The following is a 57671-nucleotide window of genomic DNA, read 5'->3' on the forward strand; positions in this document are numbered from 1 at the left end:
TAGCGAAATTCCTTGTCGGGTAAGTTCCGACCCGCACGAAAGGTGTAACGATTTGGGCACTGTCTCAACCAGAGACTCGGTGAAATTATAGTACCTGTGAAGATGCAGGTTACCCGCGACAGGACGGAAAGACCCCGTGGAGCTTTACTGTAGCCTGATATTGAATTTTGGTACAGTTTGTACAGGATAGGCGGGAGCCATTGAAACCGGAGCGCTAGCTTCGGTGGAGGCGCTGGTGGGATACCGCCCTGACTGTATTGAAATTCTAACCTACGGGTCTTATCGACCCGGGAGACAGTGTCAGGTGGGCAGTTTGACTGGGGCGGTCGCCTCCTAAAGTGTAACGGAGGCGCCCAAAGGTTCCCTCAGAATGGTTGGAAATCATTCGTAGAGTGCAAAGGCATAAGGGAGCTTGACTGCGAGACCTACAAGTCGAGCAGGGACGAAAGTCGGGCTTAGTGATCCGGTGGTTCCGCATGGAAGGGCCATCGCTCAACGGATAAAAGCTACCCCGGGGATAACAGGCTTATCTCCCCCAAGAGTCCACATCGACGGGGAGGTTTGGCACCTCGATGTCGGCTCATCGCATCCTGGGGCTGTAGTCGGTCCCAAGGGTTGGGCTGTTCGCCCATTAAAGCGGTACGCGAGCTGGGTTCAGAACGTCGTGAGACAGTTCGGTCCCTATCCGTCGTGGGCGTAGGAAATTTGAGAGGAGCTGTCCTTAGTACGAGAGGACCGGGATGGACGCACCGCTGGTGTACCAGTTGTTCTGCCAAGGGCATAGCTGGGTAGCTATGTGCGGAAGGGATAAGTGCTGAAAGCATCTAAGCATGAAGCCCCCCTCAAGATGAGATTTCCCATAGCGTAAGCTAGTAAGATCCCTGAAAGATGATCAGGTTGATAGGTTCGAGGTGGAAGCATGGTGACATGTGGAGCTGACGAATACTAATAGATCGAGGACTTAACCATATAATATGTAGCAATGTTATCTAGTTTTGAAGGAATATGCCTTCATAGTTTGGTGATGATGGCAGAGAGGTCACACCCGTTCCCATACCGAACACGGAAGTTAAGCTCTCTAGCGCCGATGGTAGTTGGGACCTTGTCCCTGTGAGAGTAGGACGTCGCCAAGCAAGAACCTAAGTCATTTTGACTTAGGTTTTTTTGTGTTTATTTCTATTTACCGAATGTTATAATCCATAAATTTAATAAAGCTAAAGACGAAAAAAGAATGAAATAGAGACTGTTTAAAATAATAGCAATAACTTTTAGTGTTCCTGATTTTCCTAATGCCACTAAAGTAATACTTAAAATAGGACACATTATTTCTATCATAAGTATATATTTTAAATAATGAGATGCTATAAATAAGTATTTAATAATTACAGAAATTACTGCAATAGAGAAAAATAAATAGGATGATAGCATAGTTCTTTCTTTAACAGTTATCCTCCTTAGAAATTAAATCGTTATAATAATACAAGAGTATATATATTTTGATTTAAAACATACTGAAGTGCCATTTAAACGATTATACGTAAAATAGATGTCTAGAAATATATATTCTAATTCCCTTTTCTTCTTGCATATAGTTGCAATTCTTCTTTTGAATATAACTAAAACACGAACGTTATTGACTACTAATAAAAAAACATTCGATTATTTATTGACATTGTTTATGAAATATTGTTAATATAGCCATAGAAACAATAATATAAGACCTCATATAATCGCGGGGATATGGCCTGCAAGTCTCTACCTAACGACCGTTATTCGTTAGACTATGAGGGAAAGTCACTCGGTATTTTTCTATTCACAAGGGATACGTATGCCTGAGTAGAGCGCTTTCTCTCATAGTAAAAGAGAAACTGTTCTATTTCAGGCTTTTTTTATTTGAATCGGGGGGATTCTAATATGAAATCACTAGTTGGAGTCATAATGGGAAGCACGTCAGACTGGGAAACAATGAAATATGCTTGTGACATTTTAGATGAATTAAATATACCGTATGAGAAAAAAGTTGTATCCGCTCATCGGACTCCGGATTATATGTTTGAATATGCAGAGACGGCTCGTGAACGTGGATTGAAAGTTATTATTGCTGGAGCTGGTGGAGCAGCACATTTACCAGGAATGGTTGCAGCGAAGACAAATCTTCCTGTAATTGGAGTTCCAGTTCAATCAAAAGCATTAAACGGCTTAGATTCATTATTATCCATCGTCCAAATGCCAGGAGGTGTTCCAGTTGCAACTGTTGCAATTGGTAAAGCTGGTTCAACGAATGCTGGATTACTTGCCGCACAAATACTTGGATCATTCCATGATGATATACATGATGCATTAGAATTGAGACGAGAAGCGATTGAAAAAGATGTGCGTGAAGGTAGTGAGCTAGTATGACGAGAATCATTTTACCTGGAAAAACAATCGGTATTATTGGAGGCGGCCAGCTAGGAAGAATGATGGCATTGGCAGCTAAGGAAATGGGATATAAAATTGCTGTTTTAGATCCTACAAAGCATTCACCATGTGCACAAGTTGCTGATATTGAAATTGTTGCACCATATGATGATTTAAAAGCAATTCAGCATTTAGCAGAGATAAGTGATGTTGTCACATATGAATTTGAGAATATTGATTATAGATGTTTACAATGGCTTGAAAAACATGCGTACTTACCACAAGGTAGTCAGTTGTTAAATACAACGCAAAATCGTTTTACAGAAAAGAATGCGATTGAGAAGGCTGGGTTACCAGTAGCAACGTATAGATTAGTTCAAAATCAAGATCAGCTTACAGAAGCAATTGCTGAGTTATCATTCTCTTCCGTCTTAAAAACGACGACAGGTGGATATGATGGGAAAGGACAAGTTGTTTTAAGAAGTGAAGCTGATGTTGAGACAGCAAGAAATCTTGTGGATAAAGCAGAATGTATTTTAGAGAAATGGGTGCCTTTTGAAAAAGAAGTATCAGTTATTGTGATTCGTAGTGTAAGTGGTGAAACAAAAGTGTTTCCAGTAGCAGAAAATATTCATGTAAATAACATTTTACATGAATCTATCGTTCCAGCTCGCATTACAGAAGAGCTTTCTCAAAAAGCAATTGCTTATGCAAAGGTACTTGCGGATGAATTAGAACTTGTGGGAACACTAGCTGTAGAGATGTTTGCTACAGATAATGGTGAGATTTATATTAATGAATTAGCGCCAAGACCTCACAATTCAGGACACTATACACAGGATGCATGTGAGACGAGTCAATTTGGTCAACATATTCGAGCAATCTGTAATTTACCTCTAGGAGAAACAAATTTGTTAAAACCAGTTGTCATGGTAAACATTTTAGGCGAACATATAGAAGGGGTCCTAAGACAAGTGAATAGATTAACCGGGTGCTATTTACACTTGTATGGAAAAGAAGAAGCAAAAGCACAGCGAAAAATGGGGCATGTTAATATTTTAAATGATAATATTGAAGTCGCTCTAGAAAAAGCGAAGAGTTTGCATATTTGGGACCATCAAGAACAACTGTTGGAGGGAAAAAGATGATTAGTCGTTATACACGCCCAGAAATGGGTGCAATTTGGACGGAAGAGAACAAATTTAAAGCATGGTTAGAAGTTGAGATTTTAGCTTGTGAAGCATGGGCTGAGCTTGGCGATATTCCAAAAGAAGATGTTAAGAAAATTCGTGAGCATGCATCATTTGATATTGATCGTATTTATGAAATTGAAAAAGAAACACGTCATGACGTAGTTGCATTCACTCGTGCTGTATCAGAAACGCCAGCATTAGGTGAGGAACGTAAATGGGTTCATTACGGTTTAACATCTACAGACGTAGTAGATACAGCATTATCTTACATCTTAAAACAAGCGAATGAAATTATATTAAAAGACTTAGAGAACTTTGTAAGCATTTTAGCTAACAAAGCGAAAGAGCATAAATACACAATCATGATGGGAAGAACACATGGTGTTCATGCAGAACCAACAACATTTGGTTTAAAACTTGGTCTTTGGTATGAAGAAATGAAACGTAACGTAGAGCGTTTCAAACAAGCTGCTGATACAGTTCGTGTTGGTAAACTATCTGGTGCGGTTGGTACATATGCAAATATCGATCCATTCGTAGAAAAATATGTTTGTGAAAACTTAGGATTAGAAGCAGCACCAATTTCAACACAAACATTGCAACGTGATCGTCACGCACACTACATGTCAACACTTGCACTAATTGCAACATCTATCGAAAAGATGGCAGTTGAGATTCGTGGTTTACAAAAGAGTGAAACACGTGAAGTTGAAGAAGCTTTCGCAAAAGGTCAAAAAGGTTCTTCTGCAATGCCACATAAACGTAATCCAATTGGTTCTGAAAATATGACTGGTTTAGCTCGTGTTATCCGCGGTTATATGATGACAGCTTACGAAAATGTTCCATTATGGCATGAGCGTGACATTTCTCACTCTTCGGCAGAACGTGTAATTTTACCAGATGCTACAATCGCATTAAATTACATGTTAAATCGCTTTGGTAATATCGTTAAAAACTTAACTGTATACCCAGAGAATATGAAACGCAATATGACAAGAACATACGGCTTAATTTATTCTCAGCGCGTAATGCTTACACTAATCGACAAAGGTATGGTACGTGAAGAAGCTTATGATATCGTACAGCCTAAAGCGATGGAAGCTTGGGAAACACAAGTACAATTTAAAGAGCTTGTAGAAGCTGATGAGCGTATTACAAGCAAGTTAACACAAGAAGAAATTAATGAATGCTTCAACTATGAGCATCATATGCAACACGTTGATACAATCTTTGAACGCCTTGGATTAAACGAAGCGTAAAATTTCATATGGCACAGAATAGAGTCATTCTGTGCCATTTTTTATAAAAACATTATTCACATTTTTCAAACTACAGGGGGCTTGCGAAATGCAAAAGCTAGAATTGCTGTATGAAGGTAAGGCAAAAAGAATTTATCGTACAGAATCAGCAGATATGGTTTGGGTAGAGTACAAAGATAGTGCGACTGCTTTCAATGGGGAGAAAAAAGAGACGATTATAGGAAAAGGTCGTTTGAACAATGAAATTACAACTTTATTGTTCAGAAAGTTACAAGAAGTGGGAATTAAAACACATTTTGTTGAGAAGTTATCTGAAACAGAACAACTTGTTAAAAAAGTGAGTATTATTCCTTTAGAAGTTGTCACAAGAAATGTAATTGCAGGAAGTCTTTCAAAACGATTAGGAATGGAAGAGGGAACTGTACTTGCAGAACCAATCGTAGAATTTTACTTCAAAGATGATGATTTAGGAGATCCGCTTGTAACGGAAGATCATATTCGTGTATTAAACGTTGCATCACCAGAGCAAGTAAGTGTATTACGAGATATGGCTCTACAAATCAATCAAGTGTTGATTGATCATTTCGCAAGCTGTCGTGTAAGATTAGTAGATTTCAAATTAGAGTTTGGTGTAACGGAAGAAGGAGAAATCATTTTAGCGGATGAAATTTCACCGGATACTTGCCGTTTATGGGATGAAACGAGCAATGAAAAGTTTGATAAAGACGTATTCCGTCGCGATCTTGGAAATTTAACAGATGCTTATGAAGAGATTTTAAAACGTTTAGGGGGAATTTCACATGTATAAAGTTAAGGTATATGTAACATTAAGAGAAAGCGTATTAGATCCACAAGGAACAGCAGTAAAAGGAGCACTTCATAGTCTTTCATTCACAGAAGTACAAGATGTTCGAATCGGAAAGTACATGGAACTAACAATTGATAAATCTGTATCTGATTTAGATAGCAAGGTAAAGGAAATGTGTGAAAAACTATTAGCGAACGTTGTAATGGAAGACTTCCGTTATGAAGTTGAGGAGGTTGTCGCACAGTGAAATTTGCCGTAATAGTATTTCCGGGTTCGAACTGTGATGTCGATATGTTCCATGCAATTAAAGATGAGCTTGGCGAAGAAGTAGATTACGTTTGGCACGATACAGAGAATTTAGATGAATATGATGCAATTCTACTACCAGGCGGATTTTCTTATGGTGACTACTTACGCTGCGGTGCTATCTCTCGCTTTGCTAATGCAATGAAAGCAGTGCAAAAAGCTGCTGAGCAAGGAAAGCCGATTTTAGGTGTATGTAATGGATTCCAGATTCTTGTTGAATCAGGATTACTACCAGGAGCGTTAATGAGAAACGAAAACTTAAAATTTATGTGTCGCACTGTTCAGTTGCGAGTTGAAAATAATGAAACGATGTTTACATCACAATATGGAAAAGATGAAGTAATTAATATTCCAATCGCGCATGGTGAGGGGAATTACTATTGTGACGAAGCGACTCTTAAACAATTAGAAGAGAACAATCAAATCGCATTCCGTTACGTAGAAAACCCTAACGGTAGCGTTTCAGATATTGCTGGTATTGTAAATGAAAAAGGAAATGTACTTGGTATGATGCCACACCCAGAGCGTGCTGTAGATGAATTACTTGGTGGTGCTGAAGGGTTAAAAGTCTTTCAATCTATCTTAAAACAGTGGAGGGAAACATATGTCGTTAATGCTTGAACCAAATCCAACACAAATTAAAGAAGAGCGTATATATGCGGAAATGGGGCTAACAGACGAAGAGTTTGCCATGGTTGAAAAGATTTTAGGTCGTCTGCCAAATTATACAGAAACAGGGTTATTCTCTGTAATGTGGTCTGAACATTGTAGTTATAAAAATTCGAAACCAGTTCTTCGTAAGTTTCCAACGACAGGTGAGCGCGTTCTGCAAGGACCTGGAGAAGGTGCTGGAATTGTAGATATCGGTGATAATCAAGCAGTTGTATTTAAAATGGAAAGTCATAACCATCCTTCAGCTATTGAACCATATCAAGGAGCTGCAACAGGTGTTGGTGGTATTATTCGTGACGTATTCTCTATGGGAGCACGTCCGGTAGCTCTATTAAACTCACTTCGTTTCGGTGAATTACAGTCACCACGTGTGAAATATTTATTCGAAGAAGTAGTAGCAGGAATTGCAGGATACGGTAACTGCATCGGTATTCCGACTGTTGGCGGCGAAGTACAATTTGATCCATGTTATGAAGGAAATCCACTTGTAAATGCAATGTGCGTAGGTTTGATTAACCACGAAGACATTAAAAAAGGGCAAGCGCACGGTGCTGGTAACACAGTAATGTACGTAGGAGCATCAACTGGTCGTGACGGTATTCACGGTGCAACATTCGCGTCGGAAGAACTATCTGAAAGCTCAGAAGCGAAACGTCCAGCGGTTCAAGTAGGGGATCCATTTATGGAAAAACTTCTTATTGAAGCGTGTTTAGAATTAATTCAATCCGATGCACTTGTTGGAATTCAAGATATGGGTGCGGCTGGTTTAACATCATCTTCTGCAGAAATGGCAAGTAAAGCAGGAATGGGTATTGAAATGTACTTAGATGATGTACCACAGCGTGAAACAGGAATGACACCATATGAAATGATGCTATCTGAATCACAAGAGCGTATGTTAATTGTCGTGAAAAAAGGTAGAGAACAAGAAATAGTAGATTTATTTGAGAAGTATGGTCTTGCAGCGGTTACGATGGGGAAAGTAACAGAAGATAAAATGCTTCGTTTATTCCATAAAGGTGAAAAGGTAGCTGAAGTTCCAGCAGATGCTTTAGCAGAAGAAGCACCAATTTATCATAAGCCATCAAAAGAAGCAGCATACTTTGCTGAATTCCAAGCAATGAAAATGGAAACGCCAAAAGTAGAAAATTATAAAGAAACGTTATTCGCTTTATTACAGCAACCAACAATTGCAAGTAAAGAGTGGGTATACGATCAATACGATTACCAAGTTCGCACAAGCACAGTTGTTACGCCAGGTTCAGATGCTGCAGTTGTACGTGTACGCGGTACAGAAAAAGGATTAGCAATGACGACAGATTGTAACTCTCGCTACATTTATCTAGACCCAGAGATGGGCGGTAAAATTGCAGTAGCAGAGGCAGCGCGTAATATCGTATGTTCTGGCGGAGAGCCACTTGCAATTACAGATTGCTTAAACTTCGGTAACCCAGAAAAACCAGAAATCTTCTGGCAGATTGAGAAATCAGTAGACGGTATGAGTGAAGCTTGTCGCACATTACAAACACCAGTTATCGGCGGAAACGTATCGATGTATAACGAGCGTAGTGGTGAAGCTGTATATCCAACACCAACTGTTGGGATGGTCGGACTTGTGCATGACTTAAAACATGTAACAACACAAGAGTTTAAGCAAGCTGGTGATTTAGTGTATGTAATTGGTGAGACGAAAGCTGAGTTTGGCGGAAGTGAATTACAGAAAATGATTCACGGCAAAATTTTCGGTCAATCACCAAGTATCGATTTAGATGTAGAATTAAAACGCCAAAAACAAGTATTAGAAGCAATTCAAGCTGGTCTTGTTCAATCTGCACATGATGTTGCTGAAGGTGGTTTAGCAGTTGCGATTTCAGAAAGTGCAATTGGTGCTAAAGGCTTAGGTGCTACTGTGAAATTAGATGGAGAAGCAACAGCAGCATTATTCGCTGAATCACAGTCTCGCTTCGTGATAACTGTAAAACGTGAAAATAAAGAGGCGTTTGAGAAAGCAGTAGAAGCAATCCAAGTTGGAGAAGTAACAAGTACAAATGAAGTAACAATTCATAATGAAGAAAATGAAGTATTACTTACAGCAAATGTAGATGAAATGAGAAAGGCTTGGAAAGGGGCAATCCCATGCTTGCTGAAATAAAGGGGTTAAACGAAGAATGTGGCGTTTTCGGAATTTGGGGGCATGAAAATGCAGCACAAGTTTCATACTACGGATTGCACAGTTTACAGCACCGTGGGCAAGAAGGCGCAGGCATTGTCGTAAATAATGGGGAAAAAATCGTCGGTCACAAGGGGTTAGGTTTAATATCAGAAGTGTTTTCAAGAGGTGAGCTAGAAGGATTAAATGGAAAATCAGCAATCGGACATGTACGATATGCAACAGCTGGTGGAAGTGAAGTTGCTAACGTTCAACCATTGTTGTTCCGTTTTTCCGATCATAGTATGGCGTTAGCTCATAACGGAAATTTAATTAACGCAAAAATGCTTCGTCGTGAATTAGAAGCAGAGGGCAGTATTTTTCAAACTAGTTCAGATACAGAAGTACTTTTACATCTTATTAAACGTAGCACGAAAGATTCTTTAATTGAAAGTGTAAAAGAGGCTTTAAATAAAGTGAAAGGTGCGTTTGCGTATCTTTTACTAACTGGAAATGAAATGATCGTTGCATTAGATCCGAATGGGTTCCGTCCGCTTTCAATTGGAAAGATGGGGGATGCTTACGTTGTAGCGTCAGAAACATGTGCTTTTGATGTAGTAGGTGCAACATACATTCGTGATGTAGAACCGGGTGAATTACTTATCATTAATGATGAAGGAATTCACGTAGATCGTTTCACAAACGATGTAGAACATGCAATTTGTAGTATGGAATATATTTACTTTGCACGACCAGATTCTAATATTGCAGGCGTTAATGTTCATGCAGCACGTAAGAATATGGGGAAACGTTTAGCGGCAGAAGCTCCTATTGAAGCAGATGTTGTTACTGGTGTACCAGACTCTAGTATTTCAGCTGCGATTGGCTATGCGGAGGCGACAGGTATTCCATATGAGTTAGGATTAATTAAAAATCGTTACGTTGGACGTACGTTTATTCAACCTTCTCAAGAACTGCGCGAGCAAGGGGTTAAGATGAAGCTTTCCGCAGTAAGAGGTGTAGTTGAAGGGAAACGAGTTGTTATGATTGATGACTCTATCGTAAGAGGAACGACAAGTAAACGAATTGTTCGTATGCTTCGTGAGGCTGGAGCGACAGAAGTTCACGTAAGAATTGCTTCACCACCTCTGAAATATCCATGTTTCTATGGCATTGATATTCAAACGAGAAAAGAATTAATTGCAGCAAATCATACAGTAGAAGAAATCCGTGAAATGATCGGAGCAGATTCTTTAACATTTTTAAGTGAAGATGGATTAGTAGATGCAATTGGACGTCCATATGAAGGGAAATATGGCGGCCTATGCATGGCTTACTTTAATGGGGACTATCCAACAGCTCTTTATGATTATGAGCAAGAGCTTTTAGAAAGCATGAAATAAGAAAAGTGAGAAAAGCTTCTACTTCTTTTGATGTAGGAGCTAGATCCTTTCTTAAAATAGCCCGCCCTGGATGGGGAGAAATTAAAAGACGAGGTGTAAATAACGATGGCGAATGCATATAAGCAAGCAGGAGTAGATATTGAAGCTGGATATGAAGCGGTATCTCGCATGAAAAAACACGTACAAACAACTATGAGAAAAGAAGTACTAGGCGGTTTAGGCGGTTTTGGAGGTATGTTTGATCTATCAAAATTTGCATTAGAAGAACCTGTATTAGTATCTGGAACAGATGGCGTGGGAACGAAATTGATGCTCGCTTTTATGGCAGATAAACATGACACAATTGGTATTGATGCAGTAGCAATGTGTGTAAATGATATTGTTGTCCAAGGAGCAGAGCCGCTTTTCTTCCTTGATTATATTGCTTGTGGTAAAGCTGAACCTAGTAAAATTGAAAACATCGTCAAAGGTATATCAGAGGGCTGTCGCCAAGCTGGTTGTGCATTAATCGGTGGAGAAACAGCTGAAATGCCAGGAATGTATTCTACGGAAGAATATGATTTAGCTGGTTTTACAGTTGGGATTGTTGATAAAAAGAAAATTGTAACAGGTGAAAAGATTGAAGCTGGTCACGTGCTAATTGGCTTAGCATCTAGCGGTATTCATAGCAATGGTTACTCTTTAGTACGAAAAGTGTTATTAGAAGATGGGGAACTATCTTTAGAGCGTATTTATGGCCGCTTAGAACTACCTCTTGGTGAAGAATTATTAAAACCAACGAAAATTTATGTCAAACCTATTTTAGAACTATTGAAGAAACATGAAGTATACGGTATGGCGCATATTACAGGTGGTGGATTTATTGAAAATATTCCACGCATGTTGCCAGAAGGAATCGGTGCTGAGATTGAACTAGGATCTTGGGAAATTCAGCCGATCTTTAGTTTGCTTCAAGAAGTTGGAAAACTGGAAGAGAAAGAAATGTTCAATATTTTTAACATGGGTATTGGTATGGTAGTAGCAGTGAAGGAAGAAGATGCAAAAGATGTTGTTCGTCTTCTTGAAGAGCAAGGAGAAATGGCTCGTATTATTGGACGTACTATACAAGGAGCTGGCGTTACTTTTAATGGGGGCACAGCACTATGAGTAGATTAGCAGTTTTTGCTTCTGGAAGTGGATCTAACTTTCAATCTCTCGTTAATGCGGTAGAAGAAAAAAGATTGGATGCAGAAATTAGTTTATTAGTATGTGATAAACCAGAAGCACGAGCTGTTGGACGGGCAAATTATCATCATATTCCGTGTTTTGCTTTTTCAGCGAAAGCATATGAGTCAAAAGAAGCGTTTGAAAAAGAGATATTAAAGAAGCTAGAAGAATATGAAATTGATTATGTTATTTTAGCTGGATATATGCGTTTAATCGGGCCGACGTTACTAGAAGCATACGGCGGGAAGATTATTAATATTCATCCATCATTACTACCGAGCTTTCCGGGTAAAGATGCTGTCGGTCAAGCGTTAGAAGCAGGTGTGAAAGTAACTGGAGTAACAATTCATTATGTAGATGCAGGTATGGATACAGGGCCAATTATTGCACAAGAAGCAGTGGTTGTTTCTGAAGGGGATACGAGAGAAAGCTTACAAAAGAAAATTCAACAAGTTGAACATAAATTATACGTAAATACAGTGAATCAAATTGTTCAGTCTGTGAAAGAATCAACTGTTAACTAACATACAACCAGGGGTGAAGGATAAATGAAAAAGCGTGCATTAGTAAGTGTTTCAGATAAAACAGGAGTAGTAGAATTTGTTAAAGGGTTACTAGAACAAGGGATTGAAGTTATTTCAACAGGTGGTACGAAAAAGTTACTAGAAGAAAATGGCTTACAAGTAATCGGCATTTCTGAAGTAACTGGTTTCCCTGAAATTATGGATGGCCGTGTGAAAACATTACATCCAAATATTCATGGTGGTCTATTAGCAGTTCGTGATAATGAAACACATGTAACACAAATGAATGAGTTAGGTATAGAGCCAATTGACTTTGTTGTTGTTAACTTATACCCATTTAAAGAAACAATCGCTAAGCCTGATGTAACATTTGCTGATGCAATTGAAAATATTGATATCGGTGGCCCAACAATGATTCGCTCTGCTGCGAAAAATCATAAATTCGTATCGGTAATTGTAGATCCAGTAGATTATGATATTGTGTTAGCAGAACTGAAAGAGAACGGTGAAGTAGCAGAGGAAACAAAACGTAAACTAGCAGCGAAAGTATTCCGTCATACAGCAGCGTATGATGCGTTAATTTCTAACTACTTAACAGAGCAAATGGGTGAAGAAAGTCCAGAAACATTAACTGTGACATTTGAGAAAAAGCAAGACTTACGCTATGGCGAGAACCCACATCAAAAAGCAACTTTCTATAAAGCGCCATTCGCAGCAACGTCTTCTGTTGCATACGCAGAACAATTACACGGTAAGGAATTATCGTATAACAATATTAATGATGCAGACGCAGCGCTTAGCATCGTAAAAGAATTTACAGAACCAGCAGTAGTAGCAGTAAAGCATATGAATCCATGTGGTGTTGGAGTAGGAACTAATATTCACGAAGCATATACTCGTGCTTATGAAGCAGATCCAGTATCAATCTTCGGCGGTATTATTGCAGCAAATCGTGAAATTGATAAAGCTACAGCAGAAAAGTTACATGAAATTTTCTTAGAAATTGTTATCGCACCTTCGTTCTCGCAAGAAGCTTTAGAAGTGTTGCAAAGTAAGAAGAACTTACGTTTATTAACTATAAATATTGAAAAAGCGACAAGTGCAAGCAAAAAACTAACTTCTGTACAAGGTGGACTTCTTGTTCAAGAGGAAGATACGTTATCATTAGATGAAAGTACAATTTCAATTCCAACGAAACGTGAACCTTCAGAGCAAGAATGGAAAGATTTAAAACTAGCTTGGAAAGTTGTAAAACATGTGAAATCAAACGCAATTGTTTTAGCGAAAGATGATATGACAATTGGTGTTGGTGCGGGACAGATGAACCGTGTAGGTTCTGCAAAAATCGCAATTACACAAGCTGGTGAAAAAGCACAAGGTAGCGCGCTTGCATCTGATGCTTTCTTCCCAATGCCAGATACATTAGAAGAAGCAGCAAAAGCAGGAATTACAGCAATCATTCAACCGGGCGGATCAATCCGTGATGAAGATTCTATTAAAGTGGCAGATACTTATGGGATTGCTATGGTGTTCACTGGCGTACGTCATTTCAAACACTAATAGAGGATGTTTAAAAAGTCCGGTCGAGATAACCTTCGCATGTCGTCGTTGCATCGCCAGTGCGGTACTCATGTAGGAAAGCTACACTCCGTGTCCTCCTGGCAAATGCGCCTCGACCTGCTCGGTTCTCTTAATCATCCTTTTTAAACCTTTATTGATATGGATGTTAAAAAAGTCTGGTCGAGATAACCTTTTATTGATATGAAAAAGCAAACTAGGAGCATAGCTTCTAGTTTGTACTTATTTAATTATTGGGGGATGAAATATGAATGTTTTAGTAATTGGCCGCGGTGGGCGTGAGCATGCTTTAGCTTGGAAGTTTGCACAATCTGAAAAAGTAGAAAAGGTATATGTAGCACCAGGTAATGAAGGTATGAGAGATGTTGCAACACCAGTTGATATTGATGAAAATGATTTTGATGCATTAGTTTTATTTGCAAAAGAGAATAATGTTGAGTTAACTTTCGTTGGACCAGAAATTCCGCTTATGAATGGAATTGTTGATCGTTTTAAAGAAGAGGGACTTCGCGTATTTGGTCCGAATAAAGCGGCTGCTGTTATTGAAGGTAGTAAAGCTTTTACAAAAGAGCTTATGAAAAAGTATGATATTCCAACTGCGGCGTACGAAACTTTTACAGATTATGAAGAAGCAGTACAGTACATTCAAAAAGTTGGTGCACCAATCGTTATTAAAGCTGACGGCCTAGCTGCTGGTAAAGGTGTAACGGTAGCGATGACGCTTGAAGAGGCATTACAAGCTGTGAAAGAAATGCTGCAAGATGTGAAATTCGGCGCGGCAAGTAAGAAGGTCGTTATTGAAGAGTTTTTAGATGGACAAGAATTTTCATTAATGGCATTCGTGAATGGAACAACTGTACATCCAATGATAATCGCCCAAGATCATAAAAGAGCTTTTGATGGTGATAAAGGTCCAAATACGGGCGGAATGGGTGCATATTCTCCAGTACCACAAATTCCAGAAACAGCAGTTCAAGAAGCGATTCAAACCGTATTGCATCCAACTGCTAAGGCGATGATTGAAGAAAACCGTTCATTTACAGGTATTTTATACGCAGGTCTTATTTTAACAAATGATGGTCCGAAGGTAATTGAATTTAATGCACGCTTCGGTGATCCTGAAACAGAAGTTGTATTACCTCGATTAGAAAACGATTTAGTTGATGTATGTAACGCTGTATTAGATGAAAGTGAACTAACGTTACAATGGTCAGAAGAAGCGGTAATCGGTGTTGTACTTGCTTCTAAAGGATATCCAGAAGCATATAAAAAAGGTGATATTATTAGCGGACTAGATGCACTGCAAGATGTAATTGTTTTCCATGCAGGTACAGCAATGAAACATGGGGACTTTGTAACGAACGGTGGCCGTGTATTATTTGTTGCTTGTAAGGCAAATAGTTTACAAGAAGCAAAAGATAAAGTATATAAAGAAATCGGTAAAATTGAGAGTGATGGTCTATTTTATCGAAGTGATATTGGATATCGTGCAATTGGGCATGAGATGACGAAAAGTTAATATGTAAAAATCCCGCTGAGGAATCAGCGGGATTTTTTATGCATCTTTATCTTTTTTTAATTTCCCTTTTTGCTTTGCCATTTCTCGAAGTAAATACTCGATGTGTGCATTGACGCTACGAAATTCATCATTTGCCCATTTTTCGATGACTGCGTGTAATTCAGGATCAATACGTAATGGAAAGCTTTTCTTTTTAGCCATAATTACTTATAGCCCTTAGTATAGGCTTCCTGTATTAATAACTGGCTGCGCACCTTTATCTGAAACGATGGCAACTAATAAGTTGTTTACCATATTTGCTTTACGCTCGTCATCGAGTTCTAGTACGCCTTCTTCATCTAACATATGGATGGAATCTTTCGCCATCTTCACAGCACCTTCAACAATTTCTTTTCTAGCAGCTAATACTGCTTTTGCTTGCTGGCGTTGTAGCATTGCATGGGCAATTTCTGTTGCGTAAGCTAAGTGCGTTAAACGAGTTTCTAATACTTCTACACCAGCAATTTCAAGACGCGCCTCTAACTCACGTTTTAATTCTTCAGAGATTTCTTCAGTATTTCCGCGTAATGTAACGCAGGTTTCATCTTGGAAATTGTCATAAGGATATTTTGTTGCAACATGGCGGATTGCCGTTTCGCTTTGAATTTCTACAAATCGATCATAATGTTCAACACCAAACATTGCTTTTGCAGAATCAACAACTTTATATACGATAACAGCTGCAATTTCAATTGGATTTCCATCAACGTCATTTACTTTTAATTTTTTACTGTTAAAGTTTTCAACACGTAAAGATACAGTTTGACGGAATGCGAACGGAATCGTTAAAAATAAACCGTTTTGACGAATTGTTCCTAAATAATTACCGAAGAACGTAATAACCTTCGCTTGATTCGGTTGAACAATACCGATACCTGTAGCGAGAACTGCGGCTAATATAATAGTTAGTGCCGCTCCTATGAAAATTTCTTGTGCAAGGAAAAATACACCGATAGCAGCTAAAATCAAAATTCCAATAATACCGAGAAAACCATTTACATAAAATACTTGTTTTTCTTTCATATGATCGCCTCCTGATATAAAAATGATATCACTTTTATATCATTTTAAGCAAGAGGTATGCATCTAATTTTCTGAATTTTATTGGTTGATATCTTTTATATACATTTTAAGGTTCAAAAAGAGAATATACGTTCTGTTTTATGGTAAAATAAAGAAGACTTAACCGCCCACTGCAGCAGCTAAGTCCCTTTGAGAGCATCTTACATCGTGACAAATGATTCAAAGCGGTTTTGCCAGGATTATATCTTCAATCGCTGACTCAATCTCTTTGTCAGAAGCGTCATAACTTCCTTTTGACTCTGGCTTGTCATGAGTGGAAGTTTGATTCACTTCTTCTTTAGCATGTCCTTTTTCAGCAAAATTCATGCTAGGCATTTTAAATGCCCCCATGTTCATGTATTTTCCGAATTTCCACATTTCAACAACAGGGCAGAAACGAACAATTCCTTCTGCAACTTTCATTGCACCAATCCATAGAAAAATGTTAGACCAAGTGCACCACGGCTTGCGTACAAGTTTAGTTGCACTACATCCGAAGAGGACGAGCCCAAGTGTAATTCGAATTAGAGCGTTTATTGTCCCGATATTTTGCTTCATTAGAAAAACACTCCTTTTTATGAAAGTTGAAATAGATAATACTATTTCTTTTATTAGTATCCCGTTTGATTTTTGGGATATGTAATCCAACATTTGACGTGGAAAAAGATGTTGGAATGTGCGTGTGTGTAAGTAACTTTTTTTGTTATAATGAAAGAATGCATAAAAGGAACTTCAAAATTAAATCCTCTAGTTTAAAAAATATGGAAGAGGTAATTCCAAACTTAATTCTCCGTTTTAAACAAATATTTAAGATGAAGTTAAAACAATAATGATGAAAATAAACTGTTATTTTGAACAGAAATATATATAACTAGAGAAAAGGAAGGGTGTTTTCATGTACGATATTTCCGGATGGAAACATGTATTTAAGCTTGATCCAAATAAGGAGTTAAGCGATGAACATTTAGAAATGATTTGTGAGTCTGGAACTGATGCGGTTATTGTAGGCGGAAGTGATGGAGTTACAATTGATAACGTATTACACATGCTAGTTAGCATTCGTAGATATGCAGTTCCTTGTGTATTAGAGGTTTCTGATGTAGAAGCAATTACACCAGGATTTGATTTTTATTACATCCCAAGTGTTTTAAATAGCCGAAAAGTAGAATGGGTAACAGGTGTTCATCATGAGGCATTGAAAGAATTTGGGGATATTATGGACTGGGACGAAATTTTTATGGAAGGGTATTGTGTTTTAAATCCAGAAGCGAAAGTAGCCCAGCTTACAGAAGCGAAATGTGATTTAACAGAAGATGACGTTATTGCATATGCTCGTTTAGCAGACAAGCTATTACGTTTACCGATATTTTATTTAGAATATAGCGGTACGTATGGAGATGTTGAACTTGTTAAAAATGTAAAAGCAGAATTGAAACAAGCTAAGTTATATTATGGCGGTGGTATTTCTAATGCAGAACAGGCGAAAGAAATGGCACAATATGCTGATACAGTAGTTGTTGGAAATATTATTTATGATGATATAAAATCGGCGTTAAAAACAGTTAAAGCAGTAAAAGGAGAGTAGGTGCAGGCGTATATGAGTATGACAGATAAGTTATTAAACGGTTTAAATCCACAGCAACAAAAAGCAGTACAAACAACGAATGGACCACTTCTATTAATGGCAGGTGCAGGTAGTGGTAAGACACGTGTGTTAACACATCGTATTGCGTATTTACTTGGTGAAAAAGGTGTAGCACCATGGAATGTACTAGCTATTACCTTCACAAATAAAGCAGCTCGTGAAATGCGTGAGCGTATTGATACACTTGTGGGACCAGAAGCAGAAGATATTTGGATTTCGACGTTCCACTCTATGTGTGTACGTATTTTACGACGCGATATCGATCGTATTGGTATTAATCGTAACTTTACAATCTTAGATTCAGGTGATCAGCTAACTGTAGTCAAAAAAATTATGAAAGAGCGCAATATTGATCCGAAGAAATTTGAGCCGCGCTCTATTTTAGCGGGTATTAGTAATGCGAAAAATGAACTGTTATCTGCGGATAAATATGCAAAAAAAATTACAATGGCTGATCCATATGAAAAATTAACGAGCGATGTATACACAGAGTATCAAAAACGTCTTTTGAAAAATAATTCATTAGACTTTGATGATTTAATTATGACGACGATTCAGCTATTTGAACGTGTTCCAGAAGTATTAGAGTTTTATCAGCGTAAGTTCCAATATATTCATGTTGATGAGTATCAAGATACGAACAAAGCGCAATATCTTCTTGTTAAACATTTGGCAGCGCGTTTTAAAAATCTTTGTGTTGTGGGTGACTCTGACCAGTCTATTTATCGCTGGCGTGGTGCAGATATTTCTAACATTTTGTCATTCGAAAAAGACTATGAGAATGCACAAGTAATTCTGTTAGAACAAAACTATCGTTCGTCACAAAATATTTTAAATGCAGCGAATGCTGTTATTGAAAAAAATACGAATCGTAAGCCGAAGAAATTATGGACAGACAATCAAGTTGGAAGTAAAATCTCGTATTATCGTGCTGCAACTGAAAAGGACGAAGCGTATTTTGTTGCAAAAAAAATTCGTGACGATATTCAAATGGGGAAACGAAAATATACTGATTTTGCAGTGCTATATCGTACGAATGCTCAGTCTCGTATGGTCGAGGAGATTTTCCTTAAATCTAACATTCCGTATAAAATTGTCGGGGGTACGAAGTTCTACGATCGTAAAGAGATTAAAGATATTTTGGCGTACTTACGTTTAATCGGTAATCCAGATGATGAAATTAGTTTTGCACGTATTATAAATGTGCCAAAGCGTGGCATTGGTGCGACTTCTATCGATAAAATTATTAATTACGGTGTGCAAAATGGAATTTCATTAACTGCTGTATTTGATGAGATTGAGCATGTTGGAGTAAGTGCAAAAATTACAAAGGCAGTAAAAGAATTCGCGAATTTATTAAATAACTGGGTAAATATGCAAGAGTATTTATCTGTTACAGAATTAGTAGAAGAAGTTATTGAAAAAACAGGCTATCGCGATATGCTGAAAAATGAACGTTCTTTAGAAGCGGAAGGTCGTTTAGAAAACTTAGACGAGTTCTTATCTGTTACGCAAACATTTGAATCTCAAAGCGAAGATAAGAGCCTTGTTGCATTCTTAACAGATTTAGCACTTGTTGCTGATATTGATCGTGTAGATGAAGACCCAACTGCTGGTGAAGAAGTTATTTTAATGACGATGCACTCGGCGAAAGGATTAGAGTTCCCGGTTGTCTTTATTGTTGGCTTAGAGGAAGGGATATTCCCTCATACTCGTTCTCTTATGGAAGAGGATGAAATGCAAGAAGAACGTCGTCTTGCTTATGTAGGTATTACTCGTGCAGAAGAAGAGCTATATTTATCTAACGCGCAAATGCGTACATTATTTGGTAGAACAAGTATGAACGCTGCGTCTCGATTTATTACAGAAATCCCGACAGAACTAGTGGAATCATTAAATGAAACAGCGCCGAAGCGTGAAACATCGTTTGGTACAAAAGGCAGAACGGCAAGTAGCGGCAAAACGACAATCACAACAGCAACACGCTCTCGTTCAGCTTTCGCGCGCCCTGCGGCTAAGACGACAGGCGGCGAACAAATTGGCTGGGCAGTAGGAGATAAAGCTTCCCACCAAAAATGGGGAGTCGGTACAGTTGTAAGTGTAAAAGGTGAAGGTGATGCAAAAGAATTAGATATTGCGTTCCCAAGCCCAATTGGTGTTAAACGTTTGTTAGCAAAATTTGCACCTGTGACGAAACAATAGGAAAGGAATGAGGATATGTCAAAAGAGATAGTAAAAAAACGTATAGAAGAATTACGTGACTTGTTAAATACATTTAACTATCAATATCACGTATTAGACAATCCTTCTGTTTCTGATGCGGAATATGACCGTAATATGCAGGAGCTTATAAAATTAGAAGCAGAGAACCCAGAGTTTATGAGTGAAGATTCTCCCTCCGTTCGCGTTGGGGGGACTGTTCTTGATATATTTGAAAAAGTAACACATAAGTCACCAATGTTAAGTTTAGGAAATGCATTTAACGAAGGAGATTTACGTGATTTCGATAGAAGAGTACGTCAAGGAATTGATGGTGCGAATGTAAGATATATATGTGAATTAAAAATTGACGGGCTTGCCGTTTCGCTTCATTATGAAAAAGGACGCTTCATTCAAGGGGCAACACGTGGTGATGGTGTAACGGGTGAAGATATTACTCAAAATTTAAAAACGATTAAAGCTATCCCACTTCGTTTAAATGAAGAAGTAACGTTAGAAGCACGAGGCGAAGCTTATATGCCGAAGCGTTCATTCGTTAAACTAAATGAAGAAAAAGAGCAAAATGGAGAAGATGTATTTGCGAATCCGCGTAATGCAGCAGCAGGTTCAATACGTCAACTTGATCCGAAAATTGCAGCGAAGCGTAACTTATCTATGTTTGTGTATGGTCTTGCGAATGTAGAAGAAAAAACAATTTCATCACATAGTGAATCGCTGGATTTCTTAGGTGAACTTGGATTTAAGACAAATCCAAATCGCCGTACATGTGAAACAATTGAAGAAGTTATAGCTTATGTAGAAGAATGGCAAGAAAAACGTCCGCATCTTGATTATGAGATTGATGGAATCGTTATAAAAGTAGATGATGTTGCTCTTCAAGAAAGTCTAGGAACTACAGCGAAGAGTCCAAGGTGGGCGATTGCTTATAAATTTCCGGCTGAAGAGGTTGTAACGAGATTAACAGGCATTGAATTAAGTGTTGGCCGAACAGGGGTTGTAACACCGACTGCAGAACTAGAGCCAGTGAGAGTTGCTGGTACAATTGTTCGTCGTGCTTCTTTACATAACGAAGATTTAATTCGTGAAAAAGACATTCGAATTGGTGACTACGTTGTTGTGAAGAAGGCTGGAGATATTATTCCTGAAGTTGTGAACGTTATTTTTGATAAGCGTACTGGTGAGGAAGAAGAATACCGCATGCCAACTCATTGTCCAGCATGTGAGAGTGAACTTGTTCGTTTAGAAGAAGAAGTAGCACTTCGTTGTATAAATCCAACTTGTCCTGCTCAAATTCGAGAAGGGTTAATCCATTTCGTTTCAAGAAATGCAATGAATATTGATGGACTTGGGGAACGTGTCATTACACAACTCTTTGATGCTGATTACATTCGTACATTTGCTGATTTATATGCATTGACGAAAGATCAATTATTACAGTTAGAACGTTTTGGTGAAAAATCAGCAACAAACTTAATACAAGCAATTGAAAATTCTAAAGAAAACTCGTTAGAGCGATTATTATTTGGTCTTGGAATTCGCCACGTTGGAGCGAAAGCAGCACGTACATTTGCAGAGCACTTTGAAACGATGGATGAGCTTGTAAAAGCAACGGAAGAAGAACTAAAAGCAATTAATGAAATTGGCGAAAAAATGGCTCAATCTGTTGTGACATATTTTGATAATGAAGATGTATTAGAGTTATTACAGCAGTTTAAAGAGTATGGCGTGAATATGACATACAAAGGTATAAAAATTGCAGATTTACAAAATGTTGAATCTTACTTCGCAGGAAAAACGGTTGTTTTAACAGGTAAGCTAGAAGTTATGGGGCGAAGTGAAGCGAAGAAGAAGATTGAGGCATTAGGTGGAAAAGTAACAGGAAGTGTTAGTAAGAGTACGGATTTAGTTGTTGCAGGTGAAGCAGCTGGTTCGAAATTAGCACAAGCGGAGAAACATAATGTTGAGGTTTGGAATGAAGAGAGGTTCTTACAAGAGCTAAATAAGTAAGAGGTGCAAACTTACCATGAAAAAAATAGCATTAGCGGTATTAAGCCTTGGCCTACTTGTAAGTGGGTGTAGTGCAGGTGCCGACAAAGATGAAAAAGTGGCTGGGAAATCGGGGAAAGCAAAAGAACAATCAGTTGTTCCAAAATACGCTATTTCGGATGAATATTATAAGACGACTATTCCATTTGATGGTGGAAAGGCACGTGGTTTAGAGGTGCAAGGGTTAAATAGTCGCCTTGATATAGATGAATTTGAAACAGGATTAATGCGAATTGCAAAAGAATCATTTAGTACAAAAGATAATTTTTTAAAAGGCGGAAAAGCTCTAGATACTCAAACTATACAGATGCTTGTTAAAAGAAAACGTACAGATGCTGAACAAAAGGAACTAGAGGACAAATTAAAAAAAGATGCAGTTAAATTTCCTAATATAGGATTAAATCCTGCATTAGGAACAGGATCCGAATCACTAGAAGTGAAAAATAAAAAAAATCCAATATATATTTCAAATATTTTAGAGCATGATTATTATGTGAAAAAAGGCGATAACGGCGAGGAACGTGTTGGTATGGTAGTTGGATTAGCGATGAATTCTGTTCAATATTTTAACGAAGAGCATGGTTACCCACGTGAAGCTGCAATCCCAGATGAAAAGATGTTAGCTGAAGGGAAAAAAATGGCGCAAGAAATTTTGAAAGTCATACATCAAAAAGAACCTGAAACAAAAAATATTCCGATAACATTTGCGATTTATCGCCAAGCTCCAAAGTCTTCGCTCGTGCCAGGTAATTTTGTTTCTTATGCAAATGTCGAAAAAGGTAGTGAAACGGTTGAAGATTGGAAACAAATTAATGAAAAATATTATTTGTTCCCATCAGAGCAAGCGAAAACAGATAATAAACGTGAAGATCTTGCAAGAGTATCCAACTTTAAGGCAAAACTAAGCGATTATTTCCAAGGCGACTATACAGCTGTTATTGGTACTGGTATGTATAGAGATGATGAATTAAGAGAAATGAAGCTTGATATTCCTGTCCAGTTTAATGGAAAAGCTGAAATAGTTGGTTTTACACAATATGTGGCAGGGCTTGTTATGGAATACTTCCCGAATTATATGAAAGTACAAGTAACGATTAAATCTGTAGAACGCCCAGAAGCTATTATTATACGTGAAGCAAAACAAGATGAACCACTTGTGAAAATTTTAGATTAAATATGAAGGCTGTTCCTCTATGGAACAGCTTTTTTTCTTATGTAATTTTGTTATAATTTAAAATGTTGTAAAAAATAGGGGTGAGGGGTAAAGCTCATGGAAGAATTAAGTTTTCAAGTCATTATTTTATTAATTGCATTCGGTTTTTTAGCAGCTTTTATTGATTCCGTTGTTGGAGGAGGAGGGTTAATTTCACTTCCTGCACTTATGTTTGTTGGCCTATCGCCAGCTTCGGCAATTGCAACGAATAAATTAGCGGCAACAATGGGGACGTTTACGAGTGCGATGTATTTCATTCGATCAGGAAAAGTTGATTTTAAAATTGTAGGAAAGTTAATCCCGTTAACTATTGTTGGAGCTGTTGCAGGTGCTTTAGTAGTAAAATTTATTCCATCGGATATTTTACGCCCATTAGTACTTGTAATGTTGGTATTTATTGCTATTTATATTATTGCAAAAAAGAATTGGGGAAGTGTGTCTACCTATAAGAAGATGACGCAAAGAAAAACATTAATATTTTTCTTTGCTATTTTAATGATAGGATTTTATGATGGGTTTTTTGGACCAGGGACAGGGTCGTTTTTAATTTTTGCATTTTTATTAATTGGCTTGGATTTTATTCAAGCGGCAGCATCTGGAAAACTTTTGAACTTTGTTAGTAATATTGTATCTTTAATTACTTTTTTATTCTTAGACATAATTCATTTTGAATACGGTATTATCATGGGATTATCAATGATCTTAGGTGCTTATTTTGGATCGAAGTTTGCGGTTCAAAAAGGTGTTGGATATGTAAGGACTTTATTTTTATTAGTTACTATATTATTGATTGGGAAAAATGTTTTGGAATATACTCATATTTTGTAGATTCATACGCATGTATGAATCTCTTTTTTTATTATATTTTAAAAATTTATTAATTTTTAAAATATAAGTCTAGGAATATTTGAATAAATCTAAATTATCGTGTAGAATAATGTTGTAAAATGTAAACGTTTTTCTAAGGGGAGGCTAAAAAAATGGTAGTAGCATACAAACATGAGCCATTTACAGATTTTTCAGTGGAGGCTAATAAATTAGCGTTTGAAGAAGGTTTAAAGAAAGTAGAATCTTATCTTGGACAAGACTATCCATTAATTATCGGGGGAGAAAAAATCACTACAGAAGACAAAATTGTTTCTGTAAACCCTGCAAATAAAGAGGAACTTGTTGGTCGTGTTTCAAAAGCAAGCCGTGAGTTAGCTGAAAAAGCAATGCAAGTAGCGGATGAAACATTCCAAACTTGGAGAAAATCAAAGCCAGAAATGCGTGCAGACATTTTATTCCGTGCTGCAGCAATCGTTCGTCGCAGAAAACATGAATTCTCTGCTATTCTTGTAAAAGAAGCAGGTAAGCCATGGAATGAGGCAGATGCTGATACAGCAGAAGCAATCGACTTTATGGAATATTATGGTCGTCAAATGTTAAAATTAAAAGACGGTATTCCAGTAGAAAGCCGTTCAATTGAATATAATCGTTTCTCTTACATTCCATTAGGAGTAGGTGTTATCATTTCTCCTTGGAACTTCCCATTCGCAATTATGGCAGGTATGACAACAGCTGCTTTAGTTTCTGGTAACACAGTATTACTAAAACCAGCTAGTACAACTCCTGTAGTAGCAGCGAAATTTATGGAAGTATTAGAAGAAGCTGGCTTACCAGCTGGCGTAGTAAACTTCGTTCCAGGTAACGGTTCTGAAGTTGGTGACTACTTAGTAGATCATCCTCGTACACGTTTCGTAAGCTTCACGGGATCTCGTGATGTAGGTATCCGCATCTATGAGCGTGCAGCGAAAGTAAACCCAGGACAAATTTGGTTAAAACGCGTTATCGCTGAAATGGGCGGTAAAGACACAATCGTTGTTGATAAAGAAGCAGATCTTGAATTAGCAGCTAAGTCTATCGTTGCATCAGCATTCGGATTCTCAGGACAAAAATGTTCTGCATGTTCTCGTGCAGTAATCCATGAAGATGTATACGATCACGTATTAAATCGTGCTGTTGAATTAACAAAAGAATTAACAGTTGCTAACCCAGCAGTATTAGGTACAAACATGGGTCCTGTTAATGACCAAGCTGCATTTGATAAAGTAATGAGCTATGTTGCAATTGGTAAAGAAGAAGGTAGAATCTTAGCAGGTGGCGAAGGAGACGATTCTAAAGGCTGGTTCATCCAACCAACAATCGTTGCTGACGTTGCAGAAGATGCTCGCTTAATGAAAGAAGAAATCTTCGGACCAGTAGTAGCATTCTGTAAAGCGAAAGACTTCGATCATGCACTTGCAATTGCAAACAATACGGAATACGGTTTAACAGGTGCTGTTATTACTAACAACCGTGACCATATTGAAAAAGCACGCGAAGACTTCCACGTTGGTAACTTATACTTCAACCGTGGATGTACTGGTGCAATCGTAGGTTACCAGCCATTCGGTGGCTTTAACATGTCTGGTACAGACTCTAAAGCTGGTGGACCTGATTATTTAGCACTTCACATGCAAGCAAAAACTACTTCTGAAACTTTATAAGAAATAGTAGAGGAGCTCTTCACAGAATGTGAAGAGCTCCTTTTAAAATTGAAACCCCATATATTACCGTCGTTCGAAGAGAATGAGCTAAAACCTATTAATAGCGGGATAAACATGTAAACAGAAATAAAATAATGAGAAAAGTTGACTTATTAGTCATATTTTTTAGTATTCATTTTGAGAATTTCCTGTATAATACAATTTGAAAGAAAATCTATGGTTCGACAAGGAACACTCCTTTCGGTTTTGCTCACTGAAAGGAGTGTTTTTTTATGTAGCTAAAAATTCTTGCGTGCTTATTACATTTGCATATACGCCATTTAAACTAGCTAAAATTGTATTGTGAATATAAACAGCTGGTATAGTAGCGTTCTTAAAAGAAAGGTCTTTTGTAGCACAAGCGTCATGTATCACGGTACATTGAAAGCCAAAATCGAATGCAGCCCTTACTGTTGCATCGATACACATATGAGTCATCATCCCGCATACAACGACATGTTCAATATTAAAACGTTTTAATTGCTCTAGAAGACTAGTTTCTCGGAAGCTATTTGGATAATGTTTGACTATAACTGTTTCTTCTCTAAGTGGACGTACGCTTTCGTGAATATGTACACCTTCTGTATTAGGTAGGAAAAAAGTAGCGTCATCTTTTATAGCTACGTGTTGGATATGAAAAAGAGGTTCGCTGTTTGTTCTAAAGTGTTGTAATAACTGATTAGCATATTCGCTTGCTTCTACTGGATTACGCAATTCCATCTTTCCATTTGGAAAATAATCGTTTTGAATATCGACGAGTAAAAGAGCTGTTTTCATATATTTATCTTCCTCCGAGTTTCATATTCAAATAAATTTATTCAATTCGTAGAGAGGATTCTCCTGTTTAAAAATATGAGGAAGAAGAATTTTAAATAACCTTGAAAGTTACTATTTTTCAGATGAATATTCATCTGAAAATTTTAATAAAGGAATAATTAATATTTTTCTAAAAAATGTATTGACTCTTATTATTCTGAGTTCTATAATGAGAATTAATTAAACGACAATTAAATCGATACATTCTTATCCAGAGAGGTGGAGGGACTGGCCCTACGATACCTCAGCAACGGGTTTTTTAATACCGTGCTAACTCCAGCAAGCCATATAAAGGCTTGGAAGATGAGAAGATGTGAACGAGTACATATAAGTGCTCTCCTTCTTATCTTTATGGTTGATAAGAAGGAGGGCACTTTTTATTTTACCTCGAAAGCTCTGCTTCAAGTTTTTACAGCATATAGGAGGGAAAAAAATGATTTCTTTTACCAATGTAAGTAAAGTGTATGAATCAGCTGGCCAATCTGTTCATGCGGTGGAGGATGTAACATTATCAGTTGAGAAAGGCGAAATTTTTGGCATTATCGGTTTTAGTGGCGCTGGAAAGAGTACGTTATTACGCTTAGTAAATATGTTAGAGAGACCGACGGCAGGAACGATTTCAATAGATGATAAAGATATTACATCATTATCGACGAAAGAATTGCGTAAACTAAGACAAAGAATCGGAATGATTTTTCAAAGTTTTAATTTATTTAATTCAAGAACAGTATTTGGAAATATTGCTTATCCATTAAAGTTAGCGAAAGTACCAAAGAATGAGATAAAAGAAAGAGTAAATGAACTGCTGAAGTTTGTAGGGTTAGAAGATAAAGCAAACTATTATCCAGAGCAGCTATCAGGTGGACAAAAGCAGCGTGTGGGCATTGCTAGAGCACTTGCGACATCGCCAGATATTCTTATATGTGATGAGGCAACATCAGCCTTAGATCCAGAAACGACGACAGAAATTCTAAACTTATTAAAGAAAGTAAATCGAGAATACAATTTAACAATTCTTCTTATTACACATGAAATGCATGTTGTGAAAGAAATTTGTCACCGTGTAGCTGTAATGGAGAAGGGAAAAGTTATTGAAGAAGGAAAACTGTTTGATGTTTTCACGCAACCAAAAACAAAGACGACTCAAAACTTTGTACGTTCTGTCATTAATGATCATTTACCGGAAAGTGTTCTAGCGAAAATTCAAAATGGTGGTCAAATTTATCGTCTAACATTTACTGGTGAGGAGACAGGACAGCCGGTACTATCATATATCGCAAAAAACTATAACGTCGATGTAAATGTACTGTACGGAAATATTATTGAACTTCAAAATGTGCTATTTGGAAATCTTCTTGTAGAGTTGCAAGGTGAGCAGAGGGAAATTCAAAAAGCATTACAACATCTAAGACTGCAAGTGCAGCTGAAGGAGGTAGAAGCTCATGCGAGTTGATTGGAGTATATTTTGGCCGCGCATACTAGATGCGACGGGGGATACTCTCTTAATGGTAATTGTAACCCTTATATTCGCTACAATTCTGGGTATACCTCTAGGTTTACTTTTATATGTAACGAGAAAAGGAAACTTTTTAGAAAATAAATGGGTCTTTTCTATTCTTAACATCATAATTAATACAATTCGTCCGGTACCATTCATTATCTTTTTAGTAGCCTTAAGTCCGCTAACAAGAAGTGTTATCGGAACGACGATTGGAACAGCAGCGGCAATTTTCCCGATGACGTTAGTCGCATCAATTGGTATTGCTAGAATGGTTGAAACAAACCTTGTTTCCGTTCCGAAAGGAGTAATTGAAGCAGCGCAAGCAATGGGCGCCTCGCCAATTAGAATTGTTTTTGAAATCCTTGTACCAGAAGCGTTAGCACCATTAATCTTAGGTGTCACATTTATGACAGTTGGTTTAATTGAATTTTCTGCAGTTGCTGGGCTTGTCGGTGGTGGCGGTCTTGGTGACTTGGCAATGACATATGGTTATCAACGTTTTGATACATCAGTTATGTTCGTAACGGTCGTGTTACTTATCATTCTCGTACAGATAGCTCAAAATTTAGGAAACTACTTTGCGAAAGTCTTGTTACGCAGATCATAAAAAGGAAGAGAGGAAAAGAAAATGAAGAAAATTTTAGCATTTGCATTATCAGCGATTGTAGGAGTCTCAGCATTAAGCGGCTGCTCAAGTGGAGACACGGGTGCAGGAGCGAAAGAAAAAGTAGTTCGCGTCGGTGTAACTGGAACGGATGGAGACGCTTGGGAAATTTTGAAGAAAAAAGCTGAAAAAGAAGGGATTAAGATTAAACTGGTCGAGTTCTCTGATTACACAACGCCAAATAAAGCGTTAGCTGATGGAGATATTGAATTAAACTCATTCCAGCATATTGCTTTCTTAGAGCAATTTAAAAAAGAGCATAAGTTAGATATTACAGCTGTTGGTACAACGCAAATTGCGCCAATGGGTTTATACTCTGAAAAATATAAGAAAGCAAATGAAATCCCAGATGGTTCAGAAATTGCAATTCCGAACGATCCAACGAACCAAGCACGGGCATTAAAACTTCTTGATGCAGCTGGATTATTAAAGCTTAAAAAAGACTTTGGTCTATTTGGAGATCCAAGTGGTATTGCTGAAAATCCGAAGAAATTAAAAATTACACCGGTTATCGCACAGCAAACACCTCGTGTGTTAAAAGATGTAGCGGCATCAGTTATTAATAACGGTGTTGCTGGTCAAGCTGGATTAGATCCAGCGAAGGATCCTATTTTCTTAGAAGATCCAAAGAATGAAAATGCAAAGCCATATATTAATATTTTTGCAGCTCGTACGAAAGATAAAGATGATCCAACATTGAAAAAAGTAATTGAACTATATCATTCAAAAGAAGTAACAGACGCAATTAAGAAAGAAACAAATGATGGTTCCATTTCAGTAGATCTTTCACTTGATGAGCTTGAAAAAATCGTAAAATAATCATTGGGTTTAATGGACTAACAGAAGGAACCCCTCCGCTGTTAGTTCGTTCAACATATAAACTTAACAAACAAACCCTAATTCTGTACCTTCCAATTTTGTATAACATAGAATCCAATGTTTGTTAAGTAGAGTGATAGACCAGGAATTTTCCTGGTCTTTTTTTATGAATGAAAGTAGCTAGCGAACAGTAAGGTGATCCAAATTATAATGGGATAAGAAAATAAGCTGAAAAGGAGTGTAATTACGAATTGCTTTGGATGAATTAAGTGTTTTTTTGATAAAAAAAAGAAAATAGAAAAGAGAGTAATGAAAAATGCTGATATTACGCCGGGGTTATAAGAGCGATAAATGAAAAACAAAATAATATGTTGAACAGAGTTGAAGAAGATGGCCCCTTGTATAAAAATAATCCAGCATATAGAAGACAAGAAGTTAAGTTGATATAGAAAGACGATAAGTAATACAAAGATTGTTAATACGGAAATGGCGATGAAAAATTGTTGGCTAGTTATAAGACGGATTGAAAATTGATTAGCAAGGTATTGTGGCATTTGGAAAGCTTCTTCAAGGTTATGAATGAAAAATAATAAGGGAATGATCCAGAATATAGTAGTGGAATGTTTTTTCATCAATTTACATCACTCCAATAAAGTATAGAAAGCCTAAAAAAAGGCCCTCTATACAGAGATGGTTATTCAATTATGATATTTTTTAAATTAACTTCATGATGCTCTCGTTCTTTCAGATAAGCAGCTAGTTCCTCTTGTAAAATATTTAATATTTGCTTAGCTGATTGTTGGATTGGATTAGGTAGCTCTTCTAATATATGCATCCCGACTTTTACTTTTGTACGAATTACCCTTCGTAGTAATTCCTCATGCATGTACTACACCTCCAAACCGAATATTTAGTACATCTTCTTCAAATTTTGCTCCTTGAATAGAAAGGTGTGTTAATGTTTTTGGTAACGTGATGTTCCGTTTAACAGAACCCACTCGAATAATAAGTTCATCACCTTTTTGATTTAAGGAAAGTTCACTTTTGTTTGAGAAGGGAATGGACAGAACGAAAATATACTCATCGCCATCCTTTTTTACATATTGAGTGCGCCCGTTAAATTTTACTTCTGTAGGGGAATGATCAGTTTTAAATAAAGAATCTCCTACACGTTCTAACATAGACAAACCAACAACTTCTTGTTCAAACATTGGAGCTTCGTAAATAGGAAGGGGTTGAAAACTATCTTTAATTAATGTTTTATATTTCTTCTGTGTATCTTTCCATGCCTGAAAATAAGGATCGGTGACAGTGTTAGGGATGACGCGGTTAATCATAATGGCATCTACGTTATAATCGTATAAATTCAAATAAGTAAAGCTGCGCTGGGCTTCTTTAATGACCATTTTTTCAGGATTTACAACGATGCGGATACTTGTTACTTCTCGATTTGATAAAATATCTCTCATTTCTCCGAGCTGTTCAAGTGTACTTGTTAATTCGTCCATAATATCGTCGGTTGGAAGAGGGACACCAAGGAGTGGTTGAGCTACAGGACGAACGACTTTTAAAACTTTTCTTTTAATAGGAAATAATTTTTCCATCCACCAGCCGAGCATGTCTGGAAAGCTTAGCATTGCTAATGTTTCTCCTGTAGGGGCACAATCAATAATGATAACATCATATGTGTCTTGCTTATAATAATCGAGTACGCGAAGTAGGCTAATTAAATCTTCCATACCGGGAAACATCGTTAATTCTTCTGTTGTAATATCATCAGCTGCTTTAGAAGTGAAGAGTAGTGTAATATATTTCTGTAATTTTCCCCAGCCTTTTTCCATTTCATAAATCGTATTAATTTCTTGTGCCCACAAATTTTCACGAATTTCTAGTGGTTCAGAAGATAGCTTTATACCAAATGAATCTCCTAAACTATGAGCAGGATCTGTGCTCATTACTAATGTTTTTAATCCTTGTTTCGCACTTTGAATTGCTGTTGCTGCTGAAATGCTAGTTTTTCCTACGCCGCCTTTACCTGTATACAAGATAATTCTCATCATTCATATCCCCTTTGTTTCGAATGTCGAATATTACGAGTGTCGAAGTAAATAGTTGAATAAAAACCCAGATAGGGTTTTATTCAATCAGAATGTTTTTCATTTTAGGTGTAGAAACTTTTTCTTCTGTTTTCTGCTGTGACGTAGCGATGTGATTCATGATTTTTTGGAAGATTTGTAGTAAGAATGCTTTTTCTTCTTCTGATAATGCTTCTGTTACTAAGCTAAAGTAATGGGCCGCATTTTGTTTTACTTCTTGAACGAGCATTACGCCGTTTTCTGTTAACCGAATTAATACAATACGTCGGTCATTTTCATCACGGTAGCGTTCAATAAATCCCTTTTTTACAAGGCGATTTACAACGCCCGTTGTTGTACTCATCGGTATATCAAGAAGATCAGCAATTTTCGTCATTGTAATATCTGTATTTCGTTCCATCCAAAGTAAACAAAATACTTCTGTTTTAGAAAGTGTTAAATCTAGGCTTACCCATTCTTCAGGATAGAAAAGTTTCTTGGCGTTATCTAGCAGTAAGTCTAAAAAATGTTCATATTGCAACAATTAATTCCACTCCCGTATATTTCGAGGTTCGTAATATTTATTTTTATTTTATGTAGAATAGAAATAATTGTCAATGATTTTAATTGTTTTTTCAGATTAGGCAGAAAACTTCCTTTAAAATAGTATTCTTTTATGATAGATTTATAAATATAAAACGAGAATTTACATAAAAATCCATCATGGTAAATATACTTATCTATAATGGGTATGCAGCTAACGAGGGGGAGAACGATGAGAAGACGTAATACGCAAGCGTTCACGTTTTTAGCATGGACTTCATTTGTTTGTGCGCTTTCAGGTATGCTAATTGGGATTTATACGTTAGATGAAACGCTTAGTGTAAAAGGATACTATTTAATTGGAACATTATTTTTAACGATGTCTTGTTTTGTATTACAAAAAACAATTCGTGATAATGAAGAAGATAACGAGAGATTTCCGAAAAATAAACCGTTAGATAAAGAGTAAATTGTAAAGAAAGGCATTTGCCTTTCTTTTTTTATGTAAAAATGGCGTAAGTACTCTGTGTTGACTTGCTTGAAGTACTGAAAATTTGGTATCATCAATAGTATTGTAGATTGAACGATATATTATGGAGGTGGCCTAGCCGTGTCAAGAATTTCCGTTGAGAATGTAAAGCACGTAGCACATTTAGCACGTCTTGCAATTACTGATCAAGAAGCAGAAAAATTTCAAAAACAACTAGATGCAATTGTTACATTTGCAGAACAGTTAAATGAATTAGATACAACAGATGTAAAACCAACAACTCATGTATTAACTATGAAAAATGTTATGCGTGAAGATGTACCAGAAAAAGGTTTACCAGTCGAAGAAGTATTAAAAAATGCACCGGATCACAAAGATAATCAAATCCGTGTTCCAGCAGTATTAGAATAGAGGAGGGGAATTTCGATGTCATTATTTGATCATTCAGTATCAGAGTTACATAAGAAGTTAAACAACAAAGAAATTTCCGTTACGGATTTAGTAGAAGAATCTTACAAACGTATTGCGGATGTTGAAGATAACGTAAAAGCTTTTCTTACATTAGATGAAGAAAATGCACGCGCAAAAGCGAAAGAATTAGATGCAAAAATCGGCGCTGAAGATAATGGTTTATTATTCGGTATGCCAATTGGTGTAAAAGATAACATTGTAACTAACGGTCTTCGTACAACTTGTGCGAGCAAAATGTTAGCAAACTTCGATCCAATTTATGATGCGACAGTTGTGCAAAAGCTAAAAGCTGCTGACACAATTACAATCGGTAAATTAAACATGGACGAGTTCGCAATGGGTTCTTCAAATGAAAACTCAGGATTCTACGCTACGAAAAACCCATGGAACTTAGATTACGTTCCGGGCGGATCTAGTGGTGGTTCTGCAGCAGCTGTAGCAGCAGGAGAAGTACTATTCTCTCTAGGTTCTGATACGGGTGGTTCTATCCGTCAGCCAGCTGCATATTGCGGTGTTGTAGGTTTAAAACCAACTTATGGACGCGTATCTCGTTACGGATTAGTAGCATTCGCATCTTCACTTGACCAAATCGGACCGATTACACGTACAGTAGAAGACAATGCATACTTATTACAAGCTATTTCAGGTATTGACCGCATGGATGCAACTTCTGCAAACGTTGAAGTTGGAAACTATTTAGCTGGTTTAACAGGCGATGTTAAAGGTTTACGCATTGCTGTACCGAAAGAATACTTAGGCGAAGGTGTTGGCGAAGAAGCTCGTGAGTCAGTACTAGCTGCTTTAAAAGTATTAGAAGGTATGGGCGCAACTTGGGAGGAAGTATCGCTTCCACACTCTAAATACGCTCTAGCAACGTATTACTTACTATCTTCTTCTGAAGCATCTGCGAACCTTTCACGCTTTGATGGCGTGCGTTACGGTGTTCGTTCTGATAATGTAAATAACTTATTAGATCTTTACAAAAACACACGTAGTGAAGGTTTCGGTGATGAAGTTAAACGTCGTATTATGCTTGGTACATTTGCGCTTAGCTCTGGTTACTATGATGCATATTACAAGAAAGCACAACAAGTACGTACATTAATTAAAAACGACTTTGAAAATGTATTTGCTAACTATGATGTTATTATTGGACCAACAACGCCAACTCCGGCATTTAAAGTGGGCGAAAAAGTTGATGATCCAATGACAATGTATGCAAATGACATTTTAACAATCCCAGTAAACTTAGCGGGTGTTCCAGCGATTTCTGTTCCATGTGGATTCGGTGCTAACAACATGCCACTTGGTCTACAAATCATTGGTAAACACTTCGATGAAGCGACAATTTACCGCGTTGCACATGCGTTTGAGCAAGCAACAGACTATCATACAAAAAAAGCAAGTCTGTAAGGAGGCGAGCATAGATGAATTTAGAAACAATTATTGGTTTAGAGGTTCACGTTGAGTTAAAAACAAATTCGAAAATTTTCTCTGCGAGTCCAACAGAATTCGGAGCGGAGCCAAATACACAAACAAGTGTAATTGACTTAGGATACCCAGGGGTACTTCCTACTTTAAATAAAGAAGCAGTTAACTTTGCAATGAAAGCTGCAATGGCATTAAACTGTGAAATCGCAACGGAAACGAAGTTTGACCGTAAAAACTATTTCTATCCAGATAACCCGAAAGCTTACCAAATCTCTCAATTTGATAAGCCAATTGGTGAAAATGGTTGGATTGAAATCGAAGTAGACGGTAAAAAGAAACGTATCGGTATTACACGTCTTCATTTAGAAGAAGATGCTGGTAAATCAACGCATACAGCTGATGGTTCATTAGTAGATTACAACCGTCAAGGTATGCCTTTAATCGAGATCGTATCTGAGCCAGATATGCGTACACCAGAAGAAGCATATGCATACTTAGAGAAGTTAAAATCAATCATTCAATACACTGGTGTATCTGATTGTAAGATGGAAGAAGGTTCCTTACGTTGTGATGCGAACATTTCTCTTCGTCCAGTTGGACAAGAGAAGTTCGGTACAAAAGCGGAACTGAAAAACTTAAACTCATTCACTTACGTACAAAAAGGTCTTGAGCACGAGCAAGTGCGCCAAGAAAAAGAACTGTTATCTGGTGGTATCATCCAACAAGAAACACGTCGTTATGATGAAGCAACGAAGAAAACAATCTTAATGCGTGTGAAAGAAGGATCTGACGATTACCGTTACTTCCCGGAGCCAGACTTAGTTGAACTTTACATTGATGATGAGTGGAAAGAAGCAGTTCGAGCTTCTATTCCAGAACTTCCAGATGCACGTAAAGCTCGCTACGTTGCAGAACTAGGCTTACCAGCTTATGATGCACACGTGTTAACATTAACGAAAGAAATGTCTGATTTCTTTGAAGCAACTGTTGCAGACGGTGCTGATGCGAAATTAACATCGAACTGGTTAATGGGTGAAGTACTTGCATACTTAAACAAACAACAAAAAGAATTAAAAGACGTTGCATTAACGCCTGCTGGTTTATCTAAAATGGTTCAATTAATTGAAAAAGGTACAATTTCTTCTAAAATCGCGAAGAAAGTATTTAACGAATTAATTGAAAAAGGTGGAGACCCAGAAGAAATCGTTAAAGCGAAAGGTCTTGTTCAAATTTCTGACGAGGGTACACTTCGTAAAGTTGTAACGGAAATTCTTGATAATAATGAGCAATCTATCGAAGACTTTAAAAACGGTAAAGACCGTGCAATTGGCTTCTTAGTTGGTCAAATTATGAAAGCTACAAAAGGACAAGCAAATCCACCACTTGTTAACAAAATCTTACTTGAAGAGATTAATAAGCGATAATAGTAGTGACTTTTAAAGATTAAGCAGAAAAACACCCGTACATGGGTGTTTTTCTAGGTTAATCAAACGTTTGTTTAAATGAGACAAAATCGTTTAAACAAACGTTTGATTAACTGTCAAAAGTGGAAAAATGTTTGTATAGCAACTATGGTATGATAGTTGCAAAAAGGTGGGAATAATGATAAATCTAAACATAGAGGTTTTTTTCATCTCATGAAATAATAGATAGTTATTATTCGTTATATGTAAATTTTTATGGAAGAATGGATAGAAATAAAGTGAAACTTTAATCAGTAGGAGGTTCATCCACCATTGATTATTAGCCCTCATCAATTGGGCATTTACTGCCCGCAAATAGCGGGATAAATTTTGGAGTCAAATAAAAAACCATTGAAATGAATATTTACTTTTGATGGACTACACGAATCGGGTTCTTACTGCCTGTTTGAGCGGGATAAAAGAAGGATAGCAAGATGAGAGGAGGTAGGCATGGGAATACTGAATAGAAGTTCAGTATGTTCTTTTTCGATACATAAAGAAATTTCCTGTGCTAATAAATGATGAAGCGAGCAAGAATTATTTATAATCCTACTTCGGGGCGTGAGCTATTTAAGAAGAGCTTACCAGAAGTATTACAAAAATTAGAACAAGCTGGCTATGAGACATCTTGTCATGCGACAACGGGTCCTGGAGACGCTACTGTGGCGGCGAGGCAAGCTGCGGATCGTAAGTTTGATGTTGTTATTGCGGCTGGTGGCGACGGTACATTAAATGAAGTAGTAAACGGTTTAGTTGGGCATGAATTCCGTCCGAAATTTGGAATTATTCCAGTTGGAACGACAAATGACTTTGCACGTGCAATTGGTGTACCTCGTTCTATTGAAGAGGCAGCAGATATTATTTGCGAAGGAAAAACAGTGCCATTAGACCTTGGTAGAGCGAACGATACATATTTTATTAACATCGCTGGTGGCGGTCGTATTACAGAATTAACATACGAAGTACCGAGTAAGTTAAAGACAGTATTAGGACAACTTGCTTATTACCTAAAAGGTATCGAGATGTTACCATCATTGCATCCGACATATGTTGAAATTGAGTATGATGGAAAGTTACTACAAGAAGAAATTACGATGTTTTTAATTACGAATACCCGTTCAGTAGGTGGATTTGAAAAGGTAGCACCGTATGCATCTATTAACGATGGGTTATTTGACCTATTAGTACTGAAAAAAGGTTCTATCGCTGATTTAATTAAAGCAGCAACACAAGCACAACGTGGTGAACATATTAATAATCCAAAAGTGTTATATACACAAGCGAACCGAATTAAAGTACATTCACCAGATAAACTAATGATTAATTTAGATGGTGAGTATGGTGGAGATGCACCGATGGAATTCGAAAATATATATCATTGTTTAGAACTATTTGTTCCTGAACATCAAGAGGATGCCCTGTAAAGGCATCCTTTTTTACTTTGTTAAAATGAATTGTAAATTGGGAGTTAGTTTGATTTTTATGGTATTTTTACAATTCTTTTATTTTACATCCATACTTTATTGATACACTGGAAGAGATAAGAAATGAGAGGTAGGGTAACTAACTGTTACGATTTATTTAACCGATTATAACCAATGTTAATTAAATATATCAGTAAGCCCTGCTAGTCAAGTGATTGGCTAGTAGTGAGGGTTAACTGCGGGCAATCCCTAAAGCTGATTGAACTACAACGTGGCTAGAAATAGCGAGCGTGAATGTTGCGAAAGCAGAAAAAATCAATCAGATGGTGCAAGGTTAAATCCTAAACACTAGAACAATGGGTCTTCCGCCTCGAATCATCTAAGTCAAAATTGATAGGATGAACGTTCAACGACTATCTCGTATAACTGACGAGAGTACATCACAAGCCTATGGTGGTGGAAAAATCCTCTATCTCTAAAGAGATAAACATATAGTCTGCGCTCATGTGAAAACATGAGAAGTTCATAAGAGAACTGGCTAAGGAATTGCGCCCTTAGTTGAACAAGATAAATTTTATTGAATCTATCAAACTTTATTGATTTCATCGAACGTACGTGCTATATTTGGTTCGATGAGGTGAGAATAATAATGAAATTTTCACGAGTTAGTCAAGTATCGGAATTAACAGGTTTGCATCCGAGTGGTCTCAGGAGAATGCTGGTGGAACACGCTACGATTCAGAAGAACAAATCTTTCATTAAAGGAGTTACATTCTGATGATATTGGCGAAGAAAGTTAGACTGATTCCAACGCCTGAACAAGAAAAAGTGCTTAGAAACCATGCTGGTGCTGCAAGATTTGCTTATAACTATTGTAAAAGAATAAGTGATAGATATTATAAGCTATTTGGAAAATCTGTTTCACAGTTAGCTTTACAGAAACGATTTACAAAGATCAAGAAGCGAAAGAGATATGAGTGGTTACATGACATCAACGCACAAGTTCCTAAACAGGCTTCAAAAGATTTTGACAAGGCGCGAAAACATTCGTTCAAAAAGTACAAAAATGGTTATCACACTTCTTATAAATCCAAAAAAGATTTAATTCAAGGGTTTTATGCCAATTATGAAAGACTGATTATAGGAAAGAAAGTAGTTGATATTCAGTCTATTGGAGAAGTGAAAACAAGCCAACAACTACCAAGAAACAAAAAGCCATCCAATCCAAGAGTTACCTTTGATGGTCGTCACTGGTGGATTAGTGTAGGGTTCCAAGAAGACTTTGAATCACAAGAACTAACCAATGAGTCGATTGGTGTGGATGTTGGTTTAAAAGAGCTGTTTGTAGCTTCTAATGGTACGAAAGAACGAAATATAAACAAAGATGCTAAGGTTAAAAAACTTTTGAAAAGGAAAAAGTCAGCACAAAGAGATATGTCTAGGAGATTTAAAAAAGGTGTAAAAATTCAATCTGCCGGATATGAAAAAGCGAAAGCTGAGCACCTGCGGTTATCTAGGAAAATTACGAATATCCGAAATAACCATATCCATCAAGCAACAGCTAAATTGGTGAAAACCAAACCAATGAGAATTGTTGTGGAAGACTTATCTATCTCAAACCTGTTAAAAAACAAAAAACTATCGAAAGCATTTTCATTTCAAAAATTACACTTCTTCTTTCAATGTCTGTCATACAAGTGCGAGAAGTACGGCATTGCGTATGTAAAAGCTGATAAATGGTTCGCTTCAAGCAAGATTTGCTCATGTTGCAGAGTAAAATACGACCATTCAGTTCAACCAGAAGGACAGTGGAGTTTAAAAATACGTGAGTGGCGTTGTGCTTCATGTAATAGCCATCACGATAGAGATTTAAATGCTTCGATAAATTTATCAAGATGGGTAAAATAAAAGCTTGATAATAGGAGGTAACGATACTGCCTCGTGTGGAGTGTTATACCCCTCGTCCCTTTGGGGCTGCGAGAACACGATGAAGCACTAACTTGTGTGAATTTGATTGAATTGTATAGATTTAGTTAAGTTTATCGTATCGGTGCTATGGAGAAGGTAAAGGCGATATTATTTGATAAAGATGGGACATTAATGGATTTTCATTCAATATGGATAAAAGTAGCTGAAGAACTTGTAGCTGAATGTATAAGTTTATATCATTTACCAAGTACAATGCGGCAGACCTTATTAGAAGAGATCGGTGTAGAGGGAGCATTTGTTAATCCGAGGAGTGCAATAGCTGCTGGAACAAGCCTTGATGTAGCGAAGGGGCTTTGTAATTATATTGAGTCTGCTAGAGAAGAAGAGATGCATCATTGGGTAAGTGAGAAGTTATTTTCCCTTATGTATGAGCATCGTTCGCATATGAAAATGACAGCAGATTTACCGAAAGTGTTACAGGCATTAAAAGATAAAGGATTTATATTAGGGGTTGTCACGGCGGATGATTTTGCACCAACAGAATTATTTTTAAAACAATATAAGTTGGAGAACTTTTTTGATTATATTATAGCCTCGGATACATTCCCTGCGCAAAAACCAGATAAAAAGATTATAGAAGTGTTTTGTGAGAAATTTAATTTAGCATCATGTGAGGTTGCGGTTGTTGGAGATACGCCAACTGATTTACATTTAGCCAAAAATGGCGATTGCTATGCAATTGGGGTGCTATCTGGTACGGGAGACCGTCCAACATTAGAACCACTTGCTGATTTAGTGTTAGATTCTGTTGAAGAGTTTATTTCTCAATCGGGTGAGTTTTTCTGGGAGAAAGAAAAGTCTAATGTGTAAGGAAAATAAGTCTATAAAGACTCTTAATGAGTCTTTATAGACTTATTTTTTATGCCTGGATACAAAGAATATAGGATAAATGCTAGAAAAGAAAGTTGGCATACATTTTGCAATAAAAAGAGAAAACAATGTAAAGAAAAGGATGGGGTACGCAATGAACACAAAAAAATTTGCTAAAGTAAATGAACAAATTCCAGGACCGAAAGCGGCATCTTTATTAGAACGCCGTCAAAATATAGTACCAAAAGGAGTAAGTAACGGCATCCCAACGTTTGTACAATCTGCAAATGGTGCTCTTGTAACAGATGTTGATGGTAATCAGTACATTGATTTTGCAGGAGCAATCGGGACAATTAACGTAGGGCATTGTCATCCAGCGGTTAAAGAAGCGCTCCATAAACAAGTCGATCAATACATTCATACTGGATTTAATGTCATGATGTATGAGCCATATATTGAATTAGCGGAAAAGCTTGCGGCATTGGCACCAGGAAGTTTCGATAAGCAAGTCCTCTTTTTAAATAGTGGTGCAGAAGCAGTTGAGAACGCGGTGAAGATCGCTCGTAAATATACGAAGAGACCTGGTATTATCGCATTTTCTAAAGGTTTCCACGGGCGTACATTAATGACAATGACGATGACAAGTAAAGTGAAGCCATATAAATTTGGGTTTGGTCCCTTTGCTCCAGAAGTATATAAAGCACCATTTCCATACGAATACCGTCGCCCAGAGGGATTAACGGAAGAGCAGTATGATGATTTTATTATTGAAGAGTTTAAGAACTTCTTCATATCGGAAGTAGCACCAGAAACAATTGCAGCTGTTGTAATGGAACCTGTTCAAGGGGAAGGTGGATTTATCGTCCCAAGTAAGAAATTTGTTCAAGAAGTACGCCGCATTTGTTCAGAGAACGGCATCTTATTTGTAGCGGATGAAATACAAACAGGCTTTAGTCGTACAGGAAAATATTTTGCAATTGATCACTATGATGTCGTTCCAGATTTAATTACAGTGTCTAAATCATTAGGTGCTGGTGTACCGATAAGTGGTGTCATTGGACGTAAAGAAATTATGAATGAGTCTGCACCAGGTGAACTTGGTGGAACGTATGCAGGAAGTCCATTAGGATGTGCGGCTGCATTAGCTGTTCTCGATGTAATAGAAAATGAGAAATTAAATGATAGAGCGATAGAATTAGGAAAAGTCGTAATGAACCGATTCGAAGAGATGAAAAATAAATATCATTGCATCGGTGATGTGCGTGGGTTAGGAGCAATGTGTGCATTTGAGGTCGTTCAAGATCGTAAGACGAAAGCACCTGACAAAGCGTTAACAGCTAATCTATGTACAGAAGCAAATAAGCGTGGGTTACTGTTATTATCAGCAGGAACATATGGAAATGTTATCCGTGTGTTAATGCCTTTAGTTATTACAGATGAGCAACTTGAAGAAGGATTAACAATAATTGAAGAATCGTTGCAAGCTTGTTATGAACAAACAAACATCGCTCGCGTTTAAAAACTGAAGTATAAATAGCAAACATTCTAGCTGACTCTATATTAAATGCAGAAAATTCACTTTATAATAAAGGTAGTGAAGTGGATCGATGGATTTGAAGTTAGGGGTGGCTAGGATGGTTGCAGAAAAGGAACGAGTGTTAATGGATTTAAAAGATGTATTTGAATATGCGTTTGACGAAATTTTTGTTACAGATGAGCAAGGGATCGTTGTGCGTGTAAATAGTACATGTGAAAGGCACTACCAACTAGCTGCCGAAGAGTTAGTTGGTAAGCATGTAAAAGAACTACAAAAGGATGGAATCTTTTATCCATCAGCGACATTAGAAGTGATTGAAAAAAAGAGGCCAATTGAACTCGTTCAAACTACAAAATCAGGAGAGTATTTACACGTTCGTACAAGGCCTGTTTTTGATGATGAGGGAAATTTAAGAAGAGTGATTAGTTATTCTCGGGACCTTACTGAACTCTATCAATTACGTCAAAAGGTAGAGGAAATGGATAATCAGCTAAAAACATATAAAAAAGAATTAAGAGAAACATATGAGCATGAAGGACTTATTTTTAAAAGTCTAGCTATGCAAAAAATAGTCGATACAATCAAAAAAGTATCTGTAGTGGATAGTACTGTTCTCGTTTTAGGCGAGACTGGAGTTGGGAAAAGTCGATTAGTACGCCATTTACATGAAGTGAGTCACCGTAAGAATGAAAGTTTCTATGAAATTAATTGTGCGGCATTGCCAACTAATTTAATTGAATCAGAGCTTTTTGGATATTCAGGTGGATCTTTTACAGGTGCGAATCGTGAAGGGAAAAAGGGACTATTAGAATCCGCGCATAAAGGAACTCTTTTTTTAGATGAAATCGGTGAAATGCCGATTGAAATTCAAGCGAAGCTTTTGCAAGTATTGCAAGAAAAAACATTTCGTCCTATAGGCGGAAGAGAATTAAAAAAAGTGGATGTCCGAATTGTGGCGGCAACAAATAGAGATTTAAGTATGATGGTGAAACAAGGAACATTTCGGAAAGATTTATACTATCGTTTGAATGTCATTCCAATTGCAATTCCCCCGCTTAGGGAAAGAACAGAAGATATTTTACCGCTTATTTATCATTACTTGCAGCAATTTAATAAAAAGTACGGACGTGATGTGAAACTAGCGCCGAGTACGTTACAAATGTTTGTTGGATATCCGTGGGAAGGAAACAATAGAGAAATAGAGAATGTAATTGAGAGAATTGTTATTACTGTCGATGATGTTGTAACGGTAGAGGATTTGCCACTCTCTATGCAAGAGGCTGCAGTTGAACAATCGGGGCAAAGCCTTTATAAAATGCTGGAAGAGGTAGAGAGAAATATTATTCTTAAAGCGTATAAAACGTATGGATCAAGTTATAAAGTAGCTGAGTTTTTGCAAATTAGTCAATCTGCTGCTACTAGGAAAATTAAGAAGTTCATAGAGGAGGAAGAAAACATTGGATAAAAAGGCGACTTTCGTAAGTATAGATAAAAAGGCGATGTATATAAATGGTGAGTGGATTACACTACAAGAACAAATTGAAGTAAATAATCCTGCGACGAAGGAAATATTTGCAACTGTACCAAAAGGCGGAGTAACAGAGGCAAAGCAAGCTGTTGATGCTGCACATGAAGCTTTTAAAACGTGGTCTAAGTTAACGGCAGCAGATCGTGCAACGAAGTTAAAAAAGTGGTTCATGCTTATTGATAAAAATAAAGAAGAGATCGCAGCGATTATGACGAAGGAACAAGGAAAGCCGTTTGCAGAAGCGCTTGGTGAAGTAAATTATGCAAATAGTTTTGTTGAATGGTATGCAGAAGAAGGGAAACGTGTATATGGTGAAATGATTCCTGCTTCTCATCCGAATAAGCGCATTTTAGTTATGAAGCAACCAGTTGGCGTTATGGCAGCTATTACACCTTGGAACTTCCCAGCTGCTATGATTACGAGAAAGGTAGCCCCAGCGCTTGCAGCAGGCTGTACAGCCGTTGTGAAACCGGCGAGTCAAACGCCATTAACTGCATTGAAATTAGCTGAATTAGCTCATGAAGCAGATATTCCAAAGGGCGTAATCAATATCGTAACAGGTAGTGCAAAAGCAATTGCCGATACGTGGATGGAAGATAGTCGTGTTCGAAAAGTGTCCTTTACAGGGTCAACGGAAATCGGGAAAGAGTTAATGGCTAGTGCTGCGCAAACGATGAAAAAAGTTTCACTTGAGTTAGGTGGTCACGCTCCGTTTATCGTAATGAATGATGCAGATTTAGATAAAGCGGTAGAAGCGGTGATTGGTTCGAAATTCCGTAACGCAGGACAAACGTGTATATGTACAAACCGAGTATTCGTTCAAGAAGAAGTATACGAAGTATTTGTAGAGAAGTTCCAAAAGGCAGTAGGGCAGTTGAAAGTAGGAGACGGTTTCGGTGACGGAACGACTGTCGGACCACTTATTGATGAGAATGCAGTTTCAAAAGTACAAGAACATATTGAAGATGCTATTCAAAAAGGTGGAACAGTTTTATATGGTGGTCAAAAGGTCGCAGAGTTAGAGGGACATTTCATTCAACCGACTGTAATTGGATTGGCAAATGATACGATGCTTTGTATGAATGAAGAAACATTTGGGCCAGTGGCACCAGTTGCGAAATTTAAAACAGTTGATGAAGTAATCGAACGTGCAAATAATACACCATACGGTTTAGCTGCGTATATTTTCACGAAAGACATTAGCCAAGCATTCCAAATTAGTGAAGCGTTAGAGTACGGTATTATCGGTCTAAACGACGGTCTTCCATCAGTTGCACAAGCACCATTTGGTGGATTTAAAGAAAGTGGTATCGGTCGTGAAGGAGGCCATTTCGGCATCGAGGAATATTTAGAAATTAAATATATTTCATTGGGACTATAAGTAGTATACTAGAATCTCTATAAGGTAACAGAGAAGGAGATTTTAGTATGGTATATTGGCTATTATTACTTGTTACAATTATTTTTGAAGTAGCTGGAACAATTGCGATGAAACTATCAAATGGTTTAACAAAGCTCGTTCCGAGTGTACTAATTTTCGTATTCTATGGTATTTGTTTTAGCGTATTTGCTATCGTCGTTAAAAAGATTCATTTAAGCATTGCTTATGCTATTTGGTCTGGCGTTGGAACATTACTTATTACAATCATTAGTGTTTACTTTTTTAAAGAGCATATTAGTTTATTTCAAGCATTTTGTATTCTTTTTATTGTTTTGGGTGTCATTGGGCTTAAGGTTTCATCGGCATCATGAAAGCTATCTTTTGTAGAAGATAGCTTTTTTCTATTTGTGCAGTTAGCAATTAATACGACAAAATATGACAAGAAAGCGTAAAGCATTTTGTTATGATACATATGAAATATTGTCTTATGTGGGGGAAATAGTATGTTAAAAAAGGTGAGTCGAATTTTTTTGATTTCTGGCATAGCTTTTAGTTTAAGTGCTTGCACTGAGACTAAAGATAGTAATGAAAGTAAACAAGAAGATGTTCAAGATAAAGTGTATAAAATAGGGGAGACGGTAGACGTAGATGGTTTGCAAGTAACTATCGATTCAGTTAAATTAGGATATCCAAATTATGATGAGGATAAAAAGAAAGAGGAGATTTTGGGGATTATTTTCAAAGTGGAAAATAATAGTGAAAAGGAAATGCCTTTTGCATTTTATGAATTTGAGATTACCGATAAGAAAGGTACAAGATTTAAAGAATATAATAACCCTGATAGCTTTATTAGTAAAAAGTTAGCACCAGAAGAAAAAATTCAAGATATCATGCTATTTGACGTAGCGAAAGAAAATACGTATATCGCTACGTATAGACCAGAGTTTACGCATGAAAATAGAACAATAAAATTTGAATTGAAACCAAATAAATAAAGAAACACATTGGATTATCCAATGTGTTTCTTTATGGTAATAAATTTAAAACGCCCAGTTACCTTTACGGAAGATAGGCTCATGTCTGCCATCAGCAGTAATACCGTCAATATCAAGCTCAGCTGATCCAATCATGAAGTCGTTGTGTGTAATACTAGCGTTTGCGCCGTTTTCAGCAAGTTCTTCTTTAGACATTGTTTTTCCGCCAACTAAGTTAAATGCGTAAGCATTTCCAATCGCAAGGTGGCAAGATGCATTTTCGTCAAATAGTGTATTGTAGAATAAAACATTTGTGTTTGAAATTGGTGAGTCATGAGGTACTAAAGCTACTTCCCCTAAGAAGTGAGAACCTTCATCTGTTTCTACTAAATGTTTTAAAGCTTCTTCACCAGCTTCAGCTTTATAGTCTACGATACGTCCGTTTTCAAATGTTAACGTGAAATTATCGATAATATTACCTGCAAATACTAACGGTTTTGTACTAGAAACTTGGCCGTTTACACCTGTTTTAAGTGGCATTGTAAATACTTCTTCAGTTGGAATATTAGCCATAAATGGTACGTTCTTTTCATTTAAGCTACCAGCACCAGCCCATACATGTTTTTCTGGAAGTTCGATTGTTAAATCTGTTCCAGGACCTGTATAGTGAAGAGCTTTATAATGCTTTTCGTTTAAGTAATCCACTTTTGTATGTAATGTTTCATCATGTTCTTTCCATGCTTCTACAGGATTTTCTAAATCAGCACGAGTAGCTTTGAAAATAGCATCCCATAACTTGGCTTCTTGTTCTTCTGGTGCTACGTCAGGGAATACTTTCGCAACCCATTCTTTCGTAGGAACAGAAATGACACACCAGCTTACTTTATCTGCTTGTACGTAATCACGGTATACTTTCATTGCTTCTCCAGCTACTTTATGAGCTGTTGCGATACGCGATGGTTCTACACCTTTTAATAAATCAGGGTTTTCTGCATAGATAGACATAAATGCAGCGCCTTCTTTTGCTAATTCTTCACGAGCATGTGCTTTCCAAGATGGAAATTCAGCGAAAGCTTCTTCAGGAGCTAGATCGAATTTTAAGCGTGTTAACGTCTCATCATTCCAATCTACATATACGTGTTTTGCACCAGATTTATATGCTTTTTCTGTAACGAGGCGTACAAATTGTACAGCTTCAAGAGGTGCACTAATTGATAAAGTTTGTCCAGGTTGAATATTAACACCAACATTAACTGCAAGAGCAGCATATTTCTCTAACGTTTGTTCAAATGACATATGTATAATCTCCTTTAATTTGAAAGATTTCTTACTATATATAATACAAGAAAATTCTAAAAATATATATAAATATAAAGTAAAAAGAGAGCTCAAAATGTGTTGAGCCCTTATATTTACTTAATTGAAGAAGCAAACTGCTCTACAGTCGTTGTATGGTGTATACGAACGCGCTTCATCTTTAACAATTCATCAGGTTCACCCTTCGTAATGAATTGCCCAGGTTTTGTCGTCGTCGCAAATTGATAATACTTCTTCGTTTCTGCAACAACCTTATCATCTACATGACCGAATGGATAAGCAATCGCGATAACAGGCTTACCTGTTATTTTTTCTAGCTTTTCTTTTGAACCTTTTAACTCTTCCTCATAGTTTGTAATTTTCGGTAAGTCTGCATGTGTTGCAGTATGAGATTGCACCGAGAAAATGCCGGAATCAACCATTTCTTTTATTTCAGAAGTAGACAATGCTCCTTCTACATCAACGTTATCAACAATCATATATTCTGTTGCTGCCGGTTTAAAAGTATCATCTTTTAGCTTTTGTAAAATGCGAAATGCATTCATATTATTTTTCATACCGTCATCAAATGTAACGAAAATCGGTTTATTTACTTTATTTATATCGCCCCAGCGTTCAAACGTTAAAAGCGTATAACCATTGTCCTTTAAATGTTTCATTTGTGCTTCAAAGTTAGCTGGTGATACGAATAAGTCTTTAATGCCTTGACCATGATAATCATCAATTGCGTGATACATAAGAACAGGAACCTTTTGTTCGAAAGTAATAGTAGATTTCGTAAGCGGGATTGTTTTCCCATCTTCTTTCATTCCTGTTGCTTCAATTTGGAACTCACCGCGTTTTCCTTCAAATTCCTTTATATCAAAAGGAAGTGTGAATTGTTTCTCTTTTTCTTTAGAAGAAAAAGATTTAGCACTTTCCTTGCCATCAGCTGTGCGCCAAATTTTATATTGTACTTCATTTAAAGAATCTTTTATGTCTGTAATATGAATACTTGTGTTTGTAGATTCGTGTGTAACTGAATTATATGAGATTTTACCTTGTTCTTGCACAGTCTCTCCTTGTTTCTTAATCCCTTGAGCCGTTTTCTCTTTTTTAGGTTCTGGACTTACATTGTTAGTATTACAGCCTGCTAGAATGGCAGACGTACATAAAGCAATTGCTGCGTATTTTCTCATAAAAATCACCTTCTATTGTGTAGTATGTTGCATATTGATATTAAAATCCCCACCGCTATAAGAGTGGTGGGGATATACCCTTGTTCATCATATCATTTGAAGAAAATGAGGGGAATATGATTTTTAGGAGGCTATTAATGTAATAGTTTAGTGACTTTGAATAGATGTATTTTTTTGTTTCTTATTAGAATTAATAATAATATAACCGACTACAAAGATAAGAGGAATAATGAAGACATAGATAGGCATTCCCCATACATAATAGCTTTTCAGTGTTAAGACTAGTAAATGTAAGAAATCGAAAATTGCGTGAGCTTTCATAATATCCTCCAATGGTTTTTTGAAAATTATAACATTTTAAACTTGTTATTTGTATAATTTGGAAAGTTATTTAAGCTAATTTTAAAGTAAGAAGAATACATATTAATATGCAATTTTGCATAAGGATATGTATTTTATTAAAATATATAGATTTTATACTATAATGAAAACCGCTATAAAACTAAGTAAGAATAATATATGGAGTGGAGAATAGAAATGAAATATAAAAAAATAATATATATCTTTTTCATATCGCTATTTATAGTTGGTTGTCAAAGTGAAGTGAGTAAAGCAAATAGTGTGGAAGAGTATATTCCACCGCATCTTATGAATGCGGAAGTGACGGCGGATATTATGACACTTGAATTTCCTTATGAGATAAAAGAGAAATTAGAGAAAATCGGAAATAAAATGAGCGATAGTATTACAAATAATTTAGATTGGTATTTGAAGTATGCCGAAGAAGAAATTATACCGAAAAAAACGTTTCCTTATCATCAAAACTTAGGTATTACAAAAGAAGAATATGATTTTATGATAGATAAAATGGATAATGCAGAATATATAAATACCAAAGATGGAAAACTCTTTTTTAAAAAGAAAGATCATGAAATTCAAATTCTCTCTGATGAAAATTTGAATCTAATTAAAAATATTCGAATTGATACAGAGAAGAATACAATTAAAACTCCTTTGGGAGAATGCGAATATGAAGGTGAAATTAAGGCGTCTGATGAACAAAAAGCTACTGGTCCATGGAGTGGAAAGATGTGGACTTTAAAAAGCAATGGATTGCTTTATCATTTTTCATTAGGAAAGTTAAAAAACATAAACAAATCTATCATTTACATTTCAATAAAAGGTATATATAAAGATAGGATTATCAATACAGAAGAAGCAGTTGAATTTCACTCGGTTTCATAAATAATCAAAAAAATCACCTTACTCGTTAAAGTAAGGTGATTTTTTATTAAATAAACAATCCAGCGATTGTCGCAGATAAAATAGAAGCAAGTGTTGATGCAAATAGCATTTTCCAACCAAATTTAGAAACAACGCTTCCTTGTTTTTCAGAAAGGGCACGGATTGTACCAACGATTGCACCAATTTGGCTAATACTTGCGAAGCTAATTAAGAATACTGTAACGATTCCAACTGTACGTGGAGCTAATGTTGTAGCTGTGTCTTTTAAATCAAGGATTGCTACAAACTCATTTAAAACAATCTTCGTACCCATAATACCACCAGCTGGGATAATATCTTGAGTTGGAATACCCATTAAGAATGCGAATGGAGAAAGTACGTAACCGAAGATTTGTTGTAAAGTAACAGCATGTCCCATTGCGCCTGAAGCTGCACTAATTACGTAGTTTACAACTTCCATCACACCGATAAAGGCGATCATTAATGCGGCAACGATACCAGCTACTTTTAAACCATCAAGCGCACCGTTAATCATTGCACCGATAAAGCTGTCCCCGAATAGAGTTCTATCAAATTTTTGAATCACTTCATCTTCTTTCTTCGTATCAACTGGTGTTAATAACGAACAAACGATTAAGCTTGAGAATAAATTTAGCGGAAGAGCTGCTAGTACGTATTTTGCATCTAACATCATTACGTATGATGCTGTAACAGAAGCAGAAACGGAGCTCATCGCAGAACAACAAATGATAAACATACGGTTTTTATTGAAATGCTGTAAATCGTTTTTAATAACGATTAATGCTTCACTTGAACCGAAGAATACAGAGTTTACTGCGTGGAATGACTCAACGCGTGGTAAACCAGTAATTTTTGAAATAGCACCGCCGACAACGCGAACGATGAATGGTAAAACACCTAAATAACTAAAGATTGAAAGTAGTGCTGAGAAAAATACGATAATTAATAATACGTTTAAGAAAAAGACAAAATCTCTGTGAATTCCATTAAAGAGAAAATCGACACCTGTCGTACCAAGTTTAATTAGTTTGTTGAAAACTTTACTAATGAAAATAATGATTTGTTGACCAACCTTTGTAGCAAACATAAACCAACCGATTAAAATTTGGAAACCAATCATAATTGCAATTGCACGGAAGTTGATTTTACTTTTGTTGTTTGACAAAGCAAAACATAAACCTAACACGGCAAGAATACCGATAATGCTCATTACATATTGCATGTAGTTGCCCCTTTCAGAAGTTCGTATAAAGTTTGTACATAAAACGCTCGTTATATTACTAAAAATAAAAGAACGAGGTTTTATGTCATACGTAAGATGTCTGACCTTTTAGAAAAATAAAAATAAAAAAAGACCCATATGGATTCACTTTCATCTATGAGAGAAAGCTAATCAATATGAGTCCTTTTTTGCGCATAGGCTAATATTCATTAGTTTTCCCCATAGTCCAGCAATTTAAGGTTGCCGGGTAGAAACTCTCGATCCATATTATCAAGTATATATGAGGTAACATCGTCCGTATTAAATTAGTAGTAGCGTAACATTAACAGAGAAGTATCGTCAATAGCTTTTTTTCTTCCAATAGAAAAAGACCATATAAGTATGATAAAATGTAACGCAGTGTTATGAAAAAGAGAGGTCGGAAAATGAGTACTAAAATGACGCCACCAGTTGAGAAAAACGAGTTTATAGATGTAGTATTTGAAGATTTAACACATGATGGTGCCGGTGTTGCGAAAGTAAAGGGCTATCCTATTTTCGTTAAAAACGGATTACCAGGTGAAGAAGCGCAAATTAAAATTATTAAAGTGAAGAAAAACTTCGCATTTGGTCGTTTAATGAAGCTTCATACAGAAAGTCCATATCGTAAAGATGCTGAATGTCCAGTATATAATCAGTGCGGCGGTTGTCAGCTTCAGCACTTAACTTATGAAGGACAATTACAAGCGAAAGAAAAACAAGTACGTGACGTTATGCAACGTATCGGAGGACTAGGTGATGTTCCTGTTCATCCTGTACTTGGCATGGAAAATCCGTGGGTATATCGCAATAAAGCACAAGTACCAATCGGAGAACGTGAAGGCGGACTTGTAGCTGGTTTCTATCGCCAAGGAACGCATGATATCATTAATATGGAATCATGCTTAATTCAGGCAGAAGAAAACGATACATTAATTCAAGAAGTAAAACGTATTTGTGAAAAGCACGGTATCACTGCGTACAACGAAGAGCGTAACAAAGGAACACTTCGTCACGTAATGGCTCGTTACGGACAAGTAACAGGGGAAATTATGCTTGTCTTCATTACACGTACAGCAGAATTGCCGAACAAAAACGCAATCATTGAAGAAATTGCAGCGAAATTCCCAGAAGTAAAATCCATTGTTCAAAACGTAAATACGAAGCGTACGAATGTAATCTTCGGAGATAAAACGACAGTACTGTACGGATCAGAATATATTTATGACTTTATCGGTGACATTAAATTTGCGATTTCAGCACGTTCATTCTATCAAGTAAACCCAGAACAAACGAAAGTGCTATACGATAAAACGTTAGAATACGCAAAATTAAACGGTAACGAAACAGTAATTGATGCCTATTGCGGAATCGGATCAATCTCGTTATTCCTAGCGCAAAAAGCGAAAAAAGTGTACGGCGTTGAAATCGTCCCAGAAGCAATTGAAGACGCAAACCGAAATGCAGCACTAAACAACATGACAAACGCTGAATTTGGCGTAGGAGAAGCAGAAGTAGTCATTCCAAAATGGTACAAAGAAGGCGTAATTGCTGACACAATGGTCGTAGACCCACCGCGTAAAGGCTGTGACGAAGCATTACTAAATACAATCATCGACATGAAGCCAAAACGCGTCGTATACGTATCATGTAACCCAGCAACATTAGCACGTGATTTAAAAGTACTAGAAGAAGGCGGATATAAAACACAGGAAGTACAACCTGTTGATATGTTCCCGCATACGACTCATGTGGAATGCGTATCATTGCTGACGCTAAAAGAATGATATTGAGGGGGCTATATTAAGCTCCCTTTTAATATCGGATTTCTAAAGTTATAATGAATAGCAATAGTTCCATCAGCAAATACTTCAATCTGATTAATGAGGTTGTGTAGCATTTGACGAAGAACCTCTTTGTTAGATATTTCTAAATTAATGAATTTTTTTAATTCTGCCTGGAAGGCAGCTAAATTATTTTCAGTATCTTCTTCAACGGAAAGTAACTGATTTATTTCACTCGCTTTTTTTTGTAAGGTTTCCTGCTCTTTCATAATAGTATCGTTAGCCATTTTGAACATTTCAGGTGTAATAAGACCTTTCGCAAGAGTGCGTGTGAGTTGAGTGATTTCATTCTGGATGTTGCTTATTTCTTGATTAATATCATTGATTTCTTGTTTTAAATGGTTAGTTTTTATTCCAGAGCCGTTTAAAGCAACCTCAAGTAGGGATGTCATATTAACAGATTGGCTTGCTAATTTATTTAAATCTGATAAAACAGACATCTTTAGTTTGTCATGCTTAATATTATGAGAAACGCATTTTTTAATTCCGTTCTTTTGATAGGTCCCACAAACGTAACCTTTGCGGTCTTTTTTGAAAACCATACCCGCACCACAATCAGCACAGAAGGCTAGTCTGGCAAATAAAGATTTATCTCCTCTTCCACGGAAAAACCTGTTGGCTTTGTTATTTAACTTGGTTTGTACTTCCCGGAAATCTTCACTGCTTATGAGAGCATCGTGAGCATTTTGAACTACTATTTGATGTTCTTCACTTACTTTTACTCTATTCTTATAACCGCGTTCTTGGAGAAATATTTTATCATCTGTTGTTGTTTCTCGTCCTTGTACTAAATCACCGGTATAGTGAGGATTGGTTAGTATTAGTCTTATTGTAGAATCGTGCCATTTTTTTCCGGCATTCTTTGCGCCTAAAACTGTACGAGGAGTAGGAACATTATGAAAGGTTAGGTAGTTAGCAATTTTTTGTACTCCCCATCCATCATGCAGATATAACTTAAATATTTCTTGGACCGTAATAGAACGTATGGGATGCGGAATGAGCCTTCCTTCAATTTTATTATATCCATATGGCGGTGTTCCGTGGTGTTTGCCTTTTCTTGCTGTTTCAGCTGTACTAAATTTAACCCTAGCAGATGTTAAATCGCTTTCCTGCTGTGCAACAGCAGAGTGAATTGTTAATAAAAATTCATTTTTATCATTCAATGAATCGTAATTCTCTGTGATTGACTTTAGCCTAATGTTAAGACTTGTTAATTTTCTTATTAGGTTTAGGGAGTCAACTGTATCGCGTGACCAACGGGAGATTGATTTAACATAAACAACATCAAATTTTTCATTTTCTGCATCTTTCATTAATCTTTGCAGTTCACTCCGCTTTGCTACACTAGTGCCTGAGATACCATTATCGATATATACATCCACCAAATGTTCTCCCAATTGCTTCACATAATTTTTAAAGAATGAAACTTGGTTCTTGATACTTTCCTCTTGGGTAAAGTATTTTGTACTAACCCTGACATAAATTGCTGCTCGTGATACATTCTGTATTGCTGCTACATAACTCATTTAAACATCTTTCCTTTCTTGAGATGCAGCAGTGTTCACCCTATTTGCATCGTAAATATTTTTAACAATTATGTCAATGTTACACTTTAATAGGTGATTGAATATTTCATCGAGGCTTTTTGCATCGTTTGTTTGGAAAGTACGTTTAATAAACATGTTGAACACTCCTGTTGTATATTTTTTAATTCGGATATGTGCACAATCCGTTCTCTTTTTGTTTACAAACATAGATTACAATTTTAAAAATTCTTTTTGGGGGAAAATCCAATTTATTTTTTAGAAATTAAATAAAAATTTGAACAGCAAAACTAAAGCTGAAAAATTATCTATTTTTATTAGAAATTTGTTATTATGAAAGATTAAGTGGGATTTAATTGACAAAAACTGATGAATTACAATGTTAATTTAGGAAATGGGAGGGACCTAACTTATTTCTACGCTTAAAGTAGACAATAATGTAATATAGAATGTAGGAATATTAGCGCTCTAACAATAAAAAGAGTTTTGTATTTGAAATTAAGAATGATAAATATTTAAAACTTTATAGAGAGGAATTTAGTATGGTAAACATTATTAGAGGTGCAGCAGATAAGTATGCTTCGACCAAAAGTTTGGTAGAATTCTTTCAAGGAAGACATGATATAGAAGGAACGCTATATCTAGGGTATCCAATTATCGGGAGTGTAGATGGGGCTATCAATATTGATGCAATGTTAATTTCAAAACAGCATGGTGTGGTCATTATTGACCTAGTTGAATCTGTAGAATATCAAAATAGATTAGATATTCAGGATGAACTATTTAATAAAGCTGAGGCGAAATTACGTGATTACAGCTCCTTAAAGGATAGAAGGAAGTTTATGGTGGAAATAAATGCAATCACTTATGCTTCTGGCTGGAGAACGGATGGAAATACAGATGGGGACTTTATATGGGCAACAAATCATGATGAATTAGAAGGATTTTTATCAGAAAGACAATGGGAAAACCCTGAATATTATCCACATCTGCTTGAAGCTATTCAAGCAGTCACTAAAATAAAGTCTAAACCTAAAAGAGAGATTAAAAATGAAAATTCTAAAGGGGCAATTTTAAAAAGATTAGAGGAATCGATAGCTAATTTGGATAGCAATCAAAGTGCAGCAGTTATAGAAACTGTTGATGGTCCGCAAAGGATTAGAGGTTTAGCTGGTTCTGGTAAAACAATTGTATTGGCTCTTAAGGTGGCGTATCTACATGCAAAAAATCCAGATTGGAAAATTGCAGTAACATTTAATACAAGAGCTTTAAAGAAGCAGTTTGAAGATTTAATAACCAGATTTACATATGAACATAAAAGAGAAGAACCAGATTGGGATAAGATAAATATTATTCAAGCATGGGGAAGTTCGTATAATGAGGGTATTTATTATAATGTTTGTAAAGAACATGGTATACCATATTATACATTTGATGATGCTGCGCAATTTACTTACTCCAGGGATAAGCGTTTTGAGATGGTTTGTCAAAGAGCAATGCTAGAGATTAATGAGTTTAAATCTATGTATGATTTAATTCTTATAGACGAAGCTCAGGACTTTTCAAGTGACTTTTTAAAATTATGTTATGAAATCCTATCTGAGGATAAAAGATTAATATTTGCATACGATGAGCTACAATCGTTGAATAAGAAGACAATGAAGAGCCCTGAAGAGATATTTGGAAAGGATGCCAATGATAATCCTAGAGTAGTATTAAGAAACGAAGATGATAAACCTAAACAGGATATCATATTAAAGACTTGCTATAGAAATTCAAGACCTGTATTGGCAACAGCTCACGCATTAGGATTTGGTATTTATTATCCGGAAGCTGATGGATTAATGATTCAGATGTTTAGTGAAAAGAACTTATGGAAAGATGTGGGTTATCAAATATTAGAAGGAAGTCTAGCAGATGGACATGTGGTGAAACTTGGAAGAACTAGAACGGCGAGTCCAGAATTCTTAGAGCATTCTCCTATAGATGAATTATTAAAATTTAATGTTTTTAACAACGAAGAGGAGCAAGCTGAATGGGTAGCTATTAACATAAAGAAGGATTTGGAAGAGGGGGAGTTAAGGCATCAGGATATAATGGTGATACACACAGACCCTCTAACAACCCAAAGTGCAGCTAGTGTATTGAGGAAGAAGCTTTATATGCTTGGTATTGCTTCTCATATCGCAGGTACAAATGACCCTGATATCTTCAGGGAGAAGGACTCTATTACAATCACAGGTATCTATCGTGCAAAAGGAAATGAAGCTGGGATGGTATATGTTATTAATGGTCAAAATTGTTATTCTGGTCAGGAATTGATTAAGAAAAGAAATATACTGTTTACAGCTCTTACGAGAAGTAAATCCTGGGTCAGAGTCACGGGCATAGGAAGAGATATGGAGAAACTTAAGGCAGAATATGAACGCATAAAAGCCCAAAATTTCGAGCTGAGTTTCACATATCCAACAGAAGAGCAGAGGGAGAAAATGTATCTTATCAATAGAGATATGACACAGGATGAGAAAAGAAAAATTAAAACAACTGTAGAGTCTCTACAAGAAACATTAAAGTTACTTGAAAATGGCGAGATTTATCCAGAAGATATTCCGGAAGCATTACGGAAACAAGTAGCAAGATTTGTTCAAGGGTTGCCAGAGCATGAATAGGGTTGAGATTTATGAGGAAATCAATTATGTTACACAGGAATTAATTTCCTTAGGGATTAGCACTGAAGAGAATTTCCCATCAATGAGGAGAGAAACGTCTGGCGAATATATTGTTGATTGGGGAAAGACGGATAATATATCAATTGCTTTGAGAAATATCCCATATAATATTGTATATGATGAGCTAGAGAAAAATGGGGACTACAGTGTTAAATTGGTAGATGAGTCCTTAGTACAGTTTATGTACCGATTTAGTGATGGTGAATTAATCAAGCATAGATTAGCGTACTATCCTTGTCCCTATATTCATAGGCATCAAGAGAATGGACATTTACTCGGAGATAGAGAACTCTATGAAGAGGTTCTCTATAAAAATATTGTCCCCTTCCCTATAAGATTTGATTACAGTAATAGCGATGAAGTGCATATTGATATACATCATTCTAAATCACACATAACCTTGGGGCATTATAAGAATTGTAGGATTCCAGTAAATACACCTGTTACTCCCGCTCTATTTATAGATTTTATTTTGCGAAATTTCTATTCAAACTTTTATAGGTTTAGTGATTTTAAATTCTATAGTTGTATTAACATCTTAGATGATGCGATTACAGATAATGAAAGAAAGATATTACATTTAAATATTCAGTCTTAATGCGATACAGCAGTCTTATTATTGACTGCTGTATTTATTTTTGCTTCTTAGTAGATAAAAATAAATCTTGGTTAAAATACTTGCTTTTTATCAAAGTTGGTGTATTAAAATAATGGTTTTTTAAAGCCCAACTCTTTAAAGGGGGAGAAATAATGAAATTTACAATTCAAGGTCGTTATGTTGTTGCAAAGGTAGAGGAAAAGGGAAAGGTGAATCTCTATACACTCTTA

At 36.6% G+C, this 57671-nt stretch carries 52 protein-coding genes, 2 rRNA genes and 3 riboswitches (2 of these 57 only partly in view); of the genes, 40 read left to right on the forward strand and 14 right to left on the reverse strand.

Annotated elements, in window-relative coordinates:
* Together BHV55_RS01685 and rrf are read left to right on the forward strand one after the other, a co-directional pair.
* Positions 1–969, forward strand: a 23S ribosomal RNA gene (locus BHV55_RS01685) (it extends 1953 nt beyond the left edge of the window).
* Between the two features lie 48 nt (positions 970–1017).
* A 5S ribosomal RNA gene (gene rrf, locus BHV55_RS01690) occupies positions 1018–1133 on the forward strand.
* 43 nt (positions 1134–1176) lie between these two features.
* On the opposite strand, the gene BHV55_RS27390 is transcribed toward rrf, so the two are convergent.
* A complete protein-coding gene (locus tag BHV55_RS27390) occupies positions 1177–1428 on the reverse strand; it encodes a hypothetical protein (RefSeq protein ID WP_000953258.1) in 252 nt (83 codons plus the stop codon).
* 274 nt (positions 1429–1702) lie between these two features.
* Positions 1703–1804, forward strand: a riboswitch (purine riboswitch).
* Between the two features lie 110 nt (positions 1805–1914).
* Between BHV55_RS27390 and purE the strand changes: the two genes are divergently transcribed.
* From purE to purD, 12 genes are all read left to right on the forward strand, one after another.
* Positions 1915–2400, forward strand: coding sequence for a 5-(carboxyamino)imidazole ribonucleotide mutase (gene purE, locus BHV55_RS01700; RefSeq protein WP_000839367.1), 486 nt, complete (start codon positions 1915–1917; stop codon positions 2398–2400).
* Positions 2397–3548: a 5-(carboxyamino)imidazole ribonucleotide synthase gene (gene purK / locus BHV55_RS01705; RefSeq protein ID WP_000196772.1), complete on the forward strand. Its 1152-nt coding sequence runs from the start codon at positions 2397–2399 to the stop codon at positions 3546–3548. Before purE ends, purK begins: the two co-directional genes overlap by 4 nt.
* Positions 3545–4852 (forward strand): adenylosuccinate lyase, encoded by a 1308-nt coding sequence (gene purB, locus BHV55_RS01710; RefSeq protein WP_000625682.1) that lies wholly within the window; start codon positions 3545–3547, stop codon positions 4850–4852. Before purK ends, purB begins: the two co-directional genes overlap by 4 nt.
* A gap of 88 nt (positions 4853–4940) precedes the next feature.
* On the forward strand, positions 4941–5660 hold the full coding sequence (purC, locus tag BHV55_RS01715; RefSeq protein ID WP_070757983.1) for a phosphoribosylaminoimidazolesuccinocarboxamide synthase: 720 nt from the start codon (positions 4941–4943) through the stop codon (positions 5658–5660).
* A complete protein-coding gene (gene purS, locus BHV55_RS01720) occupies positions 5653–5907 on the forward strand; it encodes a phosphoribosylformylglycinamidine synthase subunit PurS (RefSeq protein WP_000278823.1) in 255 nt (84 codons plus the stop codon). Before purC ends, purS begins: the two co-directional genes overlap by 8 nt.
* Positions 5904–6587 carry a phosphoribosylformylglycinamidine synthase subunit PurQ gene (gene purQ / locus BHV55_RS01725; RefSeq protein ID WP_000666787.1) on the forward strand — a complete coding sequence of 228 codons (684 nt, stop codon included), beginning with the start codon at positions 5904–5906 and terminating at the stop codon, positions 6585–6587. Before purS ends, purQ begins: the two co-directional genes overlap by 4 nt.
* The gene (purL, locus tag BHV55_RS01730; RefSeq protein ID WP_000055562.1) at positions 6571–8790 is read left to right on the forward strand and encodes a phosphoribosylformylglycinamidine synthase II; all 2220 of its coding nucleotides are present in this window, start codon (positions 6571–6573) and stop codon (positions 8788–8790) included. Before purQ ends, purL begins: the two co-directional genes overlap by 17 nt.
* On the forward strand, positions 8775–10190 hold the full coding sequence (gene purF / locus BHV55_RS01735; protein ID WP_000879025.1) for an amidophosphoribosyltransferase: 1416 nt from the start codon (positions 8775–8777) through the stop codon (positions 10188–10190). Before purL ends, purF begins: the two co-directional genes overlap by 16 nt.
* A 105-nt stretch (positions 10191–10295) precedes the next feature.
* Complete coding sequence (purM, locus tag BHV55_RS01740) at positions 10296–11336, forward strand: phosphoribosylformylglycinamidine cyclo-ligase (RefSeq protein ID WP_001262439.1); 1041 nt, start codon at positions 10296–10298, stop codon at positions 11334–11336.
* A complete protein-coding gene (gene purN, locus BHV55_RS01745) occupies positions 11333–11920 on the forward strand; it encodes a phosphoribosylglycinamide formyltransferase (RefSeq protein ID WP_000088589.1) in 588 nt (195 codons plus the stop codon). Before purM ends, purN begins: the two co-directional genes overlap by 4 nt.
* Positions 11921–11944: 24 nt before the next feature.
* On the forward strand, positions 11945–13480 hold the full coding sequence (gene purH / locus BHV55_RS01750; RefSeq protein ID WP_000745434.1) for a bifunctional phosphoribosylaminoimidazolecarboxamide formyltransferase/IMP cyclohydrolase: 1536 nt from the start codon (positions 11945–11947) through the stop codon (positions 13478–13480).
* A 265-nt stretch (positions 13481–13745) separates the two neighbouring features.
* Positions 13746–15017: a phosphoribosylamine--glycine ligase gene (gene purD / locus BHV55_RS01755; RefSeq protein WP_001101976.1), complete on the forward strand. Its 1272-nt coding sequence runs from the start codon at positions 13746–13748 to the stop codon at positions 15015–15017.
* Between the two features lie 36 nt (positions 15018–15053).
* Here the strand turns inward: purD and BHV55_RS01760 are convergent, their stop codons facing one another.
* The 3 genes from BHV55_RS01760 to BHV55_RS01770 form a co-directional block, all read right to left on the reverse strand.
* Entirely contained in the window at positions 15054–15218 is a 165-nt protein-coding gene (locus BHV55_RS01760) for a type II toxin-antitoxin system antitoxin (protein ID WP_001085171.1), read from the reverse strand.
* 15 nt (positions 15219–15233) lie between these two features.
* Complete coding sequence (locus BHV55_RS01765; protein ID WP_000660669.1) at positions 15234–16079, reverse strand: SPFH domain-containing protein; 846 nt, start codon at positions 16077–16079, stop codon at positions 15234–15236.
* A gap of 219 nt (positions 16080–16298) precedes the next feature.
* On the reverse strand, positions 16299–16676 hold the full coding sequence (locus tag BHV55_RS01770; RefSeq protein ID WP_000812345.1) for a YgaP family membrane protein: 378 nt from the start codon (positions 16674–16676) through the stop codon (positions 16299–16301).
* 337 nt (positions 16677–17013) lie between these two features.
* Here BHV55_RS01770 and pcrB point away from each other — a divergent pair, with 337 nt between their 5' ends.
* From pcrB to pruA, 6 genes are all read left to right on the forward strand, one after another.
* Positions 17014–17703, forward strand: coding sequence for a heptaprenylglyceryl phosphate synthase (gene pcrB / locus BHV55_RS01775; protein WP_000272102.1), 690 nt, complete (start codon positions 17014–17016; stop codon positions 17701–17703).
* Positions 17704–17715: 12 nt separating this feature from the next.
* Complete coding sequence (pcrA, locus tag BHV55_RS01780) at positions 17716–19965, forward strand: DNA helicase PcrA (RefSeq protein ID WP_070758082.1); 2250 nt, start codon at positions 17716–17718, stop codon at positions 19963–19965.
* A 15-nt stretch (positions 19966–19980) separates the two neighbouring features.
* The gene (gene ligA, locus BHV55_RS01785; RefSeq protein ID WP_070757985.1) at positions 19981–21990 is read left to right on the forward strand and encodes an NAD-dependent DNA ligase LigA; all 2010 of its coding nucleotides are present in this window, start codon (positions 19981–19983) and stop codon (positions 21988–21990) included.
* 16 nt (positions 21991–22006) lie between these two features.
* Complete coding sequence (locus BHV55_RS01790) at positions 22007–23203, forward strand: CamS family sex pheromone protein (protein ID WP_070757987.1); 1197 nt, start codon at positions 22007–22009, stop codon at positions 23201–23203.
* Between the two features lie 96 nt (positions 23204–23299).
* Positions 23300–24070 carry a TSUP family transporter gene (locus tag BHV55_RS01795; RefSeq protein ID WP_000391975.1) on the forward strand — a complete coding sequence of 257 codons (771 nt, stop codon included), beginning with the start codon at positions 23300–23302 and terminating at the stop codon, positions 24068–24070.
* 152 nt (positions 24071–24222) lie between these two features.
* Positions 24223–25770: an L-glutamate gamma-semialdehyde dehydrogenase gene (gene pruA / locus BHV55_RS01800; RefSeq protein WP_070757990.1), complete on the forward strand. Its 1548-nt coding sequence runs from the start codon at positions 24223–24225 to the stop codon at positions 25768–25770.
* A 270-nt stretch (positions 25771–26040) separates the two neighbouring features.
* On the opposite strand, the gene BHV55_RS01805 is transcribed toward pruA, so the two are convergent.
* Entirely contained in the window at positions 26041–26586 is a 546-nt protein-coding gene (locus BHV55_RS01805) for a cysteine hydrolase family protein (protein WP_070757992.1), read from the reverse strand.
* A gap of 243 nt (positions 26587–26829) precedes the next feature.
* Positions 26830–26935: riboswitch (SAM riboswitch) on the forward strand.
* A gap of 123 nt (positions 26936–27058) precedes the next feature.
* On the opposite strand from BHV55_RS01805, the gene BHV55_RS01810 reads away from it, so the two are divergent.
* From BHV55_RS01810 to BHV55_RS01820, 3 genes are read left to right on the forward strand one after another with little or no spacing between them, the layout of a single operon-like run.
* Positions 27059–28078 carry a methionine ABC transporter ATP-binding protein gene (locus tag BHV55_RS01810; RefSeq protein ID WP_000623013.1) on the forward strand — a complete coding sequence of 340 codons (1020 nt, stop codon included), beginning with the start codon at positions 27059–27061 and terminating at the stop codon, positions 28076–28078.
* Positions 28068–28733 (forward strand): methionine ABC transporter permease, encoded by a 666-nt coding sequence (locus tag BHV55_RS01815; RefSeq protein WP_001261865.1) that lies wholly within the window; start codon positions 28068–28070, stop codon positions 28731–28733. The genes BHV55_RS01810 and BHV55_RS01815 overlap by 11 nt, the downstream gene beginning before the upstream one ends.
* 21 nt (positions 28734–28754) lie before the next feature.
* A complete protein-coding gene (locus tag BHV55_RS01820) occupies positions 28755–29609 on the forward strand; it encodes a MetQ/NlpA family ABC transporter substrate-binding protein (RefSeq protein WP_000721595.1) in 855 nt (284 codons plus the stop codon).
* 164 nt (positions 29610–29773) lie between these two features.
* Here the strand turns inward: BHV55_RS01820 and BHV55_RS01825 are convergent, their stop codons facing one another.
* The 4 genes from BHV55_RS01825 to BHV55_RS01840 all read right to left on the reverse strand — a co-directional run bounded on the left by BHV55_RS01825 (position 29774) and on the right by BHV55_RS01840 (position 32228).
* Positions 29774–30241, reverse strand: a complete 468-nt coding sequence (locus BHV55_RS01825; protein WP_001986283.1) for an HXXEE domain-containing protein — start codon at positions 30239–30241, stop codon at positions 29774–29776.
* 62 nt (positions 30242–30303) lie between these two features.
* The gene (locus BHV55_RS01830) at positions 30304–30495 is read right to left on the reverse strand and encodes a DUF3926 domain-containing protein (RefSeq protein WP_000544105.1); all 192 of its coding nucleotides are present in this window, start codon (positions 30493–30495) and stop codon (positions 30304–30306) included.
* On the reverse strand, positions 30488–31669 hold the full coding sequence (locus BHV55_RS01835; protein ID WP_083320235.1) for an ArsA family ATPase: 1182 nt from the start codon (positions 31667–31669) through the stop codon (positions 30488–30490). Before BHV55_RS01835 ends, BHV55_RS01830 begins: the two co-directional genes overlap by 8 nt.
* A gap of 76 nt (positions 31670–31745) precedes the next feature.
* A complete protein-coding gene (locus BHV55_RS01840; protein ID WP_070757997.1) occupies positions 31746–32228 on the reverse strand; it encodes a MarR family winged helix-turn-helix transcriptional regulator in 483 nt (160 codons plus the stop codon).
* A gap of 231 nt (positions 32229–32459) precedes the next feature.
* Between BHV55_RS01840 and BHV55_RS01845 the strand changes: the two genes are divergently transcribed.
* From BHV55_RS01845 to BHV55_RS01900, 12 genes are all read left to right on the forward strand, one after another.
* A complete protein-coding gene (locus BHV55_RS01845) occupies positions 32460–32696 on the forward strand; it encodes a YiaA/YiaB family inner membrane protein (RefSeq protein WP_001254393.1) in 237 nt (78 codons plus the stop codon).
* Positions 32697–32837: 141 nt separating this feature from the next.
* Entirely contained in the window at positions 32838–33128 is a 291-nt protein-coding gene (gene gatC, locus BHV55_RS01850; RefSeq protein WP_000086999.1) for an Asp-tRNA(Asn)/Glu-tRNA(Gln) amidotransferase subunit GatC, read from the forward strand.
* A 15-nt stretch (positions 33129–33143) separates the two neighbouring features.
* Positions 33144–34601, forward strand: a complete 1458-nt coding sequence (gene gatA, locus BHV55_RS01855; protein ID WP_000051441.1) for an Asp-tRNA(Asn)/Glu-tRNA(Gln) amidotransferase subunit GatA — start codon at positions 33144–33146, stop codon at positions 34599–34601.
* Positions 34602–34615: 14 nt separating this feature from the next.
* Complete coding sequence (gene gatB, locus BHV55_RS01860; protein WP_001047685.1) at positions 34616–36043, forward strand: Asp-tRNA(Asn)/Glu-tRNA(Gln) amidotransferase subunit GatB; 1428 nt, start codon at positions 34616–34618, stop codon at positions 36041–36043.
* Positions 36044–36600: 557 nt separating this feature from the next.
* Positions 36601–37506 carry a diacylglycerol kinase gene (locus BHV55_RS01865; RefSeq protein WP_000977679.1) on the forward strand — a complete coding sequence of 302 codons (906 nt, stop codon included), beginning with the start codon at positions 36601–36603 and terminating at the stop codon, positions 37504–37506.
* A gap of 777 nt (positions 37507–38283) precedes the next feature.
* Entirely contained in the window at positions 38284–39414 is a 1131-nt protein-coding gene (locus BHV55_RS01870; protein ID WP_048567408.1) for an RNA-guided endonuclease InsQ/TnpB family protein, read from the forward strand.
* Positions 39415–39561: 147 nt separating this feature from the next.
* Complete coding sequence (locus BHV55_RS01875; protein ID WP_070757999.1) at positions 39562–40305, forward strand: HAD family hydrolase; 744 nt, start codon at positions 39562–39564, stop codon at positions 40303–40305.
* 154 nt (positions 40306–40459) lie between these two features.
* Positions 40460–41824, forward strand: a complete 1365-nt coding sequence (gene gabT, locus BHV55_RS01880) for a 4-aminobutyrate--2-oxoglutarate transaminase (RefSeq protein WP_001093007.1) — start codon at positions 40460–40462, stop codon at positions 41822–41824.
* Positions 41825–41939: 115 nt separating this feature from the next.
* A complete protein-coding gene (locus tag BHV55_RS01885) occupies positions 41940–43307 on the forward strand; it encodes a sigma-54 interaction domain-containing protein (RefSeq protein ID WP_000225141.1) in 1368 nt (455 codons plus the stop codon).
* Positions 43300–44751 (forward strand): NADP-dependent succinate-semialdehyde dehydrogenase, encoded by a 1452-nt coding sequence (gabD, locus tag BHV55_RS01890; protein WP_000358127.1) that lies wholly within the window; start codon positions 43300–43302, stop codon positions 44749–44751. The genes BHV55_RS01885 and gabD overlap by 8 nt, the downstream gene beginning before the upstream one ends.
* A 47-nt stretch (positions 44752–44798) precedes the next feature.
* Positions 44799–45122, forward strand: a complete 324-nt coding sequence (locus BHV55_RS01895) for a DMT family transporter (RefSeq protein ID WP_000263262.1) — start codon at positions 44799–44801, stop codon at positions 45120–45122.
* Positions 45123–45254: 132 nt separating this feature from the next.
* Positions 45255–45746 carry a DUF4352 domain-containing protein gene (locus tag BHV55_RS01900; protein WP_000915112.1) on the forward strand — a complete coding sequence of 164 codons (492 nt, stop codon included), beginning with the start codon at positions 45255–45257 and terminating at the stop codon, positions 45744–45746.
* A 45-nt stretch (positions 45747–45791) separates the two neighbouring features.
* On the opposite strand, the gene BHV55_RS01905 is transcribed toward BHV55_RS01900, so the two are convergent.
* The 3 genes from BHV55_RS01905 to BHV55_RS01915 all read right to left on the reverse strand — a co-directional run bounded on the left by BHV55_RS01905 (position 45792) and on the right by BHV55_RS01915 (position 48541).
* A complete protein-coding gene (locus tag BHV55_RS01905) occupies positions 45792–47021 on the reverse strand; it encodes an aminopeptidase (RefSeq protein ID WP_070758001.1) in 1230 nt (409 codons plus the stop codon).
* Positions 47022–47137: 116 nt separating this feature from the next.
* Positions 47138–48220: a polysaccharide deacetylase family protein gene (locus BHV55_RS01910; RefSeq protein WP_001233715.1), complete on the reverse strand. Its 1083-nt coding sequence runs from the start codon at positions 48218–48220 to the stop codon at positions 47138–47140.
* A gap of 147 nt (positions 48221–48367) precedes the next feature.
* Complete coding sequence (locus BHV55_RS01915) at positions 48368–48541, reverse strand: hypothetical protein (RefSeq protein WP_000643592.1); 174 nt, start codon at positions 48539–48541, stop codon at positions 48368–48370.
* Between the two features lie 216 nt (positions 48542–48757).
* Between BHV55_RS01915 and BHV55_RS01920 the strand changes: the two genes are divergently transcribed.
* A complete protein-coding gene (locus tag BHV55_RS01920; protein ID WP_070758003.1) occupies positions 48758–49465 on the forward strand; it encodes a hypothetical protein in 708 nt (235 codons plus the stop codon).
* 46 nt (positions 49466–49511) lie between these two features.
* Here BHV55_RS01920 and BHV55_RS01925 read toward each other — a convergent pair whose 3' ends face one another.
* Complete coding sequence (locus BHV55_RS01925; protein ID WP_001200494.1) at positions 49512–50708, reverse strand: NupC/NupG family nucleoside CNT transporter; 1197 nt, start codon at positions 50706–50708, stop codon at positions 49512–49514.
* A gap of 202 nt (positions 50709–50910) precedes the next feature.
* Positions 50911–51012: riboswitch (purine riboswitch) on the reverse strand.
* A 100-nt stretch (positions 51013–51112) separates the two neighbouring features.
* Here BHV55_RS01925 and rlmD point away from each other — a divergent pair.
* Complete coding sequence (gene rlmD, locus BHV55_RS01930; protein ID WP_139147428.1) at positions 51113–52513, forward strand: 23S rRNA (uracil(1939)-C(5))-methyltransferase RlmD; 1401 nt, start codon at positions 51113–51115, stop codon at positions 52511–52513.
* An 11-nt stretch (positions 52514–52524) separates the two neighbouring features.
* Here rlmD and BHV55_RS01935 read toward each other — a convergent pair whose 3' ends face one another.
* Positions 52525–54096 (reverse strand): recombinase family protein, encoded by a 1572-nt coding sequence (locus tag BHV55_RS01935; protein ID WP_070758007.1) that lies wholly within the window; start codon positions 54094–54096, stop codon positions 52525–52527.
* Positions 54097–54656: 560 nt separating this feature from the next.
* On the opposite strand from BHV55_RS01935, the gene BHV55_RS01940 reads away from it, so the two are divergent.
* The 3 genes from BHV55_RS01940 to BHV55_RS01950 all read left to right on the forward strand — a co-directional run.
* A complete protein-coding gene (locus tag BHV55_RS01940; RefSeq protein ID WP_070758009.1) occupies positions 54657–56783 on the forward strand; it encodes a DEAD/DEAH box helicase in 2127 nt (708 codons plus the stop codon).
* Positions 56776–57441, forward strand: coding sequence for a DUF2290 domain-containing protein (locus tag BHV55_RS01945; RefSeq protein ID WP_070758012.1), 666 nt, complete (start codon positions 56776–56778; stop codon positions 57439–57441). Before BHV55_RS01940 ends, BHV55_RS01945 begins: the two co-directional genes overlap by 8 nt.
* 152 nt (positions 57442–57593) lie before the next feature.
* Positions 57594–57671: the 5' end (the start) of a hypothetical protein gene (locus BHV55_RS01950; protein WP_070758014.1), read on the forward strand. 189 nt of this gene lie beyond the right edge of the window; only the first 78 of its 267 coding nucleotides appear in the window; it begins with the start codon at positions 57594–57596; the stop codon falls past the right edge of the window.

It is taken from the genome of Bacillus sp. RZ2MS9, from assembly GCF_001816185.2.
GTDB classification, from domain to species: domain Bacteria; phylum Bacillota; class Bacilli; order Bacillales; family Bacillaceae_G; genus Bacillus_A; species Bacillus_A cereus.

Bases quoted from the DNA above. Each gene is read 5' to 3' on its own strand.
- BHV55_RS01945 (WP_070758012.1), top strand. From the start codon at position 56,776: ATGAATAGGGTTGAGATTTATGAGGAAATCAATTATGTTACACAGGAA.
- BHV55_RS01835 (WP_083320235.1), bottom strand. From the start codon at position 31,669: ATGATGAGAATTATCTTGTATACAGGTAAAGGCGGCGTAGGAAAAACT.
- BHV55_RS01790 (WP_070757987.1), top strand. From the start codon at position 22,007: ATGAAAAAAATAGCATTAGCGGTATTAAGCCTTGGCCTACTTGTAAGT.
- purD (WP_001101976.1), top strand. From the start codon at position 13,746: ATGAATGTTTTAGTAATTGGCCGCGGTGGGCGTGAGCATGCTTTAGCT.
- purK (WP_000196772.1), top strand. From the start codon at position 2,397: ATGACGAGAATCATTTTACCTGGAAAAACAATCGGTATTATTGGAGGC.
- purL (WP_000055562.1), top strand. From the start codon at position 6,571: ATGTCGTTAATGCTTGAACCAAATCCAACACAAATTAAAGAAGAGCGT.
- purH (WP_000745434.1), top strand. From the start codon at position 11,945: ATGAAAAAGCGTGCATTAGTAAGTGTTTCAGATAAAACAGGAGTAGTA.
- purC (WP_070757983.1), top strand. From the start codon at position 4,941: ATGCAAAAGCTAGAATTGCTGTATGAAGGTAAGGCAAAAAGAATTTAT.
- BHV55_RS01920 (WP_070758003.1), top strand. From the start codon at position 48,758: ATGAAATATAAAAAAATAATATATATCTTTTTCATATCGCTATTTATA.
- BHV55_RS01900 (WP_000915112.1), top strand. From the start codon at position 45,255: ATGTTAAAAAAGGTGAGTCGAATTTTTTTGATTTCTGGCATAGCTTTT.
- gatB (WP_001047685.1), top strand. From the start codon at position 34,616: ATGAATTTAGAAACAATTATTGGTTTAGAGGTTCACGTTGAGTTAAAA.
- BHV55_RS01825 (WP_001986283.1), bottom strand. From the start codon at position 30,241: ATGAAAAAACATTCCACTACTATATTCTGGATCATTCCCTTATTATTT.
- BHV55_RS01810 (WP_000623013.1), top strand. From the start codon at position 27,059: ATGATTTCTTTTACCAATGTAAGTAAAGTGTATGAATCAGCTGGCCAA.
- purN (WP_000088589.1), top strand. From the start codon at position 11,333: ATGAGTAGATTAGCAGTTTTTGCTTCTGGAAGTGGATCTAACTTTCAA.
- BHV55_RS01940 (WP_070758009.1), top strand. From the start codon at position 54,657: ATGGTAAACATTATTAGAGGTGCAGCAGATAAGTATGCTTCGACCAAA.
- BHV55_RS01815 (WP_001261865.1), top strand. From the start codon at position 28,068: ATGCGAGTTGATTGGAGTATATTTTGGCCGCGCATACTAGATGCGACG.
- pruA (WP_070757990.1), top strand. From the start codon at position 24,223: ATGGTAGTAGCATACAAACATGAGCCATTTACAGATTTTTCAGTGGAG.
- BHV55_RS01770 (WP_000812345.1), bottom strand. From the start codon at position 16,676: ATGAAGCAAAATATCGGGACAATAAACGCTCTAATTCGAATTACACTT.
- BHV55_RS01820 (WP_000721595.1), top strand. From the start codon at position 28,755: ATGAAGAAAATTTTAGCATTTGCATTATCAGCGATTGTAGGAGTCTCA.
- BHV55_RS01870 (WP_048567408.1), top strand. From the start codon at position 38,284: ATGATATTGGCGAAGAAAGTTAGACTGATTCCAACGCCTGAACAAGAA.
- BHV55_RS01865 (WP_000977679.1), top strand. From the start codon at position 36,601: ATGATGAAGCGAGCAAGAATTATTTATAATCCTACTTCGGGGCGTGAG.
- BHV55_RS01830 (WP_000544105.1), bottom strand. From the start codon at position 30,495: ATGCATGAGGAATTACTACGAAGGGTAATTCGTACAAAAGTAAAAGTC.
- BHV55_RS01795 (WP_000391975.1), top strand. From the start codon at position 23,300: ATGGAAGAATTAAGTTTTCAAGTCATTATTTTATTAATTGCATTCGGT.
- BHV55_RS27390 (WP_000953258.1), bottom strand. From the start codon at position 1,428: ATGCTATCATCCTATTTATTTTTCTCTATTGCAGTAATTTCTGTAATT.
- BHV55_RS01935 (WP_070758007.1), bottom strand. From the start codon at position 54,096: ATGAGTTATGTAGCAGCAATACAGAATGTATCACGAGCAGCAATTTAT.
- rlmD (WP_139147428.1), top strand. From the start codon at position 51,113: ATGAAAAAGAGAGGTCGGAAAATGAGTACTAAAATGACGCCACCAGTT.
- purS (WP_000278823.1), top strand. From the start codon at position 5,653: ATGTATAAAGTTAAGGTATATGTAACATTAAGAGAAAGCGTATTAGAT.
- purE (WP_000839367.1), top strand. From the start codon at position 1,915: ATGAAATCACTAGTTGGAGTCATAATGGGAAGCACGTCAGACTGGGAA.
- purF (WP_000879025.1), top strand. From the start codon at position 8,775: ATGCTTGCTGAAATAAAGGGGTTAAACGAAGAATGTGGCGTTTTCGGA.
- BHV55_RS01875 (WP_070757999.1), top strand. From the start codon at position 39,562: ATGGAGAAGGTAAAGGCGATATTATTTGATAAAGATGGGACATTAATG.
- BHV55_RS01895 (WP_000263262.1), top strand. From the start codon at position 44,799: ATGGTATATTGGCTATTATTACTTGTTACAATTATTTTTGAAGTAGCT.
- gabT (WP_001093007.1), top strand. From the start codon at position 40,460: ATGAACACAAAAAAATTTGCTAAAGTAAATGAACAAATTCCAGGACCG.
- BHV55_RS01915 (WP_000643592.1), bottom strand. From the start codon at position 48,541: ATGAAAGCTCACGCAATTTTCGATTTCTTACATTTACTAGTCTTAACA.
- purM (WP_001262439.1), top strand. From the start codon at position 10,296: ATGGCGAATGCATATAAGCAAGCAGGAGTAGATATTGAAGCTGGATAT.
- purB (WP_000625682.1), top strand. From the start codon at position 3,545: ATGATTAGTCGTTATACACGCCCAGAAATGGGTGCAATTTGGACGGAA.
- gatA (WP_000051441.1), top strand. From the start codon at position 33,144: ATGTCATTATTTGATCATTCAGTATCAGAGTTACATAAGAAGTTAAAC.
- BHV55_RS01925 (WP_001200494.1), bottom strand. From the start codon at position 50,708: ATGCAATATGTAATGAGCATTATCGGTATTCTTGCCGTGTTAGGTTTA.
- BHV55_RS01845 (WP_001254393.1), top strand. From the start codon at position 32,460: ATGAGAAGACGTAATACGCAAGCGTTCACGTTTTTAGCATGGACTTCA.
- BHV55_RS01905 (WP_070758001.1), bottom strand. From the start codon at position 47,021: ATGTCATTTGAACAAACGTTAGAGAAATATGCTGCTCTTGCAGTTAAT.
- BHV55_RS01760 (WP_001085171.1), bottom strand. From the start codon at position 15,218: ATGGCTAAAAAGAAAAGCTTTCCATTACGTATTGATCCTGAATTACAC.
- pcrA (WP_070758082.1), top strand. From the start codon at position 17,716: ATGAGTATGACAGATAAGTTATTAAACGGTTTAAATCCACAGCAACAA.
- BHV55_RS01805 (WP_070757992.1), bottom strand. From the start codon at position 26,586: ATGAAAACAGCTCTTTTACTCGTCGATATTCAAAACGATTATTTTCCA.
- BHV55_RS01765 (WP_000660669.1), bottom strand. From the start codon at position 16,079: ATGAAAGAAAAACAAGTATTTTATGTAAATGGTTTTCTCGGTATTATT.
- pcrB (WP_000272102.1), top strand. From the start codon at position 17,014: ATGTACGATATTTCCGGATGGAAACATGTATTTAAGCTTGATCCAAAT.
- BHV55_RS01885 (WP_000225141.1), top strand. From the start codon at position 41,940: ATGGTTGCAGAAAAGGAACGAGTGTTAATGGATTTAAAAGATGTATTT.
- ligA (WP_070757985.1), top strand. From the start codon at position 19,981: ATGTCAAAAGAGATAGTAAAAAAACGTATAGAAGAATTACGTGACTTG.
- BHV55_RS01910 (WP_001233715.1), bottom strand. From the start codon at position 48,220: ATGAGAAAATACGCAGCAATTGCTTTATGTACGTCTGCCATTCTAGCA.